The 57,671-nt window shown below is 54.3% G+C and carries 42 protein-coding genes, 1 pseudogene and 3 riboswitches (1 of these 46 running past the window's edge); of the genes and pseudogenes, 30 read left to right on the top strand and 13 right to left on the bottom strand.

Annotated elements, in window-relative coordinates; genetic code table 11:
* A riboswitch (cobalamin riboswitch) is annotated at positions 1-6 on the bottom strand; it reaches 185 nt to the left of the window's first position.
* A 36-nt stretch (positions 7-42) separates the two neighbouring features.
* Together AC5S26_RS00215 and AC5S26_RS00210 are read right to left on the bottom strand one after the other, a co-directional pair.
* Positions 43-762, bottom strand: a complete 720-nt coding sequence (locus AC5S26_RS00215) for a CbtA family protein (protein WP_494182828.1) — start codon at positions 760-762, stop codon at positions 43-45.
* 33 nt (positions 763-795) lie between these two features.
* Complete coding sequence (locus AC5S26_RS00210; RefSeq protein WP_494182827.1) at positions 796-1,014, bottom strand: CbtB domain-containing protein; 219 nt, start codon at positions 1,012-1,014, stop codon at positions 796-798.
* A 58-nt stretch (positions 1,015-1,072) separates the two neighbouring features.
* On the opposite strand from AC5S26_RS00210, the gene AC5S26_RS00205 reads away from it, so the two are divergent.
* The 3 genes from AC5S26_RS00205 to AC5S26_RS00195 all read left to right on the top strand — a co-directional run bounded on the left by AC5S26_RS00205 (position 1,073) and on the right by AC5S26_RS00195 (position 3,979).
* Positions 1,073-1,684 (top strand): histidine phosphatase family protein, encoded by a 612-nt coding sequence (locus AC5S26_RS00205; protein WP_494182826.1) that lies wholly within the window; start codon positions 1,073-1,075, stop codon positions 1,682-1,684.
* 29 nt (positions 1,685-1,713) lie between these two features.
* A riboswitch (cobalamin riboswitch) is annotated at positions 1,714-1,898 on the top strand.
* Positions 1,899-1,991: 93 nt separating this feature from the next.
* Positions 1,992-2,525 (top strand): bifunctional adenosylcobinamide kinase/adenosylcobinamide-phosphate guanylyltransferase, encoded by a 534-nt coding sequence (gene cobU, locus AC5S26_RS00200; RefSeq protein ID WP_494182825.1) that lies wholly within the window; start codon positions 1,992-1,994, stop codon positions 2,523-2,525.
* Positions 2,522-3,979, top strand: coding sequence for a cobyrinic acid a,c-diamide synthase CobB (locus AC5S26_RS00195; protein ID WP_494182824.1), 1,458 nt, complete (start codon positions 2,522-2,524; stop codon positions 3,977-3,979). Before cobU ends, AC5S26_RS00195 begins: the two co-directional genes overlap by 4 nt.
* A 13-nt stretch (positions 3,980-3,992) precedes the next feature.
* On the opposite strand, the gene AC5S26_RS00190 is transcribed toward AC5S26_RS00195, so the two are convergent.
* Positions 3,993-4,163 (bottom strand): hypothetical protein, encoded by a 171-nt coding sequence (locus tag AC5S26_RS00190; RefSeq protein WP_494184632.1) that lies wholly within the window; start codon positions 4,161-4,163, stop codon positions 3,993-3,995.
* Here AC5S26_RS00190 and AC5S26_RS00185 point away from each other — a divergent pair.
* From AC5S26_RS00185 to AC5S26_RS00125, 13 genes are all read left to right on the top strand, one after another.
* Complete coding sequence (locus tag AC5S26_RS00185; RefSeq protein ID WP_494184586.1) at positions 4,131-6,479, top strand: TonB-dependent receptor; 2,349 nt, start codon at positions 4,131-4,133, stop codon at positions 6,477-6,479. The two genes, AC5S26_RS00190 and AC5S26_RS00185, sit on opposite strands and share 33 nt — an antisense overlap.
* A complete protein-coding gene (gene cobT, locus AC5S26_RS00180) occupies positions 6,480-7,568 on the top strand; it encodes a nicotinate-nucleotide--dimethylbenzimidazole phosphoribosyltransferase (protein WP_494182823.1) in 1,089 nt (362 codons plus the stop codon).
* Positions 7,565-8,323 carry an adenosylcobinamide-GDP ribazoletransferase gene (gene cobS, locus AC5S26_RS00175; protein WP_494182822.1) on the top strand — a complete coding sequence of 253 codons (759 nt, stop codon included), beginning with the start codon at positions 7,565-7,567 and terminating at the stop codon, positions 8,321-8,323. The genes cobT and cobS overlap by 4 nt, the downstream gene beginning before the upstream one ends.
* Positions 8,320-8,886: a histidine phosphatase family protein gene (locus AC5S26_RS00170; RefSeq protein WP_494182821.1), complete on the top strand. Its 567-nt coding sequence runs from the start codon at positions 8,320-8,322 to the stop codon at positions 8,884-8,886. The genes cobS and AC5S26_RS00170 overlap by 4 nt, the downstream gene beginning before the upstream one ends.
* A complete protein-coding gene (locus AC5S26_RS00165; protein ID WP_494182820.1) occupies positions 8,886-9,716 on the top strand; it encodes a hypothetical protein in 831 nt (276 codons plus the stop codon). The genes AC5S26_RS00170 and AC5S26_RS00165 overlap by 1 nt, the downstream gene beginning before the upstream one ends.
* Positions 9,713-10,288 (top strand): cob(I)yrinic acid a,c-diamide adenosyltransferase, encoded by a 576-nt coding sequence (locus AC5S26_RS00160; RefSeq protein WP_494182819.1) that lies wholly within the window; start codon positions 9,713-9,715, stop codon positions 10,286-10,288. Before AC5S26_RS00165 ends, AC5S26_RS00160 begins: the two co-directional genes overlap by 4 nt.
* Positions 10,270-10,977: a 5,6-dimethylbenzimidazole synthase gene (bluB, locus tag AC5S26_RS00155; RefSeq protein WP_494182818.1), complete on the top strand. Its 708-nt coding sequence runs from the start codon at positions 10,270-10,272 to the stop codon at positions 10,975-10,977. Before AC5S26_RS00160 ends, bluB begins: the two co-directional genes overlap by 19 nt.
* Complete coding sequence (locus AC5S26_RS00150) at positions 10,974-12,563, top strand: cobyric acid synthase (RefSeq protein WP_494182817.1); 1,590 nt, start codon at positions 10,974-10,976, stop codon at positions 12,561-12,563. The genes bluB and AC5S26_RS00150 overlap by 4 nt, the downstream gene beginning before the upstream one ends.
* Positions 12,560-13,528 (top strand): adenosylcobinamide-phosphate synthase CbiB, encoded by a 969-nt coding sequence (gene cbiB / locus AC5S26_RS00145; protein WP_494182816.1) that lies wholly within the window; start codon positions 12,560-12,562, stop codon positions 13,526-13,528. Before AC5S26_RS00150 ends, cbiB begins: the two co-directional genes overlap by 4 nt.
* Positions 13,525-14,628 carry a pyridoxal phosphate-dependent aminotransferase gene (locus AC5S26_RS00140; protein WP_494182815.1) on the top strand — a complete coding sequence of 368 codons (1,104 nt, stop codon included), beginning with the start codon at positions 13,525-13,527 and terminating at the stop codon, positions 14,626-14,628. The genes cbiB and AC5S26_RS00140 overlap by 4 nt, the downstream gene beginning before the upstream one ends.
* 1,007 nt (positions 14,629-15,635) lie before the next feature.
* Positions 15,636-16,223, top strand: coding sequence for a hypothetical protein (locus tag AC5S26_RS00135; protein ID WP_494182814.1), 588 nt, complete (start codon positions 15,636-15,638; stop codon positions 16,221-16,223).
* Positions 16,224-16,237: 14 nt separating this feature from the next.
* Positions 16,238-16,909: a phthiocerol/phthiodiolone dimycocerosyl transferase family protein gene (locus AC5S26_RS00130; RefSeq protein ID WP_494182813.1), complete on the top strand. Its 672-nt coding sequence runs from the start codon at positions 16,238-16,240 to the stop codon at positions 16,907-16,909.
* Between the two features lie 457 nt (positions 16,910-17,366).
* Positions 17,367-18,743, top strand: coding sequence for a hypothetical protein (locus tag AC5S26_RS00125; RefSeq protein WP_494182812.1), 1,377 nt, complete (start codon positions 17,367-17,369; stop codon positions 18,741-18,743).
* A gap of 396 nt (positions 18,744-19,139) precedes the next feature.
* Here AC5S26_RS00125 and AC5S26_RS00120 read toward each other — a convergent pair.
* From AC5S26_RS00120 to AC5S26_RS00085, 8 genes and pseudogenes are all read right to left on the bottom strand, one after another.
* A pseudogene (locus AC5S26_RS00120) lies at positions 19,140-19,290 on the bottom strand (IS110 family transposase); the annotation flags it as partial.
* 524 nt (positions 19,291-19,814) lie between these two features.
* A complete protein-coding gene (locus AC5S26_RS00115) occupies positions 19,815-22,013 on the bottom strand; it encodes a glycoside hydrolase family 3 C-terminal domain-containing protein (RefSeq protein ID WP_494182811.1) in 2,199 nt (732 codons plus the stop codon).
* 20 nt (positions 22,014-22,033) lie between these two features.
* On the bottom strand, positions 22,034-22,915 hold the full coding sequence (locus AC5S26_RS00110; RefSeq protein ID WP_494182810.1) for an NAD(P)-dependent oxidoreductase: 882 nt from the start codon (positions 22,913-22,915) through the stop codon (positions 22,034-22,036).
* Positions 22,916-22,934: 19 nt separating this feature from the next.
* A complete protein-coding gene (gene araD1, locus AC5S26_RS00105) occupies positions 22,935-23,960 on the bottom strand; it encodes an AraD1 family protein (protein WP_494182809.1) in 1,026 nt (341 codons plus the stop codon).
* Positions 23,961-23,970: 10 nt separating this feature from the next.
* Positions 23,971-25,143: an L-rhamnonate dehydratase gene (locus AC5S26_RS00100; RefSeq protein WP_494182808.1), complete on the bottom strand. Its 1,173-nt coding sequence runs from the start codon at positions 25,141-25,143 to the stop codon at positions 23,971-23,973.
* The gene (locus AC5S26_RS00095; protein ID WP_494182807.1) at positions 25,140-26,426 is read right to left on the bottom strand and encodes an MFS transporter; all 1,287 of its coding nucleotides are present in this window, start codon (positions 26,424-26,426) and stop codon (positions 25,140-25,142) included. The genes AC5S26_RS00100 and AC5S26_RS00095 overlap by 4 nt, the downstream gene beginning before the upstream one ends.
* A gap of 13 nt (positions 26,427-26,439) precedes the next feature.
* Positions 26,440-28,173 carry a GH39 family glycosyl hydrolase gene (locus AC5S26_RS00090; RefSeq protein ID WP_494182806.1) on the bottom strand — a complete coding sequence of 578 codons (1,734 nt, stop codon included), beginning with the start codon at positions 28,171-28,173 and terminating at the stop codon, positions 26,440-26,442.
* A 17-nt stretch (positions 28,174-28,190) separates the two neighbouring features.
* The gene (locus AC5S26_RS00085; protein WP_494182805.1) at positions 28,191-31,463 is read right to left on the bottom strand and encodes a TonB-dependent receptor; all 3,273 of its coding nucleotides are present in this window, start codon (positions 31,461-31,463) and stop codon (positions 28,191-28,193) included.
* 247 nt (positions 31,464-31,710) lie between these two features.
* Here AC5S26_RS00085 and AC5S26_RS00080 point away from each other — a divergent pair, with 247 nt between their 5' ends.
* Entirely contained in the window at positions 31,711-32,556 is an 846-nt protein-coding gene (locus tag AC5S26_RS00080) for a FadR/GntR family transcriptional regulator (RefSeq protein ID WP_494182804.1), read from the top strand.
* A 289-nt stretch (positions 32,557-32,845) separates the two neighbouring features.
* On the opposite strand, the gene AC5S26_RS00075 is transcribed toward AC5S26_RS00080, so the two are convergent.
* On the bottom strand, positions 32,846-34,165 hold the full coding sequence (locus AC5S26_RS00075; protein ID WP_494182803.1) for an alpha-L-fucosidase: 1,320 nt from the start codon (positions 34,163-34,165) through the stop codon (positions 32,846-32,848).
* A 400-nt stretch (positions 34,166-34,565) separates the two neighbouring features.
* Between AC5S26_RS00075 and AC5S26_RS00070 the strand changes: the two genes are divergently transcribed.
* From AC5S26_RS00070 to AC5S26_RS00025, 10 genes are all read left to right on the top strand, one after another.
* On the top strand, positions 34,566-35,294 hold the full coding sequence (locus AC5S26_RS00070; RefSeq protein ID WP_494182802.1) for a GntR family transcriptional regulator: 729 nt from the start codon (positions 34,566-34,568) through the stop codon (positions 35,292-35,294).
* A 222-nt stretch (positions 35,295-35,516) separates the two neighbouring features.
* Positions 35,517-36,629 carry an enolase C-terminal domain-like protein gene (locus AC5S26_RS00065; protein ID WP_494182801.1) on the top strand — a complete coding sequence of 371 codons (1,113 nt, stop codon included), beginning with the start codon at positions 35,517-35,519 and terminating at the stop codon, positions 36,627-36,629.
* Positions 36,626-37,639, top strand: coding sequence for an L-rhamnose/proton symporter RhaT (locus tag AC5S26_RS00060; RefSeq protein ID WP_494182800.1), 1,014 nt, complete (start codon positions 36,626-36,628; stop codon positions 37,637-37,639). Before AC5S26_RS00065 ends, AC5S26_RS00060 begins: the two co-directional genes overlap by 4 nt.
* Positions 37,640-37,666: 27 nt before the next feature.
* On the top strand, positions 37,667-39,178 hold the full coding sequence (locus tag AC5S26_RS00055) for a tetratricopeptide repeat protein (RefSeq protein ID WP_494182799.1): 1,512 nt from the start codon (positions 37,667-37,669) through the stop codon (positions 39,176-39,178).
* Positions 39,179-39,607: 429 nt separating this feature from the next.
* Positions 39,608-43,072, top strand: a complete 3,465-nt coding sequence (locus AC5S26_RS00050; RefSeq protein ID WP_494182798.1) for a TonB-dependent receptor — start codon at positions 39,608-39,610, stop codon at positions 43,070-43,072.
* Between the two features lie 473 nt (positions 43,073-43,545).
* Positions 43,546-43,860, top strand: a complete 315-nt coding sequence (locus AC5S26_RS00045) for a hypothetical protein (RefSeq protein ID WP_494182797.1) — start codon at positions 43,546-43,548, stop codon at positions 43,858-43,860.
* A 335-nt stretch (positions 43,861-44,195) separates the two neighbouring features.
* Positions 44,196-44,387, top strand: a riboswitch (cobalamin riboswitch).
* A 239-nt stretch (positions 44,388-44,626) separates the two neighbouring features.
* Complete coding sequence (locus AC5S26_RS00040; RefSeq protein WP_494182796.1) at positions 44,627-46,705, top strand: carboxypeptidase-like regulatory domain-containing protein; 2,079 nt, start codon at positions 44,627-44,629, stop codon at positions 46,703-46,705.
* Entirely contained in the window at positions 46,677-47,051 is a 375-nt protein-coding gene (locus AC5S26_RS00035; protein ID WP_494182795.1) for a hypothetical protein, read from the top strand. The genes AC5S26_RS00040 and AC5S26_RS00035 overlap by 29 nt, the downstream gene beginning before the upstream one ends.
* Before the next feature lie 89 nt (positions 47,052-47,140).
* Entirely contained in the window at positions 47,141-47,539 is a 399-nt protein-coding gene (locus AC5S26_RS00030; protein WP_494184585.1) for an outer membrane beta-barrel protein, read from the top strand.
* Entirely contained in the window at positions 47,427-47,918 is a 492-nt protein-coding gene (locus AC5S26_RS00025; protein ID WP_494182794.1) for an outer membrane beta-barrel protein, read from the top strand. The genes AC5S26_RS00030 and AC5S26_RS00025 overlap by 113 nt, the downstream gene beginning before the upstream one ends.
* Positions 47,919-48,098: 180 nt before the next feature.
* Here AC5S26_RS00025 and AC5S26_RS00020 read toward each other — a convergent pair whose 3' ends face one another.
* Positions 48,099-48,674 carry an ABC transporter permease gene (locus AC5S26_RS00020; RefSeq protein ID WP_494182793.1) on the bottom strand — a complete coding sequence of 192 codons (576 nt, stop codon included), beginning with the start codon at positions 48,672-48,674 and terminating at the stop codon, positions 48,099-48,101.
* A 737-nt stretch (positions 48,675-49,411) separates the two neighbouring features.
* On the opposite strand from AC5S26_RS00020, the gene AC5S26_RS00015 reads away from it, so the two are divergent.
* The 3 genes from AC5S26_RS00015 (at position 49,412) to AC5S26_RS00005 (ending at position 57,591) form a co-directional block, all read left to right on the top strand.
* Positions 49,412-50,530 (top strand): glycosyltransferase, encoded by a 1,119-nt coding sequence (locus tag AC5S26_RS00015; RefSeq protein WP_494182792.1) that lies wholly within the window; start codon positions 49,412-49,414, stop codon positions 50,528-50,530.
* A 138-nt stretch (positions 50,531-50,668) separates the two neighbouring features.
* Complete coding sequence (locus tag AC5S26_RS00010; protein ID WP_494182791.1) at positions 50,669-51,463, top strand: carotenoid biosynthesis protein; 795 nt, start codon at positions 50,669-50,671, stop codon at positions 51,461-51,463.
* Between the two features lie 503 nt (positions 51,464-51,966).
* Complete coding sequence (locus AC5S26_RS00005) at positions 51,967-57,591, top strand: sigma 54-interacting transcriptional regulator (protein WP_494182790.1); 5,625 nt, start codon at positions 51,967-51,969, stop codon at positions 57,589-57,591.
* Positions 57,592-57,671 lie beyond the last annotated feature (80 nt).

Raw genomic sequence — 57,671 nt, 5'->3', positions numbered from 1 at the left:
ATTTGTATCACGGTGGAGTGTCTGGACATGAAGCAAGCGCCCCTAGAACTTTGCACCCGACCATCGCTTGTCGCGCTCCGTCAACCAACCAAATAGAAGTCCGATCGATGCCCAAAGCAGAACTTGAAGAGCCCATGACGCCAGACGAAATTGCCAAAGCAAATCAGCAGGGAATCCTGTCGGGACTTCGTTGATCGGTGGAAGGAGATAGCCGATGATGGTTACTATTGCGATAAAAAAGATTGCGGCCAAAACCCCGCCATTCCATCCTCCAAATCGCCGTATTGAGTAGCGTCCGATCTTAATCGATACGACCATTGCAAGAACAGAGAGCAGGATCATTAAGAAGAATGCGCTAGTTCTAATGCCAATTGTTTCAGGGTTGCCGACTGACGGCGGGCTAGCAGGATATTTGAGGCTTGGAACGAACACAACGGTTATGAAACCAATGCAGGCGAGGAACGCGGCGAGGTCGCGCGGACGGGTCGGGCCGACGCGTCCATATGAAAAAGCGAAACTAAGGCCGAAAAGACCCCCTAATGCCGCGCCGAATGTTACCGTACCAGTGAGTAGCCCGACGGTTTTCTGAACGCGCCGGCTGAAAATCTCTGGCTCTTCTTGATCGTGTATATGGCCGGTGCCGGATTCAAAGGCAATCGCGCGATCCACTTGAGGTTCGCCCAGCCAGTGAGCGGAAACGAATACAACCAGGCCGGCAAGGATGCCGACCAACATGCCGCGGATGAGTAGGCTACGTGCCAAGAGACATTCCGACCTTAGGTTAGAATCCGTCTCTCAGTGACAGGGAAAACCCAGGAGGTGGCGGCCATCGTGAACGAATTCGTGAACTGTACGACCGTGCATGATACTGGTCGCGCCTTGTTCGGCTCCCACAAAGTAGATTGCCAATAGGAGCAGGAGCCCGCCGAAGAATGCCCATGGAAGAATCTCAGACAACGGAATCGTGGGAACGAAGATTGGCTGCGAGATCGAACCTGTGTTTTGCGATGCCATGCGAAGCTCCTTTTTTTCAGTGTAGCGCAAGCGACTCTCGTAAGATAACACCTACTTTATGAAGTCCAACGCTCTGCATGGTCGCCTCACGTTGATAAGCCACCCAGCTACGCGGGAACAAAAGGCCGGTATCTTTCCGCTTGATGAACCTTTAGATGAGCAGTCCTTGCGGGAGCTTGCACCCGTACCTCGGAGAGTGTCAAGAGATATCAAGGTATTCGTGGCTCCAGAACTTCGGACACGACAGACATCGGACGCTCTAGGATTGAACGCGATAGATGATTCAGAACTTCGAGATTGCGATTTCGGACGATGGCATGGCCGTTCTCTAGAAGAACTGCAATCGGAAGAGGTTCAAAGTCTGATTGATTGGCTGAACGACATTCGCGCAGCACCACACGAAGGCGAATCTTTTTACAAACTAATGACAAGAGTCGGAGCTTGGCTCGACAGGCAACGAGGTGCTGGTTCCGTCGTTGCTGTGACGCATGGGTCTGTTATTCGGGCAGCAGTGGTGTATGCGATGCAAGGCTCTCCGCATCAGTCATTTCTGCGCTTAGAAGTTTCTCCGCTCACAATGACGGACATTCGTTTTGGCAACGGCTTTTGGTGCATACGTTCAGTGGGTGTTCCATTAGAGGCCAAGAGCCTAATGAAAAGTATGTGGTAGCACTAAGCCGCGGAGACGAGGAGGATGATAGACTCCAATCAATTCCAGGTGCCCTGACTCTAGGGTGAAAATGGGAATCCGGTGAGAATCCGGAACTGCCCCGCAGCGGTATTCAGGAACGAACGCTCAATAATGCACTGGTCCGACGTGGACTGGGAAGCTGAGCCAGTAGGAAGCCTGTAAGTCCGAAGACCTGCCAGGAAAGATCGCACACGCCTCCGCGGGGAGACGAGGTCGCAGTGGTTCATCTGGTCACTTCGGGAACCGTTGTCTCCTTCGCTAATCTCAGCACAGGCTAGGGAGTTGCATGATGGTGACGCTTGTTCTCGGTGGTGTTCGCAGCGGCAAAAGTGGTTATGCGCAACGACTCGCAGAACGTGCAGACAATGTCACATTTGTGGCCACTGCTGAGGTTCGGGACGACCCCGAAATGCAATCCAAGATCGATCGCCATCAATCGGAACGCCCAATTCATTGGAAGACCATAGAAGAGCCCGTTGGCCTCGCGAGGGTTTTGTCAGCGCCGGATGAGTCGTCGCAAGTCATCCTGATCGACTGTCTTACTATCTTCGCTGCAAATATACTTGAGCGCTTCGGTGACAACACTACCGCAACCCATACAGAAATCGACGCCTTATGTGGCGCTCTTAGCCACGCCCCATGCAATATCATTCTTGTCTCAAACGAGGTAGGAAGTGGCGTCGTTCCAGCGTACGCTTCAGGCCGTCGATTTCGAGATCTCGTCGGCGAGATCAATCAGAGAGTGGCGGTGCTTGCGGATAACGTCCTCTTTATGATCGCCGGGCTGCCGTTAGTGCTAAAAGGAGACGCGCAGCTATGACAGGATTTCTCGTTGCGGGGACATCCAGCGGCGTCGGCAAAACTACTGTCACATTGGCCATCACGGCCGCATTGCGTGGCCGGGGGCACGTGGTCCAACTGTTCAAAGGTGGTCCAGACTTCTTAGATGCTGGGCATCATACCCGCATTGCTGGGCGAAGATCACGCAACCTGGATACCTGGATGCTGAGCTCCGAGAACAATCGCAATATCCTGCGACGCGCTTCGCAGGGTGCGGATGTCCTTGTCGTCGAAGGAATGATGGGCTTGTTTGATGGGAAGAATGGGACTGGAAAAGGAAGCAGCGCCGAGATTGCCAGCCTCCTTAAACTGCCAATTGTGCTGGTCGTTGACGCAAGCAAATCGGCTCAAAGCATCGCTGCCGTCGTCCTTGGTTTTGAGATGTTTGATCCGGAACTGCGATTTGCTGGGATTATCCTCAACCGCGTTGGGAGCGAGCATCATTTTCGATTGCTCGAAGCGGCAATTCTCGATCGATGCAGAACGCCAATACTCGGATGGCTGCCAAGAGAATCCGCTATCTCAATTCCAGAGCGACATCTCGGTCTTCGTACCGCAGAGGAATCGCAAGACGAAGAGTCGACATGCCAATTTACCAAACTCGCCAGCGCAGCCGAGAGCCACCTATCTCTCGATTGGCTTCTCTCTCTGCAATGTAGGCTTGATCTGAAATCCGACTCTATGCCCCAGGCCAGAACGGAAGTAAGAGCACGTATCGGCGTGGCGTTCGATCCTGCTTTCAGCTTTTATTACGAGGATAATCTGGATCTTCTACGCGAACAGGGAGCTGAAATTGTGAAGTTCAGCCCTTTGCACGATTCCGATCTGCCGCCGATGCTGGATGGGCTCTATTTGGGTGGCGGATATCCTGAACTCTATGCAAAAGAGCTAAGCGGCAATACGACAATGCTCGCTGCGATTCGCGAGTTCGCAAAGTCCCAACGTCCCATATATGCAGAGTGTGGCGGCATGATGTATCTCGCCGCAGCGTTAACCACGAAAGATGGCACCCTCCATGAAATGTCTGGAGTCTTGCCATGCCGCGTCGAGATGACCCCTCATCTCAAAAGCTTTGGTTACGTTACCGTCGCATTCACACAAGATTGCTTGCTCGGACCGGCAGGCACAACCATTCGTGGTCATAGTTTTCATTACTCTCAAATGGCTGCAACACACGGTCTATCGAGCAATTACCGGGTCAGCTATTCGCTCTCTGCACGACTGGAGCGAGAAGGCTTCGGCGTCTCCAGCGCAAATCTATTGGCTAGCTACATCCATCTCCATTTTCTTTCCAATCCTACAGTTGCTGAGCATTTTGTCGAAGCAGCCATCTCACGTCGAGAAAGACGGCTTGAGACGGGCGACATACAAGGTGGGATATCAACCTCTCCGCTAGGAGCATTTTCGAGGGGAACCGGTGTACAGACGTATTGATTGTCATCTTGGACTATTTGTGCTGATTCTTCACCTTGATCTTGTGCAGCAGATCAAAACTGCCAGTGCGCAGACCATACAGACTCGCAGCAATTTCGTTGATGTCTGTTGTACCGCACATGGATTCGTCAAAGATCCACTCGGTGCGAATGTGCCGAATGCCTCTGTCGAGCTTCTCGATCAAAACGGTTCCGTTGTGTTAACAGTCCATGCGGGTTCAGACGGACTATATCAAGTCAGGGTCCCTAAGCCTGGGCAATTTCAGTTGCGAACTCATGCGAAGTCCTTCAATACCACGACTACGCCGCTACGATTGTTCGTTACCAATAGCGATCTCCGCCTGGACCTAACGCTTTCGACACCGACGCTGACTGAGGCGATTACGGTCACGGCTACAGGGACACCGACACCTTTGGCACAGGTTTCGGCCCCGGTTACCGTCCTGACCTCAGCGCAGTTTCCCCACTCGAACGACATTCAGGAACCCTTGCGGTATGTCCCAGGGGTACAAGTTACGCAGACCGGGCAGAGCGGCGGGACAAGTGGCGTTTCCATCCGCGGCGGAGCGACGAACACTGCGAAGGTTCTTATAGACGGCGTTCCTGCAAACGATATCGGTGGAGCAACAGAGTTCGCCAACATCTCCACGGTAGCAATTGACCGCATTGAGGTGTTGCGAGGACCGAATAGCGCACTCTACGGCTCCGACGCACTTGCCGGAGTTGTGTCGTTGACGACGCGCCGCGGATCCACAGTGACACCCCGGCTGGACTATTCTGCCGATGGCGGCAACTTCAGTTCTTATCGCCAGGAAGCCGCCTTGAGTGGGATTGTCCAAAGGCTGGACTATTTGGCGGACTTTGGACGCCAGGATACCCACAACAGCATTCCATCAAATACCTTTCATAATGCAACCTTCGCCGGCAACTTCGGCTATCAGCTCAATTCCACAACGGATGCCAGGTTGACGTATCGTCACGTGGCAACATCGGGGGGCAAGCCGAACGCGATTTTACTCTACGGTATTCCGGATGCAGCTGGTTCTAAGGAGCAGGACCAGTATGTGAGTGTCACGCTGAACAATCAGACCACTGATCGCTGGCATAATCTTCTTCGGTACGGCGGACTCCGTCTCAACTATGAATACTCCGACTACGCACCTACTGGCATTCCGCTACTAAATCCTGACGGCAGCGTGAAGTACTATCTCGGGGCACCGGTCACGATTCGAGGAGCAAACGGTTATAGCGTCAGTGGGCAAGCCATTTTTCAACGACCCACGACTATTTTCCCAAACTTTACGACGAATGCCACCAGTCGCGATTTTGTTTACGTGCAATCTGACTATCGGCTGTCCATGCATACCATTGCGCTGGGAGCCTTCAAATTCGAAAACGAGCGCGGATCTTCAATTTCTACCGGTAGCAGTCCAGGTTTCGCTAATCGGGGTAACTACAGCTACATGATGGAGATTCAGGGGGACCTGCAAAATCGTTTTTACTACACGGTTGGTTCCGGTCTTGAAGACAATGCAGCGTTCGGATTTGCCACGACACCACGCGCCGCCATTGGCTACTATCTGACGCGTCCCGGCGCTGGTCACCTTTTTAGTGGAACCAAAGTGCATGCGAGTTTTGCCAAGGGCATTAAAGGCCCAAGCATTTTTCAGCAGAATAATTCGTTGCTGAGTTTGCTTGCGATCAGTCCTGCGACAGCGCCTTTGATCGCCCAATACAACATTGACCAGGTTGGGCCTGAGACTTCCAGAAGCTACGATACAGGGCTCGATCAGGAATTCGCCCACGGTCGAGGACGCCTCGGACTCACATACTTTCACAATGAATTCGGAAACACGCTTGAGTTTCTCTCGCAGACGGCACTTATCAGTTTCGGCGTACCCGCAGCCGCTCTAACCAGCGTTGCAGGAGCTTACGTAAACTCGCTCTCCTATCGAACTCAGGGTCTTGAGACGCAGATCGAGCTCCAGTTGGGAAATCATTTTTTCGCACGAGGAGGCTATACGCTCCTCGATGGTAAGGTGCAAGACTCTTTTGCAAGTAGTGCGCTAAAACCGGTGTATAACACCGCATACAACTTTGGTTCAATTCCGATCGGCAGTTCCGGTCCTTTGAAGGGAAATCGCCCCTTTCGCCGTGCACGTAACTCGGGCTACTTCGGAATTCAATACAGCCGTAGTCGATTTTCGACATCACTCAGTGCAACGATCGTCGGCTTACGCGATGATAGCGACTTTCTGACGAGCGACCCCAATGGTAAGCCAAATCTTCTTCTGCCCAACCAGAATCTTGATGGCGCGTATCAACGGCTTGAGTTATCGGGTGACTATCACGTAACCAGCTACCTTACTGCCTATGCACAGATCCAAAATCTTCTGAGTCAGCACTACAGCGAAGCATTCGGTTATCCGGCGCTCCCTCTCAACTTCCGCGCCGGCTTTCGAGTGTCGCTGGGAGGAGAAGCGTGGAGGGGGCGTCACTAGATGGAAACAGCAAAGATCTCATTCGAGAATGATTTTCTAAATGCCTGCGCTCGAGTTGTACCTCTAAGTCCGGAAGCGTTTGCCTTTGCTCGTGCACGTTTGGATACGTTAACAAAGCCTCTAGGGAGTCTCGGTCGGCTTGAAGATATAGCGGCACAATGGATCGCAATCCGGCAGAGGGATCCGGCAGCTCCGATCCGTAAAGCCGCCTATGTATTTGCGGCGGATCATGGCGTTACGGTTGAAGGCGTCAGTGCTTACCCGCGTGAGGTAACGCACCAAATGGTTCTAAATTTCCTCGGCGAAGGCGCGGCCATCAATGTACTCGCAAGCTTGCACGGTGCGACCCTCCACGTCGTGGATGTAGGCGTAGATGCGGATTTGAGAGGCCACCCGCGCCTTATTCATAGAAAGGTAGCTCACGGGACGGCAAACATGGCTTGCGATGCAGCTATGACCGACGAAGAAGTCTGGCGTGCCCTTGCGGCTGGACTCGAGCAGGCAAACGAAGCCGCAGCGGCTCGACAAAATTTAGTCGCGATTGGTGAGATGGGTATCGGAAACACCACCTCGGCATCCGCGATCACGGCTGCACTGACTGGTGTTTCCGCCGATCTTGTTACCGGTACCGGAACAGGTATCAATGATGCAGTACGGATGCACAAAGCCGCGGTCGTTAATCGTGCTCTCGAGCGACACTTTGAGAAGATTTCGCACGCTGATCCCATAGCAATCTTGAGAAATGTTGGAGGGCTGGAGATCGCAGCCATGACCGGGATGGTCGTGGGCCTGGCGAGTCACCGGATCGTGGCTCTGTGTGATGGGTTCATCTCTACGGCCGCCGCCGCTCTAGCTGTAGCTCTTCAACCGAACATTAAGGGTTATTTGATGGCTGGTCATCAGTCTCTCGAGCCAGGACACCGCTTGCTTCTTGACTACCTCGGCATCGAGCCCTTGCTGTCGCTGAACATGAGACTGGGTGAAGGGACCGGAGCCGTCTTAGCCATGTCGATCGTTGAATCCGCCGTCTCGCTTTATTGGAAGATGGCAACGTTTGAATCCGCCGGGGTTAGCGAGGTCTCCGGATGACTAAGAGCCTGAAGAGCGTTAGCGGGGACTTGGCCTCAGCGGTCCAATTTCTGAGCGTTGTGCCCTTGCCGAGTGTTGACTATCACCCTGACGCGCTTTCTCGCGCAGTAAAGTATTTTCCTTTAGTCGGTGCCCTCATCGGCGGTGCGGCAGCACTTTTGAATCTGGTTCTCATTCGGCATCTACCGCGGCTAGCCTCCGCTTTTGTCGTGGTGACCCTTCTGGTCTTGGTTACCGGTTGCCTTCATGAGGATGGACTAGCGGACGCCGCCGATGGATTTGGCGGCGGCCATACTCGAGAAAAGATCCTACTCATCTTTAGAGACAGTTGTATCGGCAGTTACGGAGCCGTAGCGGTATGTCTCAGTATTGTGGGGCGGATCATCCTGATTTCATCATTGCCGGCCCGCCATATCGCCGCATATTTAATCGTTGCGAGCGTTCTTTGCCGCTGGACTGTTTTACCTCTTAGTTGCTTTCTGCCGTCAGCTCGCGAAGGCGAAGGTCAAGGGGCTCGCATTGCAAGGTTAACAACAAGATGGTCTTTGATTATAGGGACGCTCTTTGCCTTCACGTTAACTGGTGTTGTTCTTCGTTGGCAGGCTATTGTTCCCATCGCCGCTTCGCTCCTCGTCACATATTTAAGTGGTCGATTTTACTTCAAGAGGATAGGCGGCATTACGGGAGACTGCTTCGGAGCTACTATGCAGCTTACCGAGATAGCCGTCTACTTGTGCGGGGTTTGGGGCGTATGACTGCAAATAGATTGCTTCTTCTCATTCGCCATGCTGAGACGGATTTCTCCGGGACCTTTTGCGGTCACTCCGATCCGCCAATCAATGAGAAAGGTCGCCTGCAAATCGAGCATATGATGCTTGGTTTAAAACCATACAAATTGGATGCTGTTTACAGCAGCGACCTTCAACGCGCTCTTTCGACCGCCAATGCCATAGCGACGTTCTTTGCAGTCCCATTGCGTATTACAAGCAGCCTTCGGGAGATAAGCTTCGGTGATTGGGAAAATTCGACATGGGAAGAAAATGAAAGACGCGATCCAGCGTATGCGCGACGCTGGGCCTCGGAGTTTCCCAGACTTCGTGCTCCGAATGGCGAAGAGTTCTCATCCTTTGAAGAGAGAACGCTCACTGAGTTCGATGCAATTAACGCTTCTAACCAGAATGCGGCTATCGTGACACACGCGGGCGTCTTGCGCGCGATTTTAACCCAGCGCTTAGGATTGAGTGATGATGAAGCTTGGTTGCGTACGAAAAACTACTGCGGCGTGTTCGATTATCCCAACCGGGATCGGAGTTTGTGATGCCAGATCGTGTAGATGTGCGGGAACTCATCGCTTGGGGATTGGATGATAATGAGTTCCGACCGAATACCGACACGCAATCTCGTGAGATAGATACTGCTCGGAGTCAGATCGCCAAACGGGAATCCCTCATCTTCGATGACGCCATACTCGGGGAGGTTCCAGGGGAGCTGGCTGGCTTGATTGAACGGGTTTTGGAACGGTTCGATCTTCAGGAAGAGATGGAAGGGCTTGATTGGACAATCGGAGTAGTAGATTTGTGTCGGCTACACGTCTTTCAACGCCGCCTCATGCTAGATGGTCGGCGCCCTTATCTGGAGATTCCGAATGCGAACAATTGGCCCGCACTCTTCGAATTTGCATTCCCTCCAGCTGCTCCAGTCGAGTATAGGAGGCTTGCTTCCAGTGGATCTGAGCTAGTTCTGCAATCGGAGAATCCTAATTTTCAGGTCCGCACGTCTGCCACATGTGATCGGCATCCCATACAGCTTCACGGCGGCAGTCCTTTTTTTGAAGTAGCCGAGTTTCGCGGCCGGTGGTTTCTGCGAGATGGCTATCATCGCGCCTATCGTCTGCTGCGCGGTAACGTACAGTATCTCCCCGCGGTTATTGTCCGAGCCAGGACACTTGCCGAGCTGGGACCAGTGTATCCATGGTTCTTTCCGGAAGAAACGCTCTTCGGATCCGCTCCTCCATGCCTCATCGACTTTCTCGATGACAGCCTCACAATCAACTATGTCCGCCCGCGTCTCCTCAAGACGCTCCGCGTCATCATTGAGGAAAACCTCGTGGCGGCCACTCCCACAGCTATTCAAGGAGCGCCACAATGAGTATTTCAACTAAACGGGGCGATGGGGGCCAAACTGGCCTCGCCGGTGGAATTCGCGTATCAAAAGCAGATCTTCGGGTCGAAGCATACGGTTCTGTCGACGAACTAAATACCGTGCTCGGATTTGCCCGAAGCATTTGTACTAATGAACAAATCAAAGCGTGGACGGAAACAATCCAGCGAACGCTGTTTCGTCTGGGCTCCGCTTTGGCGACGCCCCCTGAGAGCAAGAAGCAGCCTCCTTTAATCAGTCCCGAAGACATCGACATGTTAACCGATCTCGTTCATCAGATTGAATCGGTCGAGGGTGTTCTAAGCGACTGGTCATTGCCCGGAGCACATCGTGAATCTGCAGCCTACGAGGTCGCGCGTACGGTTTGCCGCCGAGCAGAACGCGCTGCTGTTCGTTTCGTTGAGAACGGAGGTTCCGTAAAGCCCGAGATCATCGCCTTCCTTAATCGTTTGTCGGATGCGATCTGGTTATTTGGTCGTCTCATTGAATTCAATGCAGGCGTTGATGCGCGATTGCGTCCCGAGGACAAAGCTGGTCCGAAATGGTCAAGGGCGTGGTAGTGGCAGCTAAGGTAGAGAACGGTGGGCAAGTGGGGGCTTTTGATGAAGCCCAACGAGAGGCGGTGTATCGCGTCATCGGGGAGCGGCGGGACGTGCGGCGCGGATATTTACCGACGGTACTCCCCGAAGAACTATTGACGCGTCTCCTCGCGGCCGCTCACAACGCGCCATCCGTAGGATTGATGCAGCCCTCCCGCTTCATTATTATTCGATCGTTTGAGGCTCGTACCAAGATCCATTCGGCTTTCAGCGAGGCCAATGCGCACGCAGGAGCAATTTACCAAGGAGAACGGCGAGAACACTACGCAAGGCTAAAGTTGGAGGGTATCCTCGAAGCCCCGCAAAACCTTTGTGTCGTCTGCGATCCGCAAAGCAAACAAGGTCATGGACTCGGGCGTCAAAGTATTCCTGAGACCGCTATTTACTCGACAGTCTGTGCCGTACAGAATCTCTGGCTTGCTGCACGAGCAGAAGGAGTAGGGGTAGGGTGGGTCAGCATACTGTCTCAAGATGCGCTTCGCTCTATCTTAGGCATTCCGGATCACATTGTTCCAGTCGCCTACCTTTGCCTTGGCTACGTGGATAAATTTGCAGGCGAGCCTGAACTTGAACGTGTTGGATGGGAGCGGCGAAAGCCTCTTCAAAGCTGTGTGTCATATGAGACCTACACTGCGGGATCAAAGGCATGAGAGCCCGCGCCATCATGGTCCTCGGAACGAGTTCGCATGTGGGAAAGTCCCTCATGGTGGCTGCACTCTGTCGAATTTTTGCCAAGCATGGTGTGCGTGTCGCGCCGTTCAAATCGCAGAACATGTCTCTTAATTCTGCAGCGACGATCGAGGGCCTCGAAATCGGCCGGGCCCAAGCGCTCCAAGCGGAGGCGGCGGGTATTCCTGCTTCTGTTCACATGAATCCAATTCTCTTGAAGCCAAGTGGGAGAATGCGCTCTCAGGTTGTAGTTTGCGGGAAAATTTGGGGCACTCTTTCTGCTGCGGACTATCACTTGCGGCGGGTTGATGAGCTTCTACCTCGCGTGCAAGAGAGCTACGAATACCTCGCCGAGCGATACGACGTGATCATTCTTGAAGGGGCCGGATCACCCGCTGAAATCAATTTGAAGCAACACGATATCGTAAATATGCGTATGGCGAATCTAGCAGATGCTGCTTGCCTTCTGGTGGGCGATATTGATCGTGGTGGTGTTTTTGCTTCGTTGTTGGGTACTGTCGAGCTCCTTGACCCAGAAGAACGGAAGCGTATTTATGGATTCTCGATTAATAAGTTTCGCGGCGACCAAAAGCTGCTCGAACCTGGTGTTCGCATGATTGAAGAGCGCCTCCAGAAACCTTGCCTCGGAGTCGTACCACATCTGGACAATCTTGATCTCGACGAAGAGGACTCTTTCGGACTACTCAAAATTGAGACCACAGGTTGGGAGCCTAGCAATTCTCGGGACCGTAAGCTGCGAATTGCGGTAGTGGCTCTTCCCTCATTTTCTAATTTCACTGACTTCGACGCGCTTCGCGCCGAGTCGTCCGTTTCGCTTCGTTTTGCCAGGACCGCTGAACAGCTTCAACACGCGGACGTTCTGATCCTGCCAGGAAGCAAGCAGACAGCTGATGATTTGATCTGGTTGATGGATCGCGGCATTGATCGCGTTGTCCGAGAGCAAGGGCGACAAGGTCTTGTTGGGGGTATCTGCGGTGGTATGCAGATGCTCGGCGAAAGTATTTCCGACCCATCCGGGGTAGAGCGTAGCGGACTGGTTCCTGGTCTGGGGCTACTTCCAATACACACTACGATGCATCCACAGAAAGTGACGAGTATCTCAACCGGCAGAGTGACGGCGGCTTCGCTCTTCGGCCAGGAGATTCCCTCAATCTCTATCGCTGGGTACGAGATTCATATCGGCGAGACAACTTATTTAGCCAATGCTGAACCTTTCGCGGAAATCACACGTGGCACAGCGTGCGGAGGCTATAGAGATGGTTGCGTCGCGCGAGACGGCCGCATCTTTGGTACCTATCTTCACGGGCTATTTGATCAGGATGCTTTTCGTCATACATTCCTTAGCGCCGCGCGCGAATTTCATCAGTTGGCTCCTGCGGCAGATTTCAACTCATGGCAGGCGATGCGCGAAACATCTCTCAACCGATTGGCTGCCGAGGTTGAAGATGCCCTCGATATGAAGAGAATTTTTACCTGGGTCGACCTTACTTACGCAGGCCCGGTTTTCGAAACTGGATCGCATCCAGATCATCGGATCGCCGAATGAAACGCACCTACCTCTTGCCAGCGGCATATCTCATTGATTCATTTGCGGGAGACCCCGAATGGTTTCCTCACCCTGTGCGTCTCATGGGGATTGCCATTGCGAACTGGGAGAGAGTCGTGCGCCGACCCGGTGACAGTCCATGTCGTGAGTTCTTCGCCGGGACTGCCCTCACAGCCGGTGTAATCACTTCTTCGTACTATCTGGCACGCATTGTTATCCAACTGGCCTATCGAAGATCGCGGTTACTCGGATGCTCAGCAGAACTAGTACTCGCGTGGACTTGCTTAGCCGCTCGAAATCTCCAGCAGGAGGCGCAGGCTGTTTTGGATGCGCTAAGTCAGGAGGATATTGTCCAGGCGCGCGAGCGCCTGGGACGTATCGTAGGTCGAGATACACATTCTTTGGATGAGAATGAGATCAGCCGGGCACTTATAGAAACACTTGCAGAGAGCGCCTCTGACGGAGTTGTCGCACCCATTCTTTATCTCGCCATAGGTGGAGTCCCGCTGGCTATGGCATATAAGGCTGCCAATACACTTGACTCTATGATTGGTCACCGCGACCAACGGTATCTCTACTTTGGTAAGGCCGCTGCACGAATAGATGACGTTGCCAACTACATACCATCCCGAGTTACGGCACTCTCCGTGATCGCTGCTTCGGCACTCTCCGCGAATGCCCGGCCTCGGGCTGCTTGGGATGTGTGGTTACAGGATGGAGGAAAGCATAAGAGTCCGAATGCCGGCCAACCTGAAGCGGCAATGTCCGGCGCGCTTGGCGTGCGGCTCGGGGGAGACAACCGCTATGGTGGCGAACTTATTTCGTCTCCGCGAATGGGGGAGGAATTTCCTGAGGCAAGTCCAGCAAAAGCAAGGGAGGCAATTCGGCTAACCACTGTTGCTGCCATAGTCGGATTAGCTGTTGGCCTCGTCTTCGCCGCGGTCTCAAGGCGAGGCAATACATGACGACGGACATCAACGTTCCAGCACACGGAGGGCAGCTACGTCAGATTGCCAAACGCTTCGGCGTTTCTGCGTCTGAATTGCTGGATTTTAGTGCAAACATTAATCCAGAGGGCCCGCCCGCTTCAGTGATTCAGGCGATGAAGCGAGCCCTCAATGATCCCACAACATTGAGCCAGTATCCCGATTTGGATGAGCGTGAGCTTAGGCTTTCAATTGCCCAATACGCTGATGTTGCACCGGAATCGGTAGCTGTTGGAAATGGATTTGTCCCTCTACTAGATGCGGTTCTAGCTATTCTTCGAATCCGAAGATGTCTCCTGCCCGTACCTTCGTTCGGAGAATATCGCGATGCTCTCCTGCGCGCCGACGTCGCTGTAACGCCATACGTCCTTGATCAAGAATTGGAGTTTCGTTATCAGCCAGATCACCTACTCGAGGTACTTGCGACTGATGGTCATGATTCAATCCTTCTCGCTAATCCTCAAAACCCCACTGGCGTTCTCTCTAATCGCGCCGAGCTCCTCAACTTTATTGAAAGGGCGGCCAAGCTCAATATTTGGGTCTTGTTGGACGAAGCATTTATTGACTATGCGCCGAACGACTCAGTAGTGAGTGAAGTGGAAAGCTTTAGGAATTTGATCGTGTTCCGCTCCGTTACAAAATTTCACGGAATCCCAGGTTTACGTGTGGCATATTCGGTTGCGAATAACGAGATGAATGGATTTATCCGACGCCACCTTCCGCCCTGGTCGATCACAACCCTCGCTGCGATCGGCGTTCAAGTCGCGCTTGCCGATACGGCATATTCACAACGTACGCTACGGCTCAATCATGAGCGTCGAATAAAACTAGTTGCAGACTTGAAAGCGCTGGGTCTGCACAGCTATCGTGCGGCTGCCAACTTCGTTTTGGTTCGCTTTCGTGCACCGGAAGAAGCACGAGTCTGCTGGGAAAACCTGGTTCGCGAACACCGCATAGTTCTTCGTAACTGCGCGAATTTTGAAGGGATAACTCGTGACCATCTTCGGTGCGCGGTGCACGACGAAGACCAGAACGCCCGTCTCTTAGAAGCCCTCAAAATTCAGCTCAGGCTACGCTAGCAACACCAGATCAGAGACGAGGGATACTTCGAGATCGCAATTGCCCCTTTCCAGTCTAAGGAGTGCAGAGGGCAGGAGCGAACGTTAGGCGGCCACATCGATGTGCTCGTTAGTCGAAGTGACCAGCTGCCTCTCATGAATCTCAGCCATGGTGTCATAGGTTCTATTGGCACGGACTGCCGCCGCTTCCGGCACAACCGGTTGCTTTATTTTGCTATTTGCCTGTTGGTTTTGCCAAAGACAGCCTAGAGAGACATTAGATAGAGCGCCAATCTGACCACGGTCGATGAGGAAACTACCGCGGACAGTATGTTGAACAGAAGGCGTTTTTTCGGAACAAAGTCGGATAATGCGGCGGCCATTCTATTCCACATCGCGGAGCGCCACCCCGTCCGGGAACCAACTGGTATTCGAAGTTTCGTTGAGTTTGCAAGTTGAACCTGGTTAACGGGGGAAACAAAAGTCGGAGATATAGACACAGGATGCCTCTTTTCTTGCGCTATCTCGACGCCAATGCGACTGGCGCGGGAGCCTGGATAGCGACCTCTGCCTATTGCCTATGCAGATGTCGGTGATGCGGGACCAATGCCTTCCATTCGCACTGATCGAGGAAGCCAGCACGTGCACGGACATCTATCCATCTCCGCATAATGAATGTGCACGCATAGATAACACGGAAGACAACGTATTTATTCCGTGCGTTCCTCGACACACGAGTAGCGCAGCTAATTCATGCGGTGGCTGGAAGCATATGGAGTAAAAAGAAACGCTCCCTGTTATTCATGCGTGCACATTTATCAGGCAGAGATGGATAGATGTTTTGTGCGCACCGGTGTTCCGCATGGTCAGCATGATGGAATGCAGGTAGTGCTATCGGGCGACATCTGCCAAACCACAAATGCAGAAGTTGCAATTTGCCAGATTCAAGCTCCTTAGGAGCTTTTAGGTAATGATTCCCGCGCTCGTTTGCTTTGATGTCGGAATCAGGCTAAATAGAGAGGTGTGCTTTGCCTATATCCCCAATATTTGTCTCCCAAGACGACCAGCTTCAGTTCGCAAATACAACCAAACTTCGCGATCTCGATTCGTTTGAAGAGTTCTTTTGGCTTATTGCGCAAAGCGCTAATATGTCCCATTCCGTTGTCGTCGATGTGATTGGTCCCACAACGGTTGAGCAATGGTGGGAAGCAATGGAGGCTGTGCAAACTCGTTACCCCCTTTTATCAGCATCAATAAGGAAGATCCCCGGTAAGCGTCCATTCTTTGAAAGGGTAGAGGGGGCCTCGATGCCTTTTCGGCTCTCTCCACTTCCCGGCTCCATGGTGCTCGAACAAGAAATGGAAATTGAGTTGGAGAAATCCTTTGGCGACGGAAGCGGCCCTCTCACGAGGGCAACACTCTTTCACGCTCCAGATCGCTCGGTGATCATATTTACAACACATCACAGCAGCTTAGATGGAAAGTCTCACCTGCTTCTAGTTCAGGATTTGCTCGCTCATGTCGCAGGGGAAGAGCTAGGCAAACCTCTCGAGGTACAGCCTGGTCTGGCGCAACTGCTTGGTTACCAGCACCTATCGAGTATGCAAAGAACATAGGCGGAAGACTAAAGGTGGCGAAGAGTGAACTTGAGCTCGCCCCGGTCCGTGTGCAACGCCTGCAACTCAGTGTAGAAGAGACGTCGGCCTTAGTGGAGCGCGCAAAAAAAGAAGGAACTACGGTACATACGGCGCTAATTGTCGCACTAGCCTTAGCGGGACAGCGTTATTGCGAAAAGTGGAATGTAGAGCCAATACGCTGCATGTCTCCCATTGACATGCGAAAGGCGCTAAATATCCCCGGTGCACCAGGCTTATTGATTGGAGCACATAGTGGTTCTGTGCCGATTCGAGAAGGAGCCTCATTTTGGAGTATGGCAAGAACAGTAAAAAAAGATATGTTGGCGACTCATGGTATTGTTGGGGCTCGACAACTGATGGGTGCGCTATCTTCGATGGTCGCGGAAGAACATAATCCGAATGATCTGTACTTTTCTGTTATTAATGGACCGTTGATGCACGAGTTGATGGTAACTAACTATGCAGGATACAAAGTGCGCACACTATACGGAAACCTCAAAATCGACAATCTTTTTACTGGTAGCCCTTCGGTCACCGCGCCTCTGCAAAAAGTGTCAGTGCTCACCTTGAATGGGAGATTGGGAATGACGCTTGTGGCTCGAGATTTGTTTCCAAACATGTTAGACGATGCACGCGAGATCCTGCTAAATGCCTCGCGCGATTAAGGATCACATTGTATATACCTTGATCTGAAGTTCGAAAGAGTACTGCGAGAACTTTCAGCTTGTACTCACGCGCCGAAAGAAATTTCTCAACGCTCTGAGTGTGATCGGAACCAAAGGCTCTCAAGGCCGATCATTATGGTGTAGTTTAGAGACCCACTGACACCAAGGCTGTGCGTCCTGAAGCATCTACATGTATTAGTATGAAGAATCTAAGAGAGGCTTTGACAAAGGCAGCTGTGGTAGTGTGCTTAGGACGCGACAAGATGTGAATTACATCGACGGCTATATGGCCGGGGCCGCCCCTCGGAGCGTGACGAAACTGCGGCGATCTGAAAGCGAAAGTTCGATGAGAAAGATCGTCGCATTCCCAACGATCGCGTTTCCGGCGTCATCGCGGCGTACCCAATGTGTTGCTGCATCGGATGTAAGAAAATAAACATATAACCAACAGAATTAAATGACCATTATGGAAAAGAAGCAAATTGAAATTGCAGCCAAGGGGGCAGACTCATCCCCGATCACCGAAACCATGGAGTCGAACTGCCTATTCACCCGGCGTGAAATATTGGCAATAACCGGTATGGTCGGTTTGACCGCCTTGACCGGTGTCGTACCCATTGCTGTTGCGCAGACTGCGCAAAAACGGCCTCGGATCGCCTGCCTCGTCAGCTTTTGGGGTCTCCCGACTTCACATGCGGACTGGATCGTCAATAAGCTGATAGACGGTTATTGGTGGAAGGGAGCCCACACCCCATCGCGGGTGGACGTGGTGTCCGTTTACGTCCATCAGCTGGATACAAGTCTGCTGGCTCAGAAAGTATGCAAAGCGAAAAACATTCCGATCTATAAAACAGTAGGTGAAGCCGTTACGCTGGGCGGCAAGGAACTTGCGGTGGATGGTGTTGTCATCGTCTGCGAACACGGGAACTATCCAACCGATCTCAAGGGACACTGGCTTCTTCCGCGTTGGTGGATCTATCAGCAGGTGATCCGGGTCTTCGAGCAGAGCAAACGTTCGGTACCGGTGTTTAACGACAAGCACCTTTCCTACAACTGGGACGATGCCAAGTGGATGTTCGATAAATCCCGTGAGCTGAACTTTCCCCTCACCGGCGGATCCTCCATCCCGGCCTACTTCCGCAAGCCCGAGATCGAGCTCGCTCCCGATACGCCGATAAAGAACTCAATCGTCGTCGGAAGCTCGCCGGATGAGGGAGCCATTTTCCATTGTGTCGACGTGCTGCAGGCATTTCACGATCGCCGCAAGGGTGGTGAGACGGGTGTGAAGTCTGTGCAGTCCATTCGCGGGTCTGAGACGTGGAAGTGGGTCGAACGCACTTCGTGGGCCAGCAATCTGCTCGAAGCAGTGCGGAAGAATTTCGACTTGAAGCAGGGACACTTTCAGGAAGGCCGGAACCCGAACGTCTGCATCGTGGAATACAACGACGGGACCAATGCGGCGGTCATTTCAGGCGTGGGTGTGGGCTGGACCTACGCTGGCGAAATCGAAGGACAGAAAGACCCGACGATCGTCTCAATGCTTGGCTGGCCCGGCCCCATCTCGCAGTACCATGCTGCGAACGCCCACGAGCACTGGATCACCGAGATGATGCTGACCGGAAAGGAACCGTTCAATGCGGAGCGGCTGCTTCTGTCAACCGGGATTGTAAACCACTACATGGATTCAAACTGGGAGAACGGTCGTTACTCTGCCGTCGGACGCCGTGTCGAGACGCCGTTCATGAACATGAAATATCACTCGAGACACGGACCGCTCTTTGAAGCGGGACCGCGACCGCCGAATACCCCCTACATACGGGGTTTTGAATCGTAGGCTCTCCGCGGGCTGTGACGGACACATTTCTCAGCACAACTACTTCGTTCTGATCTTTAGATTAGCGAAATAACCCTCAGTGGAAAGCTCTATCCACAATGCAACGCCGCCTCGCTGGGGCGTGAGCTTCAGATCGTTGACTATAAGGCAAGGTCGCTGGGCTCCGTTCACGTAGAGCCGCGCCTTGTTCCCTTCCATTTCGAGCTTGTACTTCGTCCAGACACCGGGCTCTAGGTCAACGTACGATTCATACTGCCCAGGGGCCTCCTTCCGCAATCGGGCCCAGTCAAGATCCGGGTAGGAGCTGTACTGCGTGGAATGATTGCGCCTGAGCTGGTCGTCGGCGCCCCGAGTTCAAGGGATGCAAGTTCATCACCGAAGGCACGGATGTATGCACCCGATCAGCGACGTCTGCATGTTGGCGGCGTACGTTCAGCAGCTGTCGTTGTGTGAACTTCTTCCGCACCAGCACCTTGCCGGCTACACCCAGCGCTACCAGGTGAAACGTCGTCTTGCCAAGATCGATGCCAACCGAAACTATATGCATATTTATGATCCTTCTTATTAGAACTGCCACCACGATCAACCTTCCCAAATAGGTCAATCAAGCGGCGGACCATCTCATTAGTCGGCTTCTCGGACAAATGACCCTCGGCGGCTAAATCCGGAGCACGCGACACTCAAAACAGGAATGGCCCTTTCAATCATGAGGGGGTCATTGCTGTTCCCGAATCATTCAGCCAGCATAGGTCGAGCGACAGATTACTTCCGAGAGGCGCGTTTCACGGTACCAACGAGCGTCGAAACGCGGCGATCATGTGTCCAGATCTGCCTCTGAGGTTGAGTTGATCTGTTCGCCCAGCAAAATAGTGGCGATTCAGTTCCTTGTGGTCGACATCTTCTATCGACTCAAAGGCAGCAAGTTCCCTACTGATTTCATCAGGCCTGAAAACAATCGAAAGGGTTCGCCTATGCTTACTATGATGGTCGGTTCACCTCTCTCAGTCGAACTCGTCTCCTGCCATGAGCTCTGACTCCGCACTTTCGGCCCCTGGCCCGCGAATACATTGTTTACTGCACTGCTACGTCGACATGGGAGCGGAGGCGGATGTCGTTCGATGCCGTGCCAATCATGACGTCAAAGACGCCCGGCTCGACGCGAAATGCTTTGGACTGAATATCGTAAAAGGCGAGCACGGAGATTGGTAGATCGAACTGAATGTGTTTGCTCTCGCCGGGCTGGAGAGTGACGCGCTCAAAGGCGCGGAGACTCTGGATGGGCTGATAGGTGCTGCTCTGCTGCTGATGGGTATAAAGCTGGGCCACGTCTGAGCCTTCGCGGTCGCCGACGTTCTTGAGGTCGAAGGAGACCTGAATGGTGTCGGCGGCCGCGCCGGTAGTGGCGGAGAGCTTCAGGTGGCTGTAGTCGAAACGGGTATAGCTGAGGCCATGGCCAAAAGCATAGAGGGGAACACCCTTGAAGTAGAGGTAGGTATATCCCTTCGAGATATCGTATTCATTTTGCGGAGGGACACCGTCCAGGCTGGCGTAGACCGTATAGGGGAGATGGCCGCCGGGATTGTCTTTGCCGAAGAGTGCGCGAGCGATGGCAATGCCTCCCGCTTCGCCCGGATACCATGCGTCAAGGATGGCGGGCAGATGATCGTTCGCCCAGGTGACGGCGAGTGGGCCGGCGTTCATCAGGACGAGAACGGTCTTTGGATTAGCAGCATAGACGGCTTCGAGAAGCTGCTCCTGTGCTCCGGGAAGATCGAGATTGCGGCGGTCGCGACCTTCGGCCTCGACGTGTAGGTTGGTCCCGAGGAAGAGAAGAGCGACATCGGACTTGCGGGCGAGGTCGGCGGCGCGGGCGATGGCAGCGGGATCGACGGCGTCGGTAAAACCTACTCCCTTCTCGTACTGCACCTGTACACCGGTACCGAGCAGATCGCGGAGTCCGGTCAACGGGCCAACCTTGCGTGCAGGCTTGCCATAGTAGTTTCCGGTCTCGTACTCGTCGTCCCCGGCCGGGCCGATCACTGCGACGGAGTGGATCTGCTCTTGTTTGAGCGGAAGGAAGTTGTTGCGATTGCTGAGGAGAGTGATAGACTCTTCCGCTGTCTTGAGCGCGAGTTCGAGATGCTGCGGCGAGCGAACTACGGAAGTTGGAATTCTGCTGTAGGGACTAGTGCCAGGAGGATCGAATACATTCAGGCGGAAGCCGACGCGCAGAACTCGAGCGAGGGCGCGATCGACGTCGCCAGTCGTGAGCAGGCCGCGCTGCACTGCGAGCGGGATGTTGGTCTCGAACTCGGTATCGTCGGAGTCGTTACCTGCCTTGATAGCAAGAGCGGTGGCCTCAACGGGATCCTCTGTGAGGCGTAGGCCCGTCTCTGTGGACCCTTTGCGACTGCCGGTGAGTAGGGCAACAGCTCCGAGGTCGTCCGTCACGAAACCGTCGAAGCCCCACTGACCGCGAAGAATATCGGTGAGAAGGCGATGGTTGACGGCGTCCGGCGTGCCGTTTACGGCGTTATAGGAGGACATCAGCGATTGAGGATGGGCCTGGGTGACGACGGTCTTCCACTGGGCCAGCCAGTACTCCATCAGGTTGCGGTCGTCGACCTCGGCATTGAGGTGTTGGCGACCGTTCTCCACGTTATAGACAGCGTAGTGCTTGATCGTGGCGGCAAGCTTCAGATGATTGGGATCGTCACCCTGTAGGCCGCGAACATAGGCCACGCCCATCTGCCCGGTGAGGAAGGTATCCTCGCTGAAGACCTCCTGGATGCGGCCCCAGCGGGGATCGCGGACGAGGTTGATGACTGGCGAGCGGTAGACAAGACCGTGGCGGGAACGCGGCCCTTCGGCTCCTCTGTTATAGAGGGCTCGGGCCTCGTCCGACATGGCATCGGCGATGGTATGAACGAGAGCGGGGTCCCAGGTCGCTCCCATAGCGATGGTCGCAGGGAAGAGAGTGGTGGGCTCCTTGGACCAGACACCGTGAAGAGTCTGGTTCCAGCCGCCCCACATAGGAATATTGAGGCGGGGAATGCCGTTATTCAGGTGATTGAGCTGCGCCGCCTTCTCTTCAAGGGTGAGGCGGCCAATCAGGTCAGCCACGCGCTTGTCCGTGGGCTTTGAAGGATCAAGATAAACCGGCCGTGCTGCGGGCTGTGCGAGTGCGGCGGCCGAACCGGCGAGGAGCGTCAGGCTGAACAGACAGTGCTTCGTTGCAGTGAAGCGTACGGAAAATGGGCTGCGGTACATGGCGCTCCTGTGGCGAAAGGTTAAGACCGGGCGGGGTGGCGAAGGACCTCAACCACGGCAGACATATCTTTGTCGGAATATCCGGCAGCCGCGGCACGGTCGAAAAGTTCTTTGGCGTTGGTGGCGGTCGTAAGCTCGACACCGCTCTGCGCGGCGGCAGAGTGAGCGTAGGAGAGATCCTTGGCCATCAGACTCAGGAGGAAATTAACCGTGTTCTCTCCACTCGTCATCCGGGCGGATATGTTCGAGAGCAGGGGGCTTCCAGGAGCTCCGGTCTTCAGGACGTCCAAGGCTTTTTCCCGGTCCAGACCGCTGTGCTCAAGCCAGACCATGCCCTCCGCGAGGGAAGCGACCTGGACACCACACAGAAAGTTGTTCAGGAGCTTCATCTTTGCGCCACTGGTGACAGGACCGAGGTGGATGATCTCCTGACTCATGGCCTCGAGCGCGGGGGTGACCTTCGCGAGTGCCTGAGCGGCGCCTCCGACCAGAAATTTAAGCTGGCCAGCTTCAGCCTGAGTCCGGCTTCCGGTCACGGGAGCGTCGAGAAGCTCTAGGCCCCTGCCCTCGGCCAGCTGTGCGAGCTCGGAGATCCAGTCTGGACTGACGGTGCTGGACTCAACCAGAACGGCGCCGGGTTCGGCTGCCGCAAGCGCACCGTTCGGTCCGGTCCAGGTCTCGCGTGAGGCGTTGTCGTCCGAGAGCATCGTGAGAATGAGTTTCGCTCCTTTGGCAGATTCCGCAGGGGTGTAAGCGACCCTGGCGCCCTGTGCAGCGAAGGGCGCGGAACGAGTTGCGGTGCGGTTGTAAACGGTAACCGGAAAACCAGCATTTAAGAGGTTAGCGGCCATCCCGCTGCCCATTGTGCCAAGGCCAAGTAATGCGACGGATATTTTTTCCATGAGTTCTCCTTTTTTCGCGTCAGTCGAGCGAGCGCACCCGAACGGGTTGGCTCGCCTTTACCTCTTCGCGGACGGGGTTCTGCAGGGCGCGGCCGAAACCCTCGAAACGGACTTCGGCAATATCGCCCTCTTTGAGGACAACGCCATCACCGAAGGAGAGTGCGTCGGCTCCGTAGAAGTGGACGTGGACGCTGCTGGGCTGACGGTGGCCGGCGAACTTGAAGTGATGATGTTCGAGGTTAGCGAGGCTGTGACACATATTGTGCTCGCCGCTGGCGATGGACTTGCGCCAAAGGGTCTTACCTCCGCGCGCGATACGGACCTCGCCGGAGATATCGCCGAAGGCTGCGCCGACCACGAGCTCGGGACCGAGGCTGCAGGCGCGGAGCTTGGAGCCGGCGAGGTTGAGGTAATTGCGCTTTTCGAATTTGTGATCGGAGAACTCATTGCCCTGGGCGATGCCGATGCGGAAGGGCGTACCATCTTCCGCGATCAGGTAGATGCCGGCCAGCTCGGCCTCTTCGCCTCCGTCCTCGGCATGCGAAGGTATATCGAGCGGCTCGAAGGGAGCTCGGAGGACGGTGCCATCGCCCTTGTAGAACCACTCCGGCGCGATGCCGATTACGCCTTCAGCCGGGCGTCCGCCTTCGACGCCCCAGCGGAAAATGCGCATGGAATCGGTGAGGGCAGCCTCTTCTTCGGGTTCGGCCTTTTTCTCCGCGAGGTGCATGGCCTGGCGTTGACGGGCGCTGCCGAGGTGGGTGAGGCCGGTGCCGGCTACGAGCAGGCGAGAAGGCTCTCCGGGGACGTCAATGGGAGGAAGCAGACGCCAGGAGGAACGGCCGGAGTAGACGTCGTCGTAAGAGAGGGTCTCTCCTGTGGCGAGCGAGCGGGCCTTGTCAGACATCGGCTCCGAGGCCGTAAGGCATTTCTGAGCTAGCTCGTAGACGCTGGAGACGCCTGTGAGGCAGCGTAAGTGCGGCTCCTCAACGAGAGCGATGCGACGGGAGAAGCCATCGGTAATTTGCACGAGATGCGCGGGCATTGTGGACTCCTTATCCAATCACCGTGAAGCGTTTGAGAGATTCCTCGTTGACGGTAAGACCGAGTCCGGGAGTGTTCTCGTCGAGATCGATGTAGCCGTCGCTCGGGACGGGCTCGCCGTCGAAGATGTACCAGAAGAGTTCATTGCCGACTTCGACGTCGACCTTGGGGAAGAACTCCGAGATGGGAGCATTGAGGCTGGCCATTGTGACGTGATAGTTGTGCATCTGCCCGGCGTGCGGGACGACGGGAACCTGGAAGGATTCGGCGAGCGCTGTAATCTTGCGCGCCTGGCTGATGCCGCCGACGCGGTTGGTATCGAACTGGATGTAATCGAGCGCATTGTTCTCGAGCAGCTCGCGAAAGCCGAAGATGGTGAACTCGTGCTCGCCGCCGGCGATGGGGACGCGGCCGTAGCTCTTGAGCTCCTTATAGCCACGGGTATCATCGGGGATGACGGGCTCCTCGAGCCAGCGTATTCCGAAGGGCTCGATAAGCGGAAGCATGCGTTTGGCATAGTCGAGAGTCCAGCCCATGTAGGCGTCGGTCATCAGGTCGATGCCGTCGCCGATAACCTCGCGCACATTGCGAACGAGTTCGACGTTCTTCATCATGCCCTCGCGGCCATCCAGGGGACCCCAGCCGAAGCGGAGCTTCATGGCCTTGTAGCCCTCGTCTTTGTAGCGCTGGGCCTCTGCACGAAGCTCATCGATGGGCATGGCATAGAGGCGGCTGGCATAGACGGGGATGCGCTCCTTCGTACGTCCTCCGAGAAGGCGGTAGACAGGCTGCTTCGCGTCCTTACCGAGGAGATCCCATAGGGCGATGTCCACCGCAGAGATGGCGGTCAAGGCAACTCCCTTACGCCCAAACGCCATGGTGCGGCGATACATCTGCTGCCACAGGAACTCGATGTCCCAAGGGTCGGCGCCGAGCAGGACGGGCTTGAGATAGGTGTCGATGAGAGACTTTGTGACGACGGGAGACAGCGCGGCGTTGCCGAGACCGACGTGACCGGAGTCCGTGAAGATCTCGACCAGCACCCAGCCGTGGAAGGCGAAGTTACCCATGGATGCTGCTCGATAGCTCACGAGATCCATCGGGTTGGTGCAAAAATGCGGTGGGAGCGGAACGGTCTTGCCTTCCCACTGAACGACGCGGGTGCGAACTTCTGTGATCTTCATATGTTGCTCTCTATCTCTTGGAAATCGTGACTGCGAAGTGGTTGAATCCTACCGCCGAACAAGAGGATGGCGAGGAAGCCGATGATGTGAAAGGTTCCAACCAGGACGAAGAGTGTCCCGTAACCGAAGCCATGGCCGAGAAGATATCCGGCGACGATGCCGAAGATGGCTCCCCCGATGGCTCCCCCAAAGCCGACAAGTCCGGAGACGGTGCCGACGGCGGAGAGCGGAAAGATATCCGCCGGAAGGGTCATGATAAGACCCGACCAGGACTGCTGGCAGAAGAAGGCGATGCTAAAGAGCAGGATGGCCAGTTGCACCGGAACCAGCGGCACCAGCATGACCACGGGCATAAATATAGCGCTTAGGCCAAGGGCGATCTTGCGGGCCTTGTCGAGCGAGTGCCCCCGACGGAGCAGGGAGCTGGAAAGCAGGCCGCCAAGGAAGCTGCCTACACCGGAGGCGGCGTAGGGGATCCAGGCATAGTAGCTGACCTGCTTGATATCGAAGTGCCGCGCATCGTAGAGGTACTTGGGAAGCCAGAAGAGAAGAAAGTACCAGGCGGAGTCGCTCATGAACTTGGCGAAGACGATGGTTTGAACGCTGCGAAAAGCCAGCAATTCGCGGAGGCTGAGCCGATAGGCTAGAAGTCGCGCGTCGAGGGTGTTGGCCGAGAGTGTGAGGTCGTTGTTGCGGTAGGATGCGGCCCACCAAACCACCCAGACGATACCGATCGCACCGGCTGCGAAGAAGACGGCACGCCACCCACGGTGAAGAATGATGAAGCCTATGAGGGGGGGCGCAAGGACGGAGCCGACAGCGGTTCCAGCGTTGATGATCCCGACGGCGGTGGAGCGCTGCTCGGCAGGAATCCACTCAGCTACGACGCGAACGGCGGCCGGAAAGGCTCCTCCTTCGCCCATGCCGAGGAGGAAGCGGGCGGCGAGCAGAAGCATAAAGCCAGAAGCGAGGCCGTGCAGTGCGCAGGCGACGGACCACCAGAGCATGATGATGAGGAAACCCCTTCGGGTGCCCAGACGGTCGAGCAGCCGACCGCCGCCAATGTAGAGCGCGGCATAGGAGAGCAGGAAGGCAGTCTGAAGATAGGAGAACTGCTGGTCGGAGAGAGGAATGTTGTGCTGGATCGCGGCGATGGCCACGGGTAGCGTCTGGCGATCGAAGTAGCTGATTGCAATGGCGACGGTGACGAGCGCGACAGAGTACCAGCGGCGGTCTACACCGCCGCTGGAGAACTTGCCCGAGGAGACGCCAGAGGAATTCATGGTCGGCTCCGAACTACCACTTCAGCTGCAATAGGGAGATCCCTTCGCGAGGAATTTCGGTTGCGACTTTTACCTGGCCGTTGATGACGTCGAGCCAGACGGGGGAGGTAAGAAGCTGAAGCTGTCCTGCTGCCTGTAGCTCAGCGTACTGCTGCGAGCTGGGGTGCTGGGGCGAGCCCATGTGCTGCCACACGGTATAGGCGTTGCTGTGGGTGTCGTCGATGCGGAAGTGCTGGAGGAGTACGCGATGTACTCCGGCCGGGATGCTACCGATGGTGACAGTAGTAGGCGCGGCCTGGGCGGGCTGATTGACGTCGTGATAGTTCCAGAGGAGGACTGCGGCCTCTTTGCCGGTATGGGTAGCAAAGGCATCGATATCCGGAGACTCGCGAACGCCGGTGTTAACGAGCGTGTCGAGTGGAACGGCTCCGGTGCTGGTGGTCTTGACGCGGTCACCGGCCATCATGCCGAACATGCGGAAGACGTTGAGGACGGGCTTGTCGACGCCGTTGGTGGCGAGGGAACGAAAGCCTTCGAAGTAATCCTTGTCTTCGAACTCGAAGGACCAGCTCAGCATCGAGAGTAGGTCGACTGCGTGGCGGTCCTGCAGCTCGAAGAGGGCTTTAAAGGCTGCGGCGGTGTAGGCCGGGTAGAGAGTGCCGTTGCGATAGTTATTGGCCGGATTGACTTTGGAGGAGCAGGCGGCACAGCCCTCAGGATCCGCCTCGCTAATGATGATGGGCAGGCGCTTGAACTTTGGGAAACTGGCGACGAGAGCGAAACCCTTGTCGGCGTCGTTGAGCTCGCGGTTGATGCCCATGGTGACCTTTCCTGCTTCGATCTTCGGAAAGCCTTTGGCGTGAAAGGAGATGAAGTCCATGGGAACGGTGCCTCCGGTTGCGGCGCTCTTGCCGGAGTTTACGTGCCCGAGGAAGTTCTTGAGGAAGAGGTTGGCCTTCTCACGGCCGGGGCTGGTGCTGGCGGGGCCGCCCACCTTTGCTCCGGGAAGCGCTGACTTTACGCCTGCTGCTGCGTAGTCGTAGAGCTTCCAGTACTCCTCGGGGCTGGTATGCCAGTAGTCGATGTCGGGCTCGTTCCAGACCTCAAAGTACCACTTGAGAACCTCGTCTTTGCCATAGCGCTGGACGAAGTGCGCGGTGACGACGCGTGCAAGCTCGCCCCACTTTTTATAGTCTTTGGGCGGGTTATTGGATTTTCCGGAGATGGCGGATTTGGGATAGTGGACCTGGTAGGGCTCGTGTCGGTTGGGAAGATCGGCGGCGAGGTCCTTGGGCATGAAGCCAAGTTCGACCATGGGACGCACGCCCGCCGACTTATAGGCGTCGAAGATGCCATCCAGGATCGTGAAGTTATAAATCGGCTTGCCGCTCGCGTCTTCGCTATAGACATTGGTGGAGCTGAATTTGAGCTCGGCCTTGCCGTCACCCGAGGTGAGCAGATGATGCGCCCGGATATAGACGGGAACCGGGCTGAGATCGTGCAGCTGCTTGAGCAGCTCTCTGCCGTGACGCATGGTGGTGTAGTTGGCCTCGTCATAGCCGAACCAGCTATAGATAGGCTTATAAGGACCGACGGTCTGGTTGAGATCGACCTGGATGCTAACGCCGGGCTGGGTTGAGGAGGGAAGCGGCTCCGGAACGGTGCCCTGAGCGCAGGCGCTGCCCGTCGCGGAGACGATGCTTGCCGCAAAGATTGTGCGGCTCAGCCAGAGTGAAACCTCAGTCATCGTATGATCCTTCATGGTTAGAAGTTGTACTTGAGCGCGAACTGGATATCACGCGATGGAACGGAGGTGCTGACGATCTGTCCGTAGGTGCTGGTGTCGACCGGAGCAGTAGAAGCGGAGCTGGTGATGCTGGCACCGGGAGCGCTGAAGCTGGTTGTATTGGAGATGTTGAAGAACTCCGCGCGGAAAGAAAGCGTGCTTTCGTGCGGCAGGGAGAAGTTCTTGAAGATGGATGCATCGTACTGCCGGTACATGTCTGATCGGAGAGTATTCGCCCGGACGGTGCCGTAGGTATATTGGTCGGGCTGCTTGTAACGAGTGTTGTCAAACCAGTGAGCAACGGAGCGCTTGAAGTTGGGATTGCCGCCATTGGGGTTTAGATTGGGGCGCTGACTGGTAACACCGGTGTTCGCGCGATCGCCCGAGATGATCGGGGTGTAAGGAACGCCACTGCGCAGCACGACTATGCTCTGTAGCTGCCAGCCGCCAAGGGTGCTTTCAACCAATCGGTTTGCGTTAGACAGGAATGCGCGACCACGGCCGACTGGAAGCTTGTAGCTCCCGCTAAGAGCAAGGTTCTGCGGGACGTCATATGGCGACAGGGCGTATTCGTACCCTGCATTGCCGCCCAAAGGGGGTGACTGATTGAATTGGAAAAATTTCGAATAGGTGTAAGCGACAAGAGCCGAAAGGCCATGGCTTTCGCGATGTTCAAGCTTAGCCTGTAGAGAATTGTAGTTAGTCGAGAGATCCTGGGTATTGAAAGTGATGGGCCCCCAGGGCTGATAGGGCCTTCGAGCCTGAACTCCGCCGGGCCCAGGATTGGGATCGTTGAAGTCGTTCGAGCTGTTGAGATCGACACCATGGTTGCCAACATAGCCGATCTCCAGGACGTCGTTGGAGGAGAGCTGCTGCTGAATGCCGAGGCTGTAGTGCTCGTTGTAGCCCAGGTTGAGGTGAAGTTTGGTGGGTACCAGAGAGGGATTCGCCTGCGCCGAGCCGAGCGGGGTGCCGAGGAAGAAATTGGATAAAGTTCGATTTTTAAGCACCGGATCCTGCGTTTGGGTTTCATTGAGACGGAACGGGAGGGAGTTGAGGTTGACTCGGCCGCTGGTGCCTTCAGGCTCGTAGAACATACCAAAACCGCCCCGGATGATGGTCTTTGGAGTAGCTGCGTATGAGAAGCCGACTCTGGGCGCCCATTGATGCTTGTCCGTGTATGTCAGATTATAGGGAAGGCCCGCGGTGCTGCTGGTCTGGATGTATTTGCCAAAGAACTGATAGGCCGCGGGAGCTGCGAACTGGGCGCTCAGATCGGGCACAGGCCCATTGCCGCCGACGATAATCGGCTGGGCGCGTGTCGGATCAAAGCTGCCGATCTGACCCTTATAGCCGTTCAGCCAGGGCGAATATTCGTATCGTATGCCCGCGTTGATGGTGAGTCTGTTGCTGAGACGAATATCGTCCTGGGCAAAAAACTGATAGTAGGTCTGTTCACCGCCGAAGTTGTCGGCGGGATAGGCCCGCTGCACTGAAAAAGGATAGCCCAGCAGGAAATCGGCATAGGCGTCGCCGCTCAGGGTTCCATTAAAGTTGAATGAGCCGGCAAACTGCTGGCTGTCGTAGCCTAACCATTGGTAGTACCGAATGAGCGTGCCGAACTTAATCGATTGCTTTCCTTTGAGAATCGTGAAATTTTCAGTTCCTTCCAGAGCTTTCCGGTCCTGCGATTTGGGTCGCTGATCGAAGGAGGAGCCTTGGATGGAGGCGTAGCCGCTGAAGGCGTAATCCGGGAAGGCTCCTCCCACGCCGGGGCGGAGCTGTGGAGAGAGTCCTGCGACGCCGAAGGCTGCGTTCCAGTCAGGTCCCTGCAGAAAGGCGCTTAGGCGAACATGACTAGGCAGATAATGCACACGCGCTTCGTTCACCTTGTTTGCACCGATATTGGTGATGAGGCCGACCGCGATGTCCTGACCGAGGGAGGTGAGGCTGGCGGTCCCAAGGGCAGGAGAAAAGTTCGGATCAGTCTCGCGATTCTTTACATAAATCCAACGAGCAAACAGCCGATTCGACGGCGTAATTTGATCATCCAAGCGAACCGTGAACTGATCCCAGTCGATGGCCTGCGATGGAGCATACGCGAAGTTCCCGGTGCTCGTATTCGGAAGCGGTATAAATTGCTGGATGGCTAACGCGGGCTGCGATAGCCGAGCAGAAGGAATCGTGTTGTTCTGAAACGGGCTGCTCGTGAGCGGATCGCGGATGGTTTTGGCTCCGAAGTTTCCGGCTCTGTTCGCCACGCTGGGAACGATGTTGTTGAAGACAAGTCCCTGGCGAAGACGCTGGCCCTCGTAGTCGAGGAAGAAGAAGGTGCGATCCTTGCCGCTGTAGAGATGCGGAATCGTCAATGGACCGCCGACAGCTCCGCCAAACTGATTCCGCTTCAGGATTTGACGGGTGGGAGAGAAGTAATTGCGGGCATCCAATTTGTCATTGCGAATGAATTCGAATACTCCGCCATGGAAACGATTAGTCCCCGTTTTGGTCGTAGCGTTGAAGAAGGCGCCGCCACGGTTGTACTCGGCCGAATAGGGGCTCTGCTGAACGGAGAACTCCTGCAGCGCATCAATGGACGCCTGGATGAAAGTGCCGCCTTGGTGCTGCTCGGTGACGTCGACGCCGTCGAGCAGGAAGGAGGTAGCCGAACCGCGGATTCCACTGATGACGTTGCCATTAACGATCTCGGGCCGGATGGCGAGCGAGTTCCCGGTCGCAGCCTGGAGAGAGGCTCCGGGCGTGAGTTGCGCGAGCTTGTAGAAACCGCGACCGTTGAGCGGCAGGCCGGTGAGCTGCTGATTTGTAATGACCTGTCCAATGGTTGCCGAGTCGGTTGAGAGCAGCGGAGCGGCTGTGGTGACCTCGACGGTCTGCGTGGCGGTTCCGACATTGAGCTTGATGTTTTCACGCACGATCTGGCCCACTTGCACCACAACCCGCGAGGTAGTTGTGGTCGCGAAACCTGGCGCGGACACGCTAAGGGTGTACTCGCCTCCTGGAACCGGTGTGATGACATAGTTCCCGCTGTCGTCAGTGACGGCGGTCTGCACGATGTTGGTTCCCGTATTGGTCAGCTTTACGCTGGCTCCCGCGACGACGGAGCCCTGGGGATCGGTGATTTCGCCGACGAAACGGCCCTGCTCTACCTGCGCGAGGGCGGAGTAGGCGAGGAATGCGGGAAGAGCGAGGGAGAGGTACCGACGTACTGCTTGTTTGATATATCTGCTCATCATCTTTTCACCATGGCACACGCAATAAGCGCTCACTTGCTTTCGATTCGCGAACAAAGGTAGTACCGGTGGAAAAGAGATGTCAACAAAAAGATTGTAAATTGTGATTTGTCGCATGTATTGGATGGTATTTTCGCGGATTGCCTTATTAGTGGGTGAACTACAAAATTCGCTTTAATGGTTAGACCTATAATCAGCTTCAGAAGCATTTTGCTTTGACATTAGTGAACCATCGAAGGACTATGTTCCTATGAACGCACGGCGTGCCGTTCCGATTCTGAGCACATCCCAGCAGGTCCTCGACACTAAGGAGGATGTAACGCATCTCCTGATCCTGCGATTTCAGCAGATGATGAGCACAGGCGTGCTGCGGCCAGGGACGAAGCTGCCCCCGGAGCGGGAGCTGGCGGCGCACTTCAAAGTGGCGCGCTCCTCGCTGCGGCCTGCGCTGAAGGTGCTGGAGATCATGGGCGTGATCCAGCAGAGAGTGGGCGACGGCAGTTATCTCAACCGCGACGCCTCTTCCGTTCTCACGGTGCCGATGGAGTTCCTTTTCCTGCTGGACGGCACCTCTGTGCAGGAGTTGACGGAATTGCGATTCCTGATGGAGCCGTCGCTGGCAGCGAAAGCGGCTGAGCGAGCGAACTCGGACGATATAGCGGTGCTGCGGCAGTCGATAGAGGATCTGGAGGCCAGCGAGGGCGACAGGGTTAAGCTGGTGGCGTCGGATCTGTTATTTCATCGCGCGATTTTCGAAGCATCCGGCAACAGTCTGACGAGCCGCCTATTTCACACTATTCATCGCGCGATGTTGAACATGATCATGGTGACCTCGCAGCTTGTGGATCTGGAGCATACGGTCGCCTTTCACAAGCCCATCTTAGCCGCAATCGAACAGCGGAATGCGGAGCTGGCGTCGAAGCTGATGACGGCACACCTGACGGACGCGACCAACCTGTTGACGCAGATTCAGGAGCAGGAGAAGGAGCGTACGCTGCGAAACCATATGGCCGCGACGAAGTTTGTTGTGCAGAGGAGTCTGCGCGGCGCCAGAGCTGCGCTGGATAAATCGGATCGTCCGGCCGCTCGACCCTGATGCGCGTTCGATGTAGGCTCGGCCATATTCGGTTGATTGCAGTGATTCTCTGAGGCGAAATCGCCGCTTGTTCACCAATGGGTTGTAAATCCGGTCGCCAATCTGCGCGCTCGATTTGCTTGAGTATTCAGGACGCCCCATTGACACATTCAACAGGGGGTGAGACGTGCGAGGCACAGCGATCTCAACATCATCTTAAAATTCGGCCCCCACGGCGGCGGTCACGGACACTACGACAAGCTAGGCGAGATCGTCTATGCCAAAGCTTGCCCGCGAATGGACAAATTAACTAAAGCAGCTTCAATGCGATTACGCTTACATTTTTATCCGGCTGCTGCGGGGGAAGGCGAATCTCCACGCCACGTTCTGTCTGCGTGAACGAGAGCGGTCGGTTATCGCTTAGCAAGCGCGCCGAGAGAACCTTTGCTTTGAGTTCCGAGAGGTTCAACGACGGTGAAGGCCAATCGAAGATATGGAAGAACAGATCGTTCCCTTTGGCAGTCGTGCGATAGCCTTGTTCTCCCTGGATTGGTCCGAACGTCGTGCCGTAGATCGATTCACCGTTAACCGTCAGCCAGTCGCCAAGAGACTTCAGACGTTCCTGAAACTCTGGCTGGATCATCCCATCCGGCTGCGGTCCGACGTTTAGAAGAAAATTGCCGCCTCGACTTGCAACTTCGACAAGACCTCGGATCAGATCTATGACTGACTTGTAGTGATGATCGTGTGCGTTGTAGGCCCAGGTATCGTTGATGGTCATGCAGGTTTCCCACAGCTGAAAATCTATTTCAGAGGGAACCCCGCCCTTGAATTCTTTTTGAATGCTCGCATCCGCACCCCGCATGCGTACGTCTTTGGTCGGAATGGATTTTGGAATGAACTGCTCGGGAGTGACGTAGTCCGCGATGAGGCCGATGCGATCGTTGACAAGAGTCGCCTTCTGAAGCCTCGAAATAAGGTCGATAAAGCGCTGTCCATCGTACTTCTCCTGATGGTTGAGGCCATCAAACCAGATAACTTTTACATCTCCGTACCGGGTTAGTAATTCGGTGAGCTGAAGTTGCATGTAGTTCAGATAGGAAGACCACTCGGGCCTCTCCGGCTGGCCGCCCCAATTCTGGCTTGAAAGTTTCAAGGTATCCCGGAATCCAGGGTGATTGAGGTCGGGAGGAGAATAGTAAAAGCCAAGTGGCATGTTACGGCGTGCGCAGGCGTCCGACAGTTGCTTGACGATGTCTTTGCCATAAGGCGTGTTGGTGATTTTGTAGTCGGTGTACGAAGAGTCGAACATGCAGAAGCCATCGTGATGTTTGGTCGTAAACACCATGTATTGCTGACCTGCGCTGCGTGCGACATCGATAAAGTGATTCGGATCCCAGGATCTAGGGTTAAACCGCTTCGGTAAGGCGCGGTACTCGGCTTCGGAGATATTCCAATTCCCGGGTTTCATGATGGGCCAGGAAGCCTCGACGCTGGCGAGCGAGTAGGGTCCCCAATGGATGAACATTCCGAATTTGGCCGCACGGAACCAAGCGGTCCGTTCGTCTTCGAGCTTTTCTCCTAAAGCCAGGCCGGGCAGAAGGGGCAGTGCAGCGGCGGCAAGGGACATTACCAGAAAGCGTCTACGATCTCTCTTTTGAGCGCTCATTTGTTCCGGAACAATATAGGCATCAAGCCACAGATGTCAAATTATTCTTATTTATGTGGGCCCGAGATGATCTGCTTCTTCCTAAATGAGCGCTCAAATTTAATTCATCAATCTAAGTTTTTATGCTATGGATTTTGGATCGTTTTCCTTTCAAAAGACGTGAAGTATTTCGAGGCGAATCGCGTGGACTACAAAATATGTTGGCTGTTACGAGTGAGGTGGGTCACCGAACGACGCTAATCTTATTGCATTGCTTTCCTCCTTAATGAACCTCTAGCTGTCTTGTTGCGAGCGCTTAAGTTAAGCCAGTTGACGATAAAAATCCAGTCCTATAGGCTCTGAAACATTGGAATAAGCACTTATGCTAAAAAAAATTCCGAAAAAGAGCGCGACGAAAGCCACTGCTACTCGCGGCGAACCGCTGGTCAAGCATACGTTAGCCGAACAACTGCGTGCGGAGATCGTAGGTGGAGCGTTGAAGCCGGGAACTCGGATTGTTGAGGGATTTTGGGGACGGAAGTTTGGAGTTGCACAAGGTTCCATCCGCGAAGCGATCAACATCCTTGCGCAAGAAGGATTTGTCACCAAGGCTTCAGGAAGAAGCGCACGCGTGGTGAGCCTGACGGAAGAGAATGTTTTGCGTTTGTATGAACTGCGCGGTGCATTGGAGGGCCTGGCTGGTCGTCTGGCTGCGGAACGCCGTGTCGATACGACGGAACTGCAGAATGCCGTAAAGATGATGCGGAGTGCCGCTAAAAAAAATCAGGCTCCTGAATTGTTAGACGCAGACCTGTCGTTTCACCTTGAGCTTTGCCAACTTTCGGGAAATCCCTACCTCATTGAATATGCTCGTAAGATTCTGTTGCCCTTTTTCGCGTTTGTACGCATGCGTGTTGTGGCGAGTGGACAGGTTACGACTCCCTGGGATCAGGAGCTTGAGGCGCATCAACGAATCCACGACCTGGTGCATGACGGCGAAGGGCGGATCGCGGAGCAATATATTCACCAGGCGATGGCTAAATTTTCCTCCACGGCCTATGACCAGTGGGAAAAGAAGGCGTCGCTCAATAAGCGCAGTAGGAAGAATTAGAGATGCGAAGTGCGGTGCGCCGATATTCGACTGGATTGACACGAGCATAAACCGTACGAATTTCGGAGAGAGACAATGTCGGTGAATACGATCGATCGCATTTCTACATTCGATGCGAGGTATCCATTACCACCTGGCGCAGGAAGCGACGCTGTTCACTCGGATCCGGAGTACTGCCTGGCGGTGACGAAATTGGGATCGAAGTCGAACGGCCTATGCGGGATGGGATTTGCGCTGACGCTGGGAGAAGGCAATCGCCTGGTGTGCGAAGCGATTGAACTGCTGGCACGGCCTTTGCTCAACAGGCCAATTGAAGACCTGATGGCAGAGTTTGGATCGGTTCTGCAACAGATGGCAGATGATCCGATGTTGCGATGGCTGGGACCGCACAAGGGGGTTGTTCATCTTGCGCTGGCGTCAATCACGAATGCCTGTTTCGATCTCTGGGCAAAGAGTCGGGGAGTGCCGCTATGGAAGCTGCTTCTCGATCTGGAGCCCGAGGCGGTCGTACGGTTGCTCGATCTAAGTTATCTGGATGAAGTTCTGACTTCCGAACAAGCTGTCCAGTTGCTAAAAGAGCAAGTGAACACGCGCAACCAGCGTGAGGGGATTCTACGGACTGGATACCCGGGGTACGACACCTCAGTGGGCTGGATGGCTTATGACGATGAGAGGGTGCGTGAGCTAACAGAACGGGCTATAAGCAGAGGCTTTAATGCTTTCAAGCTTAAGGTAGGCTCGCGAGACCATGAGCGCGATCTGCGCCGCGCGGAGATGCTGCGTGAGTGCGCGGGTGATGCCGGAACGGTGATGTACGACGCAAATCAACAATGGACTTTGCCAGTCGCACAGCGGATGTGCCGGGAGCTGGCGAAGCTGCGTCCGCTATGGATTGAAGAGCCGACGCATCCGGACGATGTTATGGCTCACGTCACGCTGGCGCGTGAAATTGCTCCCGTGAAGATCGCAACGGGGGAACATATTCCAAACCGTGTTGTCTTCAAAAATTTCATGGAGTCGGGCGCGATGCATTATGTACAGGCGGACTGCACGCGTCTGGCAGGGGTGAGTGAATTTTTAACGGTGAGCCTACTAGCGAAGAAGTTTGATCTGCCCGTCGTCCCTCATGTAGGTGATATGGGGCAGATTCATCAGCACCTGGTGCTGTTCAACCATGTAGGCCTTGGACACGAAGCATTATTTTTGGAGTACATTCCACATCTGCGGAAACATTTTGTTGACCCCGCCGAGGTGGAAGGCGGATTCTATCGCACGCCGCAAAATGCAGGCGCTTCTAGTGATTTGAAAGAGCTGACGCCGGGGAGCTGTGAATGAAGAGTGTGATGCTGCAGGGCATCGCTCTTACGATGATTGCGGGCCTGATGTCGGGCAATTGCATGCTACCCATGAAGTTTGCACGACAGTGGAGGTGGGAAAATGTGTGGCTGGTATTCAGCTTCGCATCCCTGCTAGTCTTGCCGTGCCTGCTTGCCTTCTCACAGGTAAAAGATCTGCCGCATGTTTACCAGGCTGTACCGATCAGTACGATGTGCGAACCACTGGTCTTTGGATTTGGCTGGGGAGTGGCGCAGATTCTATTCGGAGTGTCCGTGCGGCGGCTGGGAATGGGCGTAGGGTACGCAATCATTGTGGGGCTTGGAGCTGTCTTTGGCACCCTTGTTCCATTGTTTGTGGGGCAGAGACAATTTCTCTCTCGCGCATCCCTTCTCGAGATCATGGCTGGCGTCGTCGTGATGGTGATAGGGATCGTACTGACGGCATTGGGAGGGCAGGTACGCGAACATGCCCAAGGAAGCGGCACGGCCGACCGCGTTCAAAAGGGATATCCCGCGGCAGTGATGCTGGCGGTTCTATGCGGCGTGATGGCTCCGATGCTCAATTATGGGTTTACCTTCGGGCAGGGATTGGCGCAGATGGCAATGCAGATGGGAAGCTCCGCGACTGCCGCGGTGTATGCAGTCTGGCCAGTGGTGTTGCTGGGGGGACTAGTCCCCAACGCGGGCTACACCATGTATCTTCTGCAAAAGAATAAGACCTGGAGTGCATTTTGTAGGGGCGGACCTGATGTGGGTTGGGCCACACTGATGGCGATCCTGTGGGTTGGCTCAATTTCGCTGTATGGGGTTGCCGCCGTATACCTGGGGCCACTGGGCACATCGATTGGATGGGGATTACTGCAGATCTTTATGATTATGACCGCGACAATGTCCGGAGTGCTGACGGCGGAGTGGAGAAATGCTCCGCGAAGAGCGACGATGCTGATGAGCTCAGGTATGGCGGGGTTCATTAGTGCGACCGTGCTGCTGTCGTTAGGAAGTCGCTGAGAGAGTCTTAGAGATGGCCGCCACCACATGAAATTCGAGGGTACAGGGCACATACTTCGATCGCTGATGGTGGCAGGGATGGCCACGGGGATGCCGTGTGCCTGGTGCAGTGTGAATACTCCGGCTACCGCAACGCAGAACTCGGCAGCTCCGAAAACGCGCCAGAATGATGCAGCTGCTCTGCTGAAACGGGGTGAGGTTCAGGCTGCGATCGCTGCGTACAGACGTGCGATCGCAGCCGATCCGCATAACGTCAAAAACTACTATGGATTGGCCATTGCACTGGACCATGCGGGGGCATTTCATGAAGAGCGATCAATCCTCGAGCGCGCCCTGGTTCTGGACACCTCATATCCTCCGCCCCATAATCAGCTGGGACTGCTGGACATAAAGGAAGCAAAGCCTGAAGAAGCGGAGAAAGAGCTGGAGAAGGCGATCGCACTTGATCCGCAGTATGCTGAGGCCAAGAACAATCTGGGAGTGCTAAAGCGTACTGCGGGCGATTTAGTGAAGGCAGAAGCGCTTTTTCGAGGGGCGGTTGCAGAAGATCCAGATTATGCACAAGCGGCCGAAAATCTAGGATTGCTGCTTGCGAGTGAGAGCCGATTGCGAGAGGCGGCACCGATGTTGCAGCGTGCCGTTGAACTCGATCCAAAGAATGTGGATGCGTTGACTGCCAACGCTATGGTGCGAATGCGCCTGGGCGACACGACAGAGGCGATAAAAGAATTTCGTGCAGCGGTTGCAACGGACCCGAAACGGGCTGAGACCCATGTGAACCTGGGGATAGCTTTGGCCGATTCAGCGGATCTAAGCGATGCGCTGAGTGAATTTACTGAGGCTCTTCGATTGGCTCCAAATAACGGCACCGCACACTATAACCGTGGCCGCGTACTAGGTGAAATGAATCGCGATACTGAGGCAAAGACTGAGTTGGAGAGGGCCGCCTCGCTGCTGAGTAACGACGCTGATATCTGGTCGGCGCTGGGAGCAGAACAGAGGAAGACTGGTGATAAAAGTGCGGCGGTTGGATCGTTACGCAAGGCGGCGGAGTTAGAGCCTAAAGATGCCAAAAGAAGATTTGTATTGGGGCAGGCTTTGCAGGAGTCCGGGGATACTGAAAGAGCCATCTCCGAATGGCGAGCGGTTCTGATTATTCAGCCTGAATATGGACCTGCGCTCTATGCTCTATCGCGCGCACTAACTCGTGAACGTCCAGAGGAATCCAAGGAGTTGCAGACACGCTTTCTGAACCTTCAGTCGTTGCAGCGAACGATAGACCAAGTCCATATGACAGCGAATGATGCGTTGAGTGAGGCGTCGGGTGGAAATTTTAGGGCATCTATTTCGGGACTTAAGGCTGCAATGGCGCAATGCGGAGACTGCGATGCGGCTCCCCAGCTGCATAAAGATCTTGGGTTGGTGTACTGCAGGTCGGGCGACCTGAAAAATGGGGAGAGTGAGCTGTTGTTGGCAGACAAGCTAATGCCGGGCGATAAGGACATCGCAAAGGCATTGGAGATTCTGAAGTCGAAATAGATGCCAGGCTGCAGACACCCCCAGGTTCGAGCAAGCATTACGTGCCGCGTCTTTAAGCACTTGCAATCCATTTCGGGCCGACGCTAAATCTTACTCTGAGATTGCCTTACCTTTTGCCATTCCGAGCTAGTCTTTTCCGACTACATATCCCGAACTCCCGAAAAATTAGCCCTCCAATAATGATTACTCTTGACTCTTTTCTCCTGTGGAGCGTAGCTTCAACTGGGTTTAAATAGCAAATATAATTTTTGCAAGTAAAATAGGGAACTTTTCGTGACAGTTCCTCTTGAACCCTGTATATTTCCTGTCGACTCAGTATGAGCGCTTAAATGAAGGCCAAAAAAAGGATGCGACTTTAACGGGCCCAATCTGCAGCACATTGCGGTACTGCCAGAGAGAAATCGAACGGAAGCGCTATCGGGAGGACGTATGAGTGCTGGAATCAGGGTGTCAGGCAAGAGTCGCGTCGAAAAATTTAGAGCAATCCTGCTTCTGGGCGTGATCGCAGTCCTAACTCGGGGAAGCCGCGCACAGCTTTCCTCGGCGTCGATCAACGGTTCGGTTCACGATTCGACGGGAGCGGTTGTCGTCAATGCATCCGTCAAGCTGCACAATGTAGCCACCTCAGTAGAGACGGTGACGACTTCGAATAGCGCGGGTTCCTATGGAATAGTGAGCATCACGCCGGGACAGTACACGGTGGAGGCGACTGCCCCGAGCTTTAGTACACAAAAAATTTCGCCTTTCACCTTGACTGTAGGTCAGACAGCGACCTTTGACTTTACGCTTGCTGTCGGTACGGCAGATTCGGTGGTGAACGTGGAGGGAACGGCTCCGCTGCTGGAGACCTCGACGGCGAATCTGGGAACCGTGATTGCAGTGAGACAGGTAAACGACCTTCCTCTTAATGGCCGCAACTTTACGCAACTTTTGCAGCTGACTCCGGGGGTGGCTGCTGTTAATACCGGGCAGAGCAAAGGCGGAGGATTCGCGGGGCCAGCCGTTGCATTCGGATCTGCAACGTCATTTCCAGCGGTCAACGGTCAGTCGAACCGAAGCAACTTCTTTTTGACGGACGGACTGAACAATTACGGAAGCGTTTTGAGCACGTACGACGTGGCGCCAATCATCGATGCGATTCAGGAGTTCAAGGTAGTGTCCCACACCGACAGCGCTGAGTACGGTGGCGTGCTGGGTGGCGTGGTGAACGTCGTGACGAAGACTGGTACGAATGCTCTGCACGGATCGGCGTGGGAGTTTGCCCGCAATACGGTGTTCGACGCGCGTCCTACCTTCTCCCCGGCCCCTATTGCGAAGGCGGCCTTCTCTCAGAACCAGTTTGGAGGTTCGATTGGAGGCCCGGTCATTATCCCGAAGCTATATCACGGTCGCGATAAGACCTTCTTCTTCGGTGCTTATCAAGGATTTCGATACAACCAAACAGCAAACAGCAACCTGCTGGTTCCGACAGAAGCTCAACTAAATGGAGATCTAAGTAGCCTGCGTGACAACAGTGGGAATCTAATCCAGATTTACAACCCATATTCGACCCGGCCGGACCCCGCAAACCCTGGTCAGTTTATTCGCGATCCCTTTCCAAACAATCAGATTCCTGCAAACCTGATTGACCAGCGGATGGTTGCACTCGCACATTTTGTGTACCCGAAGGCTGGTCCACTCTTCAACAACAGCACAGCGAATGCGGTCGATCCAACGCCGTTACATCAAAATCAGGATGAGTTCACCGTGCGAGTAGATCATACCTTTGGGCCCAAGGATTCGGCGTGGTTCCGCTATAGTTTTATCAACAGTACACAGACCCAATCTGGCGGTGTACCAGGCTTGCTCAGCACGCTTCAGACGCCTGGACGTAATTGGGGTGGTAGCTACGTCCACATCTTCAATCCAAGTTTTATTCTGCAGGCGCAGTATGCGAGAACGACGGGGCAGCATAACAATACGCAACGCTTCACAGCGTCTACCAACGGTGTCATTTCGAGTGTTGGATTCTCGAATGCTTTCGTAGGAGGGTTCGCTGCGACGGCAGACAGCTTGCTTCCTTCACTCGGGATCGATGGGTTCGCCGGTGGTGGTGAGACGATCCAGAACACGCCTAAGGCGACTGACAGTCATGAGGTAAGGGCTACGCTGACCAAGATCGTCGGCAACCATGAGATCCACTTCGGCGGTGGCTACACGACACTTAATTTCGAAAGCCCGATAGCTTCAACCAGTTTGCAATTCCAGCAGGCACAAACGGCGAATCCGCAAAATAACGCCAGCGGTGCCGGCCTGGCGTCCTTCCTGCTAAACGTTCCCGGCCACGCAGAAAGACGCAACGTGCTTGAGAAAGAAAGGCCCGGTGGAGTATTTAGCACGTTCGCACAGGATAGCTGGAAAGCCACGTCTAAGCTGACCTTGAATTTTGGCCTGAGGTATGACATTACATTCCTTCCGGGGTATGGAACAGATGACACGATTGGCCAACAGGGCGGTATCGAGACAGGCGACGTAGACTTTACAAACGGCACGTATGTGCTGCAGAAAGTACCGCCGGCCTGCTCTGATCGTGGCCATGCTCCATGTATCCCCGGCAGTGGCGCTCTCCCGGATCATGTAGTCGTCGATCCGCGAGGAAGAATCCTTCACAACACCTACACGAACGTAGGGCCGAGGTTGGGCTTTGCTTACCGTCTCGACGACCAGACAGTAATTCGTGCAGCGTTCGGGATCGTATACGACCAATGGGCAGCCGCGACACAGATGGGACAGAATATCGAGGGTTCGTGGCCCGATATTGGCCAGCTGATCTCGAATCCAAACAATCCAAACACCGGCTCTGTCACCCCGAACGTGACTGGACAGGATCCGTTCAGCGCGGCGAGCGCAGGAAATTTTCCTGCACCGACGCCGTTTGAACAAGTTGGGTTCTTTTACGATCCACACATAAAAAATGCATACTCCGAGCAATACAATTTCGGGATAGCGCGCCAGATGGGACAGGCGACCACCATAACACTGAACTACGTTGGATCGTCGGGGCATCGGCTGGATGTAGGTGGCTTTTACAATACAGCGCCTACTCCAGGGCCTGGTAACCCGCGCTTACGGTCTCCTTATCCTTATATCGCTCCCACCTATTGGGACCGTAGCACTGGAACCAGCAACTACAACGCACTACAGCTGTCAGTAGAAAGACGCTTCACAAACGATTTCTCCTACTCTGTGGCGTATACGTGGTCAAAATCCATCAATACCGGTGGAGATGGATTTTTTGGTGTGGAGGGTGGTGTTCCGCAAGATCCATATCATCCAGATAAGGCAGGAAGCAGGTCTGTATCCGGTAATGATCTAACAAATGTCCTTTCGATCAGCACACTGTATTCTGTGCCACTTGGTAAGGGAAAGACATTCAGTACCGGTAGCAGCCCGCTTGATTACATTCTTGGTAACTGGCAGCTGAACAACATCTTTCTAGCCAGGTCGGGACTGCCCTTCACGCCGAGCATCGGTGGAGACAGCGCAAACACTGGTAACGGAAACAGCGGATATATGACAGCGAATGTCGTTGGCGACCCCAACAATATCCACCGGACGGCGAGTGAGTTCTTCAATACTGCTGCCTATGCCGCTCCTCCGATTTATACCTTCGGTACCGCTGGACGCAATTCGTTACGTTCTGCGGGATATTGGAACCTGGACACTTCGATATTCCGAAAGTTCCCGTTTGGAGAGCGCTATCAGCTGGAGCTTAGAGGCGAGGCGTTCAATGTCTTCAACCATCCCACGCTTGATACCCCGGACGGAAGATTTGGCGACGCAAATTTTGGTCGAGTGACCGGTACTGCGAGTACAGCACGACAGCTTCAGATGGGAGCGAAATTCACCTTCTGATCGAGTGGAAAGATCATGAGTGCGTCCTTCGTTCAACGCGCTGGACGCCGTTACGAGCCCTTCATCAAGAGCAAGACAGAGTAAATACATGGGTGCTTTTTCTTGATGGGCACAGAAGGCTATATGGTGAAGTACAAATCGAACCCGTATAGGCTCTCTTTGAGCAAAGTCTATTCCGTGTACGAGACCGGATCCGCGTGCTTCTTGTTTGAAGTATTGGGTGCTTCGACGAGGGCCATCGTCTGATAAGCGTCCTCAAAGTGAGAGAGTAGACTCGTTGCGGAGCCCTCCTCAAATGCTTGCACTGGATATCCACGATCACGGTAGCGCGAAACTGAGGCTTGCCAAGGAACCTCTTCGCGCCTAATGTGTATGCCACAAGGTTCAGGTTAAACTTTGACTGAAGGAGCGAGTTAACCGACCTGCTGGGGCCACGGACATCTTCAAAAATTCAAATGAAAAAGGTGAACTGTATGGTGAAGCTCATTCATTTCCTCAGCATCGCGGTTCTTGTGGTTTTGACGTTCGCATCGGCTCATACCAGCGGAATGCTCGCTCAGGAACAGCACCCGATTCTGGATAAAGTAGCAGCAAAAGTGATTCAGAAGTACGAGACTACTCCCTGCGCGCAGTTGAAAGAGCAAAAGGCGGCAAAGACGCAACCGTCTGCGGAAGAGCAGAAGGCCATCGCATTCCTGAAGAGCGATCCACAACTACGGACCACCTTCATCAACAAGATCGCCGCGCCGATTGCAAACAAAATGTTTGATTGCGGGATGATTCCGTAGGCGCAATAGGCCACAGTCCTGCGTTGCCTCGTAGCCATTAATAGTAGGCATCATGAACAGGGTTTTGATCCGCCGGCCTCACGCGCCAACCTCATTGGCTCCAGAGCCATCACGTGCATGCATAAAACGAAGAGGCATTAGCTCGAACCTGAAATTAGAAATGTCAGTATAGCCTCGTCGTCGTGCGGTGGAGATTTGCGAAATCGGCTTTGTGATTTCCACATTTCCATCCGCTCCGTGTCGTGCGCAATTGGATCGATTGATTCGCGATGAGAGATGCTAGTGCAACGCAACTCTCTGTCGACAAGACCGCAATTGTAATCGTGATAGCCTAGGATGAATAACGCATCTTGGGTGTCCGCAAGGACATAACAGGGAAGCCGGTGCAAGTCCGGCACGGTCCCGCCACTGTAATCAGGAACGGACTTTCACAAGCCACTCGATGATCGGGGAAGGCGAAAGTTTTTAGAGCTGGCAGCATAAGCTTGCCTGTAAGTCAGGAGACCTACCTGAGATGAGTTTTGTGATTCTACCCCGCGAGGAAACGGGGCTGATCGCTCATCTATCCGGAGCCATCCTGCCTCGTCGTTCCTGCGATTTGAGGTGCATATGCGGTTCTTGAAGTTCGAGGTCTCATTCGGTTTAGCCCGGCGAGTTCTCGCATCCATCAGCTTTCTCTTCTGCCTTACTCTGACAGTTAGACTTTCGGCAGCAACTGGTGGAAGCATCTCAGGCATGGTGACCGACCCCAGTGGTGCGGTTGTCCATGGAGCAGGTCTCAAGCTGGTCAAATACCGGCCAACAGACAACCTACCAGACTGTAACAAACGCTCAGGGTCTCTATTCCTTTCCGAACCTATCGATCGGACACTACGATTTGACTATCTCCGTGGACGGGTTCTCTCCGCAACGAAAAACCAACCTAAACGTGGACACCGACTCGGTTATCCGCGTGGATGTAGTTCTCACGATCGGTAATTTATCCGATACTGTGACAGTTAGCACCGAGACGGGTATTCAGGTTGAAACTGCGGCAACTCATCTTGGAGAGGTCGTCTCGCGTGATCAGATGACAGCGCTACCGCTAAACGGAAGAAGCTACACCGATCTGCTTTCGATCCAGCCTGGGGTTTCACCCATCTCAACGTTGCTTCCGAACGCTGTCATTATGGCAGGAGTTACAGGTGGCATCTCTCCTGGGAACGTGTCGATCAACGGTCAGAGGGAATCCTCCAACGGCTTCATAGTGAACGGTGTAGATGTCCGGGAGCACATGAACGGAGGAACCTCAGTCGTCCCAGACCTCGACTCTATTGAACAATTCCGAGTTTTGACCAACAACTTCGATCCGGAGTATGGCAACTACAACGGAGGCATGGTCACGGTTGTGACCAAATCGGGTAGCGGCCAACTTCATGGAAAGGTTTTCGAGTTCTTCCGTAATACGGCGCTCGACGCGAGAGGGTACTTTGATCTCACTCGCCCGGAATTTAAGCAAGATCAGTTCGGCGTCGCACTCGGCGGACCGGTTGGCGGTCCTATTATGCGAGCTAATCTCCTCTTCTTTTCCGACTATCAGGGAACTCGCAAGACACAAGGCGTCTCCGCAGGTAACATCTCGGTGCCGACCCTGGACGAGCGCTCTGGCAACTTTGCCGGGGAGCTTACCGGCAATGTAAGCGGCCCTTATCTAGCCTCGCTGCTTTCTCAAAAACTTGGTTACGCCGTATCCTCTGGCGAGGCCTACGGCAGCGTCTTTCCAGGCGGGGTTATACCGCAAGCTGCCTGGTCAGCGCCTGGCCGATCTCTTCTGCAGTACATTCCCAAGCCCAACGTAAATGCGACACAGTTTTCCAGCTCAGCCTTCGCGCAGACAAATCGGGATGACAAAGGTTCGTTCCGACTCGACGCTGACACCCGCCTTGGCCGGATCTCGGGATACTACTTCGCGGACGACTACACGCTCGACAACCCCTATCCTGGCGCGCAGGGCGGAGCCTCAATCCCAGGCTTTGACGCTCTCACCATCGGTCGCGCACAGCTGTTCTCCTTCTCGGATACGAAAGTCGTCGGTGCGAATTCGGTGAATGAGTTCAATGCGGGCTATCTTCGGTATGCGAACGTGATTGGTCAGCCGAAAGGAGGTCTTGGCGTCACGCTTGCGTCGCAGGGTTTTACTACAGGAGCGGGAACCTCCGGTATCTTTGTGCAGGCCGCGCAATTCGAAGGAGTTGAGAACGTCACGTTCCCTACATTCGTCATGGGTGTTCCCATCACCAACCTGACGCAGGTGAATAATACCTTCTATGCTAGCGATGGCTTCTCAATGGCGCTCGACTCGCATACCCTCAAGGTAGGTGCGCAGTTCCATGAAGATCAGGTCAATGAACATCCGAATGCAACCTTCAACGGAACCTTCAACATTAACGGAACCGAAACCGGCTCAGCTTATGCCGATCTCTTTCTCGGCACTCCCAGCAACTTCACGCAATCGTCTGGTCAGCCATTCTATCTGCGCAATCACTATCTCGGCTTCTTCGGCCAGGACAGCTGGCGCGTCGGCAGCTGTCTTACTTTCAATGCAGGCTTGCGTTGGGACATCATTGAACCGTGGTCTGAAAAGAATCATCAACTTGAGACCTATATCCCCGGCCAACAATCTGTTCTCTATCCGGGCGCTCCTCCAGGCTTTGTCGTAGCCGGAGATCCGGGTGTCCCGCAGACTCTCGCTCCTACGAGCTTCAGAAACTTTGCGCCTCGCATTGGACTAGCCTATGCGCCGCATCTGGAGAACGTGATCGGAAAACTGCTCTTCGGTGAATCGGGGAAGAGCAGCATTCGCTAGCTACGGAATCTTCTACACTGCTTTTCCCGGTCTCTCCGCCGGCATCATGTATGCAGTTCCCCCATTCGGCTATAACTATCTCAGCCCAGCCCCTCCACTACTTGCAACCCCATTCATTACAACTGCGACAGGTTTCGATAATAGCCAGCGGTTTCCGTTTCCATTTCCACCCCATAACGTCTCACAGTCCAATCCGGACAATGACGTAGATTGGTCGAACTTCACACCGATTGCAGCAGACCCATTCTTTTACTATCGCAATCGGGTTCCATACATCAACAACTATATGCTTTCGATCCAACGAGAGGTCACGCGCAGCATCGTCTGCTCACACTCGTTTCGGTAAATGTCGGTGATCCCGCATTGTGCTTATCTCTTCCAGGATGTGGCCCCTTCTGAGAGGACGGGACCTATACCAACGCGAGCGGGCAAACCATACAAGGAACCCGTGTTGGGCAAGGCTCGGCTTATGGCAATAACACCGCAGATAAGTCCATTGCGAACTCCAACTACAATGCCTTGCAAACAACGTTGAAATACCAACACACGGGTTCGTCGTTTCTTCTCAGCTATACGTATTCGAAATCGATCGATCAGGGCTCGAATCTTGGAGAGCAACTCGATCCCGTCAATCCACGACACCCCCGCGCGATCTCAGCGTATGACATGAAACATGACTTCGCTGCTACATACAACATTGCACTGCCATTCAAAATGGCTATTGCACCAAACAAACCGATGGACAAGCGATTGGAGTCTCTCCGGCACCACTCGATTCGCAAGCGGCCTTCCCGTTACACTTTCCGACAACTCATTGCTCGGAACGCTGGGTAATGGTGCGAACAACTTCCTCATCGACACGCCGAAATATATCCCGGGAGATTTACGGATCAACAGAAATGCCCGCAATGGGAAGCCGGCATTCAATACTGCAAGCTTTCCCGATGAGATCCTCGGTCAACTAGGGAACGCGCAGCGACGCATCTTCTACGGTCCTGGGATCGACAATTACGATGCGAGTCTGCAAAAGAGTATCCGCTTCCATGACTCCACGTCTCTAGACCTTAGGTTCGAGGGTTTTAATGTATTTAATCATGCCCAATTCTTTGGCCCTGCGGCTGTTGATGGACAGAAGCAAGATCCAGCGTTTGGAACAATCGTCAGGGCGGCTGCTCCTAGACTTGTTCAGTTAGCTGCAAAGTTTGCATTCTGATAGTTGTCATCACATGGAAAGCGGTAAGCGTCTGACCTTTCGAGTGGTTCACATTCGTTGACTCGTTTAACGTTGCTCAATATATCTAAGTGGGCAGGGCATATGCTTCTTCCATGGGACGCTTCATGAGCCCCATATCGGAATAGTTCCGGATACTGTGCGGTATGACAATGCGTGTCTTCAAAGAGCGAACGACATGATATCGGGTGCACAATCGGGACCGCAGACAGCATGCGGGCGCTTCTTGTAGCCGATTTTCTCACTATTATTCATGATCTTCACGGCCTGCTTCTGGTCCTGTTTAACTTTGACTACGGCAAGGGCGTGCCTAAGCCGTTTGTTCTCTCCGATGGCAGCGGTCCGAACAGTTTGGTCTTTTATCAAAGACCGATAGGGAAGCAAATGACCTTGCCAGTTCACCGCGTCCTGCCCCGGGTAGAGCAACTTGGCGAGGCTCTGACTGATGATCACCACGCGTTCGCAACCGTCTTTGTCGGCGTCGTTGAAGTCGCGCCCTTCTTGAATCGGCACCCCGAACGTATTGAAGAATCCCGGCGATATCACCCGGAACCTGGCTCGAAAATCCCTGTCCGCCCGCGCAGATGCCAGAGTTTCCACCCGCGAAGCACTAACTTCGCTCCCTCGCGGCATCTTATTTTGTGCCGCCGTATGCACCTTCGAAGCCCTTGCGTCGCTTGGCGCCGTCGTATCAGGCCCGTGCGTCCGGCTCCGACGTGGACCGCCCGGTGTGGCCATCCACAATCGTAGCCGTGGGATGGGGCTTGCGCCAGGCAAATTGGCGTAGAAGAAAGCGCAAATCCTCCTCCATCACTAAAGGACACCGGGCGCTGCGTCTGATCGACCACTGCCCATGGCGGCAGATTGCCGGGCATGAAACGCCACTGGTTGTCGGTGCGCACGATGCAGCGAAAGGCCGTTAAACTCCTCCCGTAACGCGTGCTCGCGTTGCGGAGCGACCTCTCGACACAGGGGTCAGAGACGGAGCGACAAACGCCCACTCCCCGTCGCTCGCATCGCTCGGATACTTCGTCCGATACTGTTTCTCCATTTCTCCATGCTCGGATTGTGCGACAGCCGGTTAGATATTTGGCCGATCAATCTAGTTGTGTAGCCGTTCGAGCATAGGAACTTTCTTAGATACACCTTAACATTCAGGTGTATCGCATTTTGTATCGTGTCGTTGCCCTCCAGGCGGAACGTCCGCGACTCTCATTGCGCGTTTGGAAATATCTTTCTGCAGACTCTTAACCAGAAATAGGAGATTTGATGAGAATTGCATTTTTAGGAGTTCGTGTGCCTGGACACCTCTACCCATGACCACACTTGCTCGCAAGCTGAAAGCTCGAGGCCATGACGTAGTGTTCATATCTGTTCTCGATACTGAGCCCTTCGTAGCCGCGGCGAACCTTCCTTTCCTTTCGTTCTGCGAAGAAGACTTACCGTTAGGCTCTGTACGGAAAGCTATAGATCAATTGAGTAAGCTGCAGGCACACGCCGCCCTGGAGTTCGCCCTTAGCTCGGTTGTCAATAGTCTGAACTCGTCATTCAAGAACTTGCCTCAGACTTTACGGAATGCTCAAGTGGATGCATTAGTCCTGGACCAGGCAGACTACGGACTCGGGCTTGTCCCGATGCAGCTCGGTATGCCTTATGCCCATGTCTCAAACGCTCTTCACCTTGACTTCTCCGCAGTTACGCCGATCTGTACCGTTGATTGGCAACGTGAGACCACCTCGGAAGCACTGGCCCGAAATCAGGCCGGTCTCAAGGCATTCATGCAGGTGTATGAGCCAGCTACGTCGATAGCGCACAATTATGCTAAGCAGGTTGGATTGGATATCGACTGGAGCGACCCTTTCGTTTCGCTCTCAAAACTGGCTTGGATTACCCAGACCCCTAAGGAGTTGGACTTTAACAGTTCTCACTGGCCCGAACAGTTTCACTACACAGGCCCGCTTCACGACGGGCTTGGCCGGATTGAATCGAACTTTCCATGGGAACGCTTGACGGGTGAACCCCTCATCTATGCCTCGATGGGAACACTGCAGAACGGTCTCGAATCTACCTTCAGTGCGATCGCGGAGGCGGTCGGGACAAGGCCCGGAATGCAGCTTGTCCTCTCCATCGGCGAGTCTCTCGAACCCGGGAAGGTCAACTCGTTACCTGCCAACTGCATCATCGTGAAGAATGCGCCACAGATAGAACTTCTCAAGCGTGCGGCACTATGCATCACGCACGCGGGACTCAACACCGCGCTTGAATGTCTGGCACTAGGGGTTCCTATGGTCGCGATTCCGGTTTCGACCGACCAGCCTGGCGTGGCAGCGCGGATTGCTTATACGAAAACGGGTTCATACGTTCCGTTACAAGAGTTGACGGCTCCGAGGCTTTCGACCCTCATCAACGAAGTTCTAACTAACCCCGAGTATCGGCAGAACGCCAACAAGATGCGGGAAGCAATCGCTAAGACAAACGGACTCGAAGTGGCGGCAGATCTCTTGGAACAGGCATTCAACCTCTCTCGAGCGCAAGAGTTGGCGTCTGCGAGCGTCGTGAGCCAGATCTCGGGGAGATCGTCGAGGACCGTGTAGCAATGAACGAATCTGGTCTACACTTCACTCGATGTGCCAGTCATCGTGGCTGGACCACCAAACCTGCATGGAAGATCCTACGGTTCAGCTGCTTCGCAAAGTTCATACCTGAAATAGATAGGAGTACTTGTTGAAGCTATGTTGAAACAAATATCGTGGCTGTTCTTCGCTATTACTTCGTACTTAATACTGGCAGATACTGTTGAGCCATGGATGCATCTTCCAAAGCTAGATCACGTTGGATTTACGATAGTATTCGTACTTTTTTCTCTGCTCCACTGTGCCGTTCTAGAGGGCCAAAAAAGGACAGCTTATTTCTTTGCTATATCTGCTTTCACTTCCTATGTCATGGAGGAGGTTGGTGTCCGCACAGGATTTATTTATGGACATTATCACTACAGCAACATGTTGGGGCCGAAACTAGGCTCTGTGCCCATAATCATCCCGCTGGCGTGGTTCATGATGATATATCCGTCTTGGAGAGTGGCGGGCGTGCTAGCGCGTGCAATAAATATCGATTCACTCTTCGGACGTTCGACGCAGGCTCTCATCGCGGCGATGGTGATGACAGCATGGGACATGGTAATGGATCCGGGGAATACGGCGGCTGGTCTATGGGTATGGGAGCGGGGCGGAATCTATTTTGGTGTTCCCCGTCAAAATTATCTTGGCTGGATACTCACGACCTTCATTATTTATTGGACGATGAGCACTCTCTCGAATGGAAAGCAGCAAAGAGCAATTGTAGACAGAGGATTCTCGGCGTTACCTATCATGGTATATGCGTTGTATGCAGTTCGCTACATCGCTGCTGATCGTGTTCCAGCACTTCAGTTAGTTGCTCTCTTCGCCATGGGAATGCCGGCGTTATTGGCGCTCGCGTCGATTTATCTGACCCGACAGTCCAATACAGCCGTCAGCCCGAATAGATAGACTGCGAACTAGCCATTTTTTTTTACACTATTTAGTGGGTATTTATTTCCTATGTTTACATTGAATGGTAGCCAATTAATGTGGTTAACCACATTACTGTTTCTAGCCATAACGGCTGCTGCCGCCCAGGGCGCCTCGCCTCTTCTTTCCGATGTAGCCCTCCCTCGAAGCGTAGAGCATAAGATCGTCTCAAATAAGCTGATCGTATTCCTGCCCAAAGTACGCCTATGCCGCAAGCTCCTCAATGGATTGGCAGGATTACGTGTTGCTTCGGGACGATCGCGAGTTCCAACGACTTGAAGTCGCACATCTCACCGATGGGGAAGTTCACTGAGGCTCGTGAAGAAATCCAACGAGCAACAGCAATGACTAAAAATCTGCGGAGACAGGAATTGCTGGCGGATAGAAGCAGATTGAGAAGGCGGTCTTATCAGGATAGGTGCGGTTCCGTCCTTTGAGAAGCTCTTCTCGTCACATGGACGTAAAGTCGGCTGTCCGGACACTTGCCCCTGTTACCGCATAGTTATCATGATGGAAAGCAGGCACTTCTGATGGAATATCAAACAGGTGAACTCCTTGCCGGGACGCTTGGAGAGCCGTGGGAGTTAACGCGGCTTCTGCGTGTCGCGATCGGAGTATCGTCTTCCCTGGGTTACCTCCACAGGCAAGGTCTCCTTCACAATGACGTCAACCCTTCACACATCCTGGTGGATAGGGTGTCGGGTAACGCATGGTTAGCAGGTTCTGAAGGTGAATCACCCAGAGTAAGCGACCGACAGGCTATGGAGGCTCCTCCAATGATTGGCGGAACGCTTCCTTACATGGCGCCTGAGCAAACTGGCCGCATGAACCGGTCGATCGATTCCCGAAGCGATCTGTACTCCTTGGGCATAACTCTGTATGAGATGCTGACGGGAGCGCTGCCATTTACTGCATCTGATCCGATAGAGTGGATCCATTGCCACATTGCCAGACATCCAGTGCCGGCAAGTGAGAGAACAGATGGGATCCCAGCAGTGCTCTCTGCTATCGTCTCGAAGCTCATGTCAAAGAATGCAGAAGACCGATACCAGACTGCGAATGGATTGGAAGAGGATCTGCGGAAGTGTCTCGAAGAATGGGAGGCGCACGGAAAGATTGACCTTTTCACACTTGGCTCACACGACACTTCGGCCCGTCTGCTTATTCCGGAGAAGCTCCATGGACGCGAGTCTGAGGTCAGCAGACTACACGCCGCATTTGATCGCGTTTTGACTTCTGGGAGGCCTGAGCTCGTACTCGTCTCAGGATATTCAGGCATTGGCAAATCCTCGGTGGTCGACGAGCTGCGGAAAGCGCTTGTTCCAGCGCGCGGTCTGTTTGCATCCGGAAAATTCGACCAATACAAGAGGGACATCCCATACGCTACTCTGTGCCAGGCGCTCCGCAGCCTCGTTCTCAGGTTCCTGGGCAAGAGTGATACGGAACTGGCTAACTGGCGTACGCTGCTTCAGCTAGCCGTGGGTGGCCACGGTCAACTCATCGTGAATCTCATCCCTGAAGCGGAATTGATCATTGGGAAACAGCCTCCTATTACGGACCTTGCACGTAATGACTCGGAGACGCGTTTCCGGGGGGTGCTGCGACGGTTCCTTGGCGCGCTAGCGCAACAGGAACATCCGCTCGTACTTTTCCTTGACGACTTGCAATGGACGGATTCAGCGACCCTTGTGCTACTGGAATATCTCTTGGCGGAACCAGGGGTACAGCATCTTTTATTGATTGGCGCCTATCGGGACAACGAGGTCGACCCCACTCACCCGCTGGTACGCACGTTGAAGGTGTTTCGCGAGGCTGAAATCGTAATGGACGAGATCGTATTGGCGCCCCTTGATCTCGGCGACACGGATCGACTTGTCGCGGACACGCTTAACTGCACCCCGGAACGGGCTGGGCGTCTGGCTGGGCTGATATATGAGAAAACCGCGGGCAATCCTTTTTTCGCTATGCAGTTTCTCAACGCCCTGGCTGAGGAAAGCCTCATCTTATATATGCCGGAGATAGCGGCTTGGTCATGGGATTTGGAACGTATTCGGGCGAAGAGTTATACGGACAATGTCGTCGATCTTATGATCGCCAAACTGAACCGGCTGTCAGTAAGTACACGGGAAGTCCTAAAACAGCTTGCGTCTTTGGGAAGTAGTGCGGAAACAACAACGCTAGGTATGGTCCATCGGGTGTCAGTGGAAGAGGTTCACTCAGCGCTCTGGGAGGCTGTGAACGTAGGGCTTGTCTCCTGCCGAGATAACTCTTACGCATTCCTGCACGACCGGATCCAGGAAGCAGCGTATGCTCTTGTCCCGGAAGATGAGCAAGCCCCTATCCATCTGCGGATTGGCAGACTGTTGACAGAAAATACTCCAGTGGAAAAGCGCGAAGAAAATATCTTCGAGATCGTGAATCAACTTAACCGTGGTGTTGAACTCATAACATCGCCACAAGAGCGTGAACTCGTAGCTGGCTTGAATTTGATTGCGGGAAATCGTGCTAAAACGGCAACGGCCTATAGCTCATCGTTAGTTTATGTCACTACCGGAGTGGTTTTGCTGGGAGAGGATTGTTGGCAGCGCCACTACGCACTCATGTTCGCGATGGAACTCAGCCGAGCCGAATGCGAATTCCTGATCGGCGAGACGGCTGCCGCGGAAGAAAGATTGTCGACGTTGGCGGTCCATGCGATAACTCTTGTCGACCGAGCTGCCGTTACGCGCTTGCGTGTGGCTCTCTATACGACTTTAGATCGGTCGGACCGTGCTATAGAGGTTGGTCTAGAGTACCTGCAGAGTATTGGCATCGAGTGGTCCCCGCACCCGACGGACGAGGAAATTCGGTGGGAATGTGATCGGATGTGGCACCTGCTTGGAAACCGGCCGATAGAAGAGCTGATCGACTTGTCCTTGATGAACGACCCGGATTGGCGTGCAACGATGGACGTCCTAGTAGAAATCGCTCCTCCGGCCCGATTCACTGGCGGGAATCTGCACCATCTTCTCCTCCTTCGCATGACAAACCTCAGTCTGGAACACGGCAACTGCGACGGATCATGCTATGCCTATGCCTGTCTTCCAATTGTTCTGGGACATCGGTTCAACGACTACCAAACAGGGTTCCGCTTTGGTAAGCTCGGCGTCGATCTGGTAGACAGGCGCGGCCTGGATCGCTTCAAAGCCCGTGTCTACATGTGTTTCGGCCTCCTTATGCCTTGGACCAAACACGCACCGTCCGGCCGCGACTGGATGCGGCGCAGCTTCACAACGGCCAATGGCATGGGTGACCTGACCTTCGCTGCCTATAGCACCAAGAACTTGATCACGAACCTTCTTGTTTCAGGGGTTCCACTAGGTCAAGTGCAACAGGAAGCTGAGTACGGTCTCACATTCTCCAGGAAGGCGCAGTTTGGTCTTGTCGCCGACAGCTTCGTCGGGCAGCTTGCGCTTATCCGGTCCCTTCGCGGGCTAACGCCAGATTTCGCCTTAAATGACGAAGAAGAGGGAAACGAGATCAGGTTCGAGCGATACTTGGCAGAAAAGCCGCACCTATCGTTTCCCGCCTGCTGCTACTGGATTCATAAGTTGCAAGCTCTATTTTTTGCCGGAGATCACACAGGTGCAGTCGAAGCGGCTCTCAAAGCTCATGATCTTCTCTGGGCTACGAAGTCGTTCCTGGAAGAAGCGGATTATCATTTCTATGCCGCTCTAACACGTGCCGCGGCGGCCTCTGACGCTGCGCTGGTTGATCGACGCCAAGAGCACATCGAAGCGCTCCTTAACCATTACGAACAGCTCGTTATATGGGCGGAGAGCTGCCCAGAGAATTTCGCAAACCGCGCTTCGCTCGTTGCTGCCGAGATCGCACGTCTGGAACACCGCGAATTGGACGCAATGCGCCTATACGAGGACGCTATTCGACTGGCACGCGAGCAGAGTTTCATCCAGAACGAGGGCCTGGCCAACGAACACGCTGCATGGTTCTGTACTGGGCATGGCTTCCAAGCAAGCTCTCATGCTTATCTGCGAAACGCGCGGCAGTGCTATCTCCGATGGGGCGCAGATGGCAAAGTGAAGCAGCTCGACCGGCTTCACCCGCACCTCCGGGAAGAACCGAGGGTGCTCGGTTCCACGTCCACGATCGGGTCGCCAGTCGAGCACCTGGATCTCGCAACAGTGGTTAGAGTTTCTCAGACAGTATCTGGCGAGATCGTCTTCGAGAGATTGATCCAAACGCTCATGAGGATCGTGGTTGAACATGCCGGGGCGGAACGAGCCCTTTTTATTCTCCCGCAAGACGATGAGCAAAGGATCGAGGCAGAGGCAATAACTGGCCGCGAAGGGGTCACGGTCCGTTTCGTCGGAAGAACCTTGATATCCTCGGACCTTCCCGAATCAGTCCTCAAGTATGTCATCCGGGCCCAAGAGACAGTGATCCTGGATGACGCGTTAACTCCGAATCTCTTCTCTTCCGACGACTATATTGCGCAGAAGCGGGCCCGTTCAATTCTGTGCATCTCGCTGGTGAAACAAATGAACGTCGTGGGCGTGCTTTATCTCGAAAACTCCACGACATCTTATGCATTCACCCCAGATCGGGTAGGGGTATTGAAATTGCTGGCGTCGCAGGCCGCTATTTCTATAGAAAACGCTCGATTTTATAAGGTGCGCCAGGAATCAGAAGACCGCCTGCGCCTTGTGATCGACACGATCCCAGCGATGGTTTGGAGTAATTCGGCTGACGGCTCTGTTGAGAGCGTCAATCAACGCTGGCTGGAATATACGGGTTTGATTGGCGACCTGGCACTTGGTGACGGATGGCTTGCTGCAATTCATCCTGATGACATCGCGGGAGTGGTTAAGATCAGGGATGAGGGGCTTGCTACCAGCAAGCCCTATCAGTTTGAGGCTCGGATCCGCCGGACTGATGGTGAGTATCGCTACTTTCTCGTCCGCGTGTTTCCGTTACGCGATGAAACGGGAAAGATCGTGAAATGGTATGGAGCCAATACTGATATTGAAGATCACAGACGAGCGGAAGAGGCGCTTCAGACAGCCTTTGAGAAGATCAGAGAGTTGAAGGACGAACTTCATAGAGAGAACGTAGCTCTGAAGGAAGAGATCAAGCAATCCTCCATGTTTGAAGAGATTGTGGGGAATTCTCAGGCGCTGGAAACCGTGCTCAGCCGTGCCTCCAAGGTTGCGCCGACTGATTCCACGGTTCTGATTACAGGAGAGACTGGTACAGGGAAAGAGCTCATCGCCCGCGCCATCCACAAAGCTTCACTTCGGTCCGAACGGCCTTTTGTGAGTGTAAATTGCGCGGCTATCCCACAGTCGCTGATCGCCTCGGAACTGTTCGGTCATGAAAAAGGAGCGTTCACAGGAGCGCAGCAGAGGCGGCTGGGGCGCTTCGAGTTGGCGGATGGAGGTACTATCTTCCTCGACGAAGTTGGTGAGCTTCCGGCCGAGACGCAGGTTGCCCTTCTGCGGGTCCTTCAGGAGCGTGAATTTGAACGAGTCGGGGGAAATCGGCTGATTAGAACTGATGTGAGGGTGATCACTGCCACGAACCGCAACTTACAGGATGCTATTGCTGATGGCACATTTCGAAGTGATCTCTTTTATCGGCTCAACGTATTTCCGATTGAGATTCCTCCGTTGCGTGGACGCAAAGAAGACATCCCCATGCTGGTCCAATCCTTCATCGACCGATTCGCGAGGAAAATGGGAAAGAAGATCCGCAGAATAAAGAAGACAACCATGGAGCGGTTGATGTCCTACCCCTGGCCGGGAAACGTTCGGGAGCTGCAGAATGTGATCGAACGGTCGTTGGTTATCTGCGAGACAGATACTTTCACCGTCGATGAGAGTTGGCTCGAATTCTGTCCTGTTGCGATATCGAAATCACCTGTGCCTTGGAGTCAGAGGTCCACCACAAAGCTTAGCGAGAGAGATACTATCGAAGCCGTCTTAGCTGAGACCGAGGGCAGAGTCTCCGGCCCAAGAGGCGCCGCTGCCAGACTAAATATGCCTGCATCGACCCTCGATTACAAAATCAGAAACTCTAACATTGACAAGCACAGGTTCAAAACCCGTTAGTGTTGCTTCTCGCAATATCTGTCGCTGATCTTTCATTATAAATGTCATATCCTGAAGATAGTTCCTATGCCCGAACGGCT

The organism is Edaphobacter sp. FHG110511_03, from assembly GCF_059115365.1.
This window is presented reverse-complemented; position numbering and strand designations above follow the sequence as displayed.

Excerpts from the sequence above, each read along its gene's own strand:
- AC5S26_RS00080 (WP_494182804.1), top strand. The coding sequence starts at position 31,711 with ATGAACGCACGGCGTGCCGTTCCGATTCTGAGCACATCCCAGCAGGTC.
- AC5S26_RS00045 (WP_494182797.1), top strand. The coding sequence starts at position 43,546 with ATGGTGAAGCTCATTCATTTCCTCAGCATCGCGGTTCTTGTGGTTTTG.
- AC5S26_RS00010 (WP_494182791.1), top strand. The coding sequence starts at position 50,669 with ATGTTGAAACAAATATCGTGGCTGTTCTTCGCTATTACTTCGTACTTA.
- AC5S26_RS00090 (WP_494182806.1), bottom strand. The coding sequence starts at position 28,173 with ATGACTGAGGTTTCACTCTGGCTGAGCCGCACAATCTTTGCGGCAAGC.
- AC5S26_RS00020 (WP_494182793.1), bottom strand. The coding sequence starts at position 48,674 with ATGGCCACACCGGGCGGTCCACGTCGGAGCCGGACGCACGGGCCTGAT.
- AC5S26_RS00040 (WP_494182796.1), top strand. The coding sequence starts at position 44,627 with ATGGAGCAGGTCTCAAGCTGGTCAAATACCGGCCAACAGACAACCTAC.
- AC5S26_RS00075 (WP_494182803.1), bottom strand. The coding sequence starts at position 34,165 with ATGTCCCTTGCCGCCGCTGCACTGCCCCTTCTGCCCGGCCTGGCTTTA.
- cobT (WP_494182823.1), top strand. The coding sequence starts at position 6,480 with ATGGAAACAGCAAAGATCTCATTCGAGAATGATTTTCTAAATGCCTGC.
- AC5S26_RS00210 (WP_494182827.1), bottom strand. The coding sequence starts at position 1,014 with ATGGCATCGCAAAACACAGGTTCGATCTCGCAGCCAATCTTCGTTCCC.
- cobS (WP_494182822.1), top strand. The coding sequence starts at position 7,565 with ATGACTAAGAGCCTGAAGAGCGTTAGCGGGGACTTGGCCTCAGCGGTC.
- AC5S26_RS00050 (WP_494182798.1), top strand. The coding sequence starts at position 39,608 with ATGAGTGCTGGAATCAGGGTGTCAGGCAAGAGTCGCGTCGAAAAATTT.
- AC5S26_RS00085 (WP_494182805.1), bottom strand. The coding sequence starts at position 31,463 with ATGATGAGCAGATATATCAAACAAGCAGTACGTCGGTACCTCTCCCTC.
- AC5S26_RS00055 (WP_494182799.1), top strand. The coding sequence starts at position 37,667 with ATGAAATTCGAGGGTACAGGGCACATACTTCGATCGCTGATGGTGGCA.
- AC5S26_RS00070 (WP_494182802.1), top strand. The coding sequence starts at position 34,566 with ATGCTAAAAAAAATTCCGAAAAAGAGCGCGACGAAAGCCACTGCTACT.
- AC5S26_RS00065 (WP_494182801.1), top strand. The coding sequence starts at position 35,517 with ATGGGATTTGCGCTGACGCTGGGAGAAGGCAATCGCCTGGTGTGCGAA.
- bluB (WP_494182818.1), top strand. The coding sequence starts at position 10,270 with ATGGTCAAGGGCGTGGTAGTGGCAGCTAAGGTAGAGAACGGTGGGCAA.
- AC5S26_RS00150 (WP_494182817.1), top strand. The coding sequence starts at position 10,974 with ATGAGAGCCCGCGCCATCATGGTCCTCGGAACGAGTTCGCATGTGGGA.
- cbiB (WP_494182816.1), top strand. The coding sequence starts at position 12,560 with ATGAAACGCACCTACCTCTTGCCAGCGGCATATCTCATTGATTCATTT.
- AC5S26_RS00060 (WP_494182800.1), top strand. The coding sequence starts at position 36,626 with ATGAAGAGTGTGATGCTGCAGGGCATCGCTCTTACGATGATTGCGGGC.
- AC5S26_RS00165 (WP_494182820.1), top strand. The coding sequence starts at position 8,886 with ATGCCAGATCGTGTAGATGTGCGGGAACTCATCGCTTGGGGATTGGAT.
- AC5S26_RS00205 (WP_494182826.1), top strand. The coding sequence starts at position 1,073 with ATGAAGTCCAACGCTCTGCATGGTCGCCTCACGTTGATAAGCCACCCA.
- AC5S26_RS00160 (WP_494182819.1), top strand. The coding sequence starts at position 9,713 with ATGAGTATTTCAACTAAACGGGGCGATGGGGGCCAAACTGGCCTCGCC.
- cobU (WP_494182825.1), top strand. The coding sequence starts at position 1,992 with ATGATGGTGACGCTTGTTCTCGGTGGTGTTCGCAGCGGCAAAAGTGGT.
- AC5S26_RS00110 (WP_494182810.1), bottom strand. The coding sequence starts at position 22,915 with ATGGAAAAAATATCCGTCGCATTACTTGGCCTTGGCACAATGGGCAGC.
- AC5S26_RS00095 (WP_494182807.1), bottom strand. The coding sequence starts at position 26,426 with ATGAATTCCTCTGGCGTCTCCTCGGGCAAGTTCTCCAGCGGCGGTGTA.
- AC5S26_RS00140 (WP_494182815.1), top strand. The coding sequence starts at position 13,525 with ATGACGACGGACATCAACGTTCCAGCACACGGAGGGCAGCTACGTCAG.
- araD1 (WP_494182809.1), bottom strand. The coding sequence starts at position 23,960 with ATGCCCGCGCATCTCGTGCAAATTACCGATGGCTTCTCCCGTCGCATC.
- AC5S26_RS00100 (WP_494182808.1), bottom strand. The coding sequence starts at position 25,143 with ATGAAGATCACAGAAGTTCGCACCCGCGTCGTTCAGTGGGAAGGCAAG.
- AC5S26_RS00115 (WP_494182811.1), bottom strand. The coding sequence starts at position 22,013 with ATGTACCGCAGCCCATTTTCCGTACGCTTCACTGCAACGAAGCACTGT.
- AC5S26_RS00195 (WP_494182824.1), top strand. The coding sequence starts at position 2,522 with ATGACAGGATTTCTCGTTGCGGGGACATCCAGCGGCGTCGGCAAAACT.
- AC5S26_RS00125 (WP_494182812.1), top strand. The coding sequence starts at position 17,367 with ATGACCATTATGGAAAAGAAGCAAATTGAAATTGCAGCCAAGGGGGCA.
- AC5S26_RS00170 (WP_494182821.1), top strand. The coding sequence starts at position 8,320 with ATGACTGCAAATAGATTGCTTCTTCTCATTCGCCATGCTGAGACGGAT.